This window comes from Ezakiella massiliensis (assembly GCF_059862345.1).
In genome coordinates, this window is sequence record NZ_JCBCEO010000003.1 from 57672 (window position 1) to 115342 (window position 57671).

A 57671-nucleotide genomic window follows, 5' to 3' on the forward strand; every position below is an offset into this window, starting at 1 on the left:
CGCTCGCTATCTTTATAAGATAGGTCATGGCGGTTAGTTCCGTTGGCTCTTTTCTTATCGAAACGTATTCGATTACTTTTATTCAGTTTTCAAAGAACAATGGCTCGTTAGCCTATCAAAACACATTGAAAGCTCAATATGCTTTGGTGGAATAACAAACCTCCCTGTTCGGGAAGCGTGGAATGGTTTAGCACGCTTCCACGAAAGGAGAGAGGATATTACTTAATTTCAAATGACAAAATCTTTGTAATCAGTCTGGTTTCCATTCTTCCACGTAAGACTTCATCAACGACCATACTTTGATTGCCATATTCATCTTTCATAAGTCGTAGGGAACGCTTCGTTATGTACCCTCTGTAATGATGTAGAATCTGGTTAATCGCTTCGGTATCGCCATCTGTTGCCTTTACAATGAGAGGAAAGGGAATCATAGGATATTGTGTTTTCATTCTTCAAATTCCTCCATAAACTTTTTAATTAAGGCTAGTCCACTGGTTCTATGCCGATAGACAGTAGAACGGTTCAATTTCAACAGGTCTGCAATTTCTGAATCGCTCATGTCCATAAAGTAAAACAGCAGTAGAATTTCACGTTTCTTGTCTGGCAACTCACGTAATGCTTCACTCAACAAATCATTTTCAACGCCTACTGATAACCCATTGAGTGTAAAAATCTGAAAGTCAGTTGAATAGTTATCTGTTGTCGCAAACTGGCTAACAAGATAATCGCCAACATCCGAAAAGGACACCTCACGCTTTGCAATCCTTGAAAGATAAAGCATATAATTCTTTCGCTCGTCTTCCATAGCACGTTTACAGATATAGTCAAACTGATTTTCTATTGTGGTCTGAAAAGAAGATGGTTTCATGTTTCTCACCCCCTTTCTGTCTAGGAAAGGAAGTGAGCCTTGCTCGTTTATCTCCTTTCACTCTTAGTCCCAATGTGAAAGGGGGATTTGTTGCATTACTGATAAATAAACTTTGTAAAAAAGTTCTGAATAGCCAAAAAAGCATATAAACAGATTTATTTCTCTGTTTACATGCTTCTGTTATTCTATCTATATGATTTATAAAACCACATTGGTGGACGTACTTATCTATTGCAGATAGACGACTTTTTTTGACAAGAACCCAATGTAAGGAAATTTATTGTATATGATGTACTTCATGGCGACGTTGACCTCCAACAAACCGCCATTTGGAAGTAATATACAATATTTTAACAGCGTAAATAGCACTACCATATAACGGTTTTTTTTATTGGCGTTTAGTAGTGCTTTTTATTAAATATAAACCTATAAACCATATAACACGTTTTTCTATACCTGTTTTTAATTCAGTAGGAACAATAAAATGTATAGAGGTGGTCTACTATGCGTAAAAAAGAAGATAAATATGATTTTAGAGCCTTTGGTTTAGCCATTAAAGAAGCTCGATTGAAACGAGGTTTAACTCGTGAACAAGTGGGAGCATTGATTGAAATTGACCCACGGTACTTAACTAATATTGAAAATAAAGGGCAACACCCCAGCATACAAGTTCTTTATGACCTTGTATCGTTACTTCATGTTTCCGTTGATGAATTTTTCTTACCTGCTAATAACTTGGTAAAAAGCACCCGACGATTACAGATAGAGAAATACATGGATAGCTTTACAGACAAAGAACTATCCTTAATGGAATCTTTAGCCAGCGGTATCAACGAAGCAAGAAACATCGAAGACTAATTAAAAGAATCCATACATAACGGAAAGAGCCGATAAAATGAGATTGTATTAATCTCATTTTATCGGCTCTGCGTCTTTGCGTCTGGCTCTGTAATCACAGTTACTTTGAACTGCTTTATTTCAATTAAATTTTCTTGTCTGCATTTCGGACAATAGAGGGGGAATTTTTTTAATTCAGTATCTTCCCTTATCTTTAATCGTGTTTTATTTCCACATACAGGACACAATATCCACTTGTAGTTTATAATAACTATCTCCTCCTTTACACTTTAATTCAAATCTTTATTAAAGAATATTTCATCTTATTTAACAAGAAACCATATTTATATAACAACATAAAATACACTAAGTTATTTTATTGAACATATATCGTACTTTATCTATCCTACTATTTGGACGACGGGGCTGGCAAACAGGTTCACCGGTAGTAACATGGTACCCTTTTAACTCTGTTAAACAAACACTACGTCCATTTGTAAAGAAAGTTAAATCACTACGATATTCTTGAATACATCGAGCAGGGATTTCTCCACTAAGAATGACCTCATTATTTTTCAATTGAGTGTCTACGATGTTCGCACAATATTTAGGAGCATCGTTGTATGCTCGTGAAAGATATTCCTGTGGCGCATAAATTTTAAAACTAAGATATGGCTCTAACAATTCTGTTCCAGCTTTTTTTAAGACTTGTTCCAATACAATAGGAGCAAGCATTCGAAAATCTGCTGGGGTACTAACAGGGCTATAGTATAAGCCATACTTAAAACAGATTTTACAGTCCGTCACATTCCAACCATACAATCCTTGTTCACAGCCATAGCGTATCCCCTCCATAACTGCATTTTGAAACGATTGATTTAAGTATCCAAGAGAAACCGAGCTCTCATACTGTACTCCGCTCCCTAATGGAAGCGGTGCTACAGATAGACCAATGGAAGCCCAGAAAGGATTCGGTGGAACTTCGATGTGAATGGTATACTCTGCTTTTTTTAACGGTCTTTCCATATAAATGACTGTAGGCTCTTTTAGTTCTATCTCCACATGATACTTTTCTTGCAACAGTGCACTAATCACTTCCATTTGTACTTTCCCTAAGAAAGAAAGTATAATTTCATGTGTCGTAGAATCCACGTAATATCGTAGAAGCGGATCACTATCTGAGATTTCCAAAAGGGCATCAAGCAACATTTCTCTCTGTTCAGGTTTACTCGGTTCAACAGTTGTTTGTAGTAGAGGGTGCGGATTTTCAATCTTTTTTCTCTGTGGCAATAGTTTTGTATCTCCAAGAACACTATTTAACTTCAAAAACTCATTTTGCAAAATAACAATTTCTCCAGAATAAGCTCTATCAATCTTACATAATTCACCATTTATTGAAGTATACATTTCTGTAACTTTTATTTTTTCTTTTTCTGATACTCTAACCGAATCTCGTAAATGTAGTACTCCACTATAAAGGCGTATATATGCAAGACGTTGTCTTTTTTTTGTATATTCAATTTTGAAAACATTTCCGCAAAGTTCAGACGGACCTCGATGTGTTGATGAATAAAATTTATTAGTAATAACTTCTATAAGGTTATCAATCCCTATATTACTTTTTGCACTTCCATGATAAAGAGGGAACAGGGAACAATTCTGAAATCTTATGCTTTCCTCTTGTTCGAGTTCCAATGCTTCTAATGATTTACCGGACATATATTTCTCTAAAAGGTCATCGTTTCCCTCTATTACCGTATCCCATTGTTCAGATTCGGTAAAGTTCGTCACACACATATTAGGATACAGTTCTACCTTCTGTTTGATTACAATTTCGGCAGAAAGTTTCTCTTTAATATCCTGATAAACCGTTGATAAATCAATTCCATTTTGGTCAATCTTATTGATAAAAAAGATTGTGGGAATCCCCATTTTCCTAAGTGCATGAAATAATATACGAGTTTGTGCTTGTACGCCATCTTTTGCAGAAATCAGTAGAATTGCCCCATCTAAAACTGATAATGAACGATATACTTCTGCTAAGAAATCCATATGTCCTGGCGTGTCTATGATGTTCACCTTCGTATTTTCCCACTGAAAAGAGGTTATTCCTGTCTGAATTGTAATTCCTCTCTGACGTTCTAAAAGCGTATTATCCGTCCTCGTTGTACCTTTGTCCACGCTTCCTAATTCTGTAATCGCTCCACTGTTATATAATAAGCTTTCTGTTAAGGTAGTTTTTCCTGCATCAACATGAGCTAAAACTCCAATATTAATAATTTTCATGTGATTTTCCTCCATTCAAAAACCCAAAAGGGCATAAAAATCCCAGTGATAAATACTTTTATCACTGGGATTTTTATGCATAACCATAGGTATACAAAGCATACAGATATTCTCTGGATACTTTAGAATCACATGATAAAGGTATTCTTAAACTGGGTACAAAAAACTAAGCCCTCCTAAAAAAGGACATCCAATTATTTGTTCCCACTATCAAATTGACAGTTTATTTAAGAATACCTTGCCACATATTTATTAACTCCTTTTAAATAGATACTTAAATAATAGCACGTAAGAGCATATTTGTAAAGGAATCTCCAATTTTTTATCAAAGAGAGTACGTGATTACAAAATAGCTGTAATAATGTACCAATATTTGTTATTCTATAATCTTCCAATTACTCCCGTTCTTTTCAAGTACCAAATCAAATTGAGATACCTGCGTTGCTTTGGTCTGCTGGTCGATATACTCCACTGTCAGCGATACCGTGACTTGATTATCCTTACGATTGTGAATAGGATTTACCAGTTCTTGAAAGATGTACTCTTTTCCGATTGGTTTTAATATCCCGTCATTCACATAGTAGGAAAGTTCACTGGCTGTCGTTGTAGGATAGAGCTTGAAGAACGTCGTTAAAAACTCATTGATTTCATTGGTTGTAATGGAATCAACCGTCCCCTCACTTTCAATGGCTTTTGGTTTATAACTTGATTTCTTAGGTATGTTGGTAATGGTCGGATTCTTAACCAGTACCATATTTCCAGAACCATCTACATAGACACTCACTATATAAGCAGAGTGGACGGTCTTTGTATTTTCTCCCTCTGTAATGAGCTGGTCTACACTGTAGGTTACATTAAACTCATTGTCGCCAGTTGGCTCTACCGTCCATATCTGAAATCCTCTTACAGAAGACGATACAGGAATATCTTTGCGTACTGTATCAACATTGAGAGCTTGAAGTTCATCTGTCAGATAGCCTTTTAGACTTTCCATTCGATTATCAATGGACTTATCGGATTGCTCCCATGAATAGTAGACTTTCGCAAAGTTCTCTACAAAATTTTCTACATGATGAGTATCAACGTATTCCTTTTCTATGATAGTTGTTTCGTGAATAGTATGAGTATCTATAGCTGTAAAGTGCTTGAATATCGCAAAGCTGAAACTAAGCCCTAAAAGTACCCACAAGGCAATCACAACCTTTTTATGAGGATTGACCTTATAGTAGACACGAGGTTTCTTTTCCTTTGGTATCTGTTTTTCTTTATTCTGATTTTTTCTAAATTTCATCATTAAATCTTCCTTTCTCATTGTTTGATTCGTCCTGCTCCCACTAAATGCTGTTGCCAGTAGGGGCTTGTTAAGTCGGCATAACCGATTGGGTCGCCTGCATGAAACATACGGTTATTGCCAAGGTATATCCCAACATGAGTAATATAAGAGCCAGCGTTATAGGTAGAATGAAAGAAAACCAAATCGCCAGCTTGTGCTTCCGATAGTGGGATATGCTGGGTCACATCATATTGCTGTTGTGCGGTTCGTGGTAAGTTAATTCCAGCTTTTCCATACGTCCATTGTGTCAGTCCGCTACAATCAAAAGAAGTAGTCGGGGAAGCTCCACCGTAAACGTATCGCCAGCCCTCATATTTCAGTGCTTCGTCCATGATGGCTTGTACCGTATCATCATCAAACTCTGTTGTGACAAGATACTGCGTTACCAGTTGCACATAAAACATATTGCCATAGTTGTATCGCCAGCCCCCATTGATAGGTATGGCTATGGGATTGGGGTAAGACACTTTTTCGCCACCTGAATACTCTTTTGAGAAACTTTGAGCCAGTTCAAAGGTATATTTATTTCCACGATTAGCCACATACCCTAAGAAACCACCACCATAATTGTAGGACTGGATAACCGATTCTAAATCTACACTGAGCCTTTCGCTACTGGCTAATAATTCACTGAAATACTTCACACCTTGCTTAATGGATTCTTCTGTACTCAATGAATTAGGTGGAAGACCGAGGGATTCCGAGGACTGCATAACATCTTCCGCAGTACCGCCCGATTCCACCTGTATAATCGCAAGAAGTATGTTGACATATTCTTCAACGCCATATTCTTTGGCATATTTTTCTACCATAGGCTTATGAGCCAGCACTTCTGCGGAAACATTCACACCTCCATAATGAATATTGGAAATTCCGCTGTCCTGTTCATCTGAAAATAAAATGGCAACAAACAGAAGCAGTGAGAAGACCATCAAGAATAATCCAGAACCACCAATCACTAAAGTTTTCAACTTCATGGTTTCTTACCGACTTTCTTAATGGTGGCGGTTTTGATTGGTGGTCTACTTCTTGTATTTTGTAGTGGTACTCTTTGAACAGTAGACGGACGTTCTTTTGTGATTGGACGTTGTGAAGTTCTATCTGCTGTAGTGGTTGAAGTTGCTGGCTTTTGAACGGTTTTTTCTTGAACGGTATTGCCTTGGCGTTCCACTTTTGGACTTGAAAAATCGGACTTAACTGCTGGACGCTCTTGTTTGGCTTGTTGAGATTCCTTATATGAAGTCTGAATATTAGACTGTTTTGAGGTCTGTTCATCATGATATTGTTCTTGTCTTGTAGTCGGTCTTTCATGAACAGAAGAAGCAGGCTGTTTTTTCTGTTTGACCTGTTCCATTTCAGAGCGACGCTTCGCAATGGTTTTTCGCCTTTGTTCCTGCTGTTCCTTGCGTCCACTGGCTCTGTCCGCTTTGGTTTGAGAAATACTACTGGTTAAATCACGGACATTCTCTTTTACTTTGGATTTTCCTTGATATACTGCATATCTTGCATTGGTCGGCAAATCTTTAACCTGTTCTTTCAAACCACTAGCAGTGTCTACCATTCTGTCTTTGGTATCAGCTACTGTACCGATGGTTTGACCGATACGTTTTCCAAGTGTTGATTTTTCCTTTCCGTCTGGTCGGGAGTGATCTGCTTGTGTCCTTGCAGAACTCCCCGAACCCGACTGTCCTTTTTTACCTGTAACAATGGCAGACCCAGCCCCTAGAGTAGTCATGGAACGTCCAAGTTTCCGCTGTAGACGGTGCATGTGAGCGTGCATAAGCATACGAGGTTTTCTCATCACACGACTTCCCACACTTTGAGAATCGTTACTCTGTAGAGAAAACATACTCATTAAATCGCCCAGCTTGAAGTAGATTCCTGCAAAGGTCACAATCTGTAGAAAAGCAATCAAAAAGAACGGATAACCAGCCGATAAGGTATAGAGCATGGTTGAAATACTAAATGCTGTCGTAATAATCAATGTGATTCCAGCTCGTGTCAAAATGGTATTAAAGAGCTTTGTTATGGCTCGTTTTGACATACCATCAAATGATGGAATCATGCTTAAAATAAAGCTCACAGGCAGAAACATAGCATAGATGATAAAAAGTACCTGCGAGAAAATCATGATTCCTGTTAATAGGAATACAAATATGGAAATCCCAATATTGAAGACAAATAGGAAGAAGACTGTACCTAAACGGTTAATGGTCTTTGTAATGGTTAGATTGGTATTGCTTCTGTCTTCAATTTCTTCCGCAACAATTTTTTCTCTGTCTTCGCCATTGTTGGAATCTGGGCTGGTGGAGAGCAGGCTTTCCACACGGTCAATACCGATACTTTCAATGTCTGAACTGTTGTATTGAAGCAGTAGCCACGGTTGCTGAACCTGTATGGAAAACAGGCTATCTCTGATTAAGTCCACGCTGTCCTTGCCTTGACTATCGGAATGGGGCATGACAATCTTCGTGCCAAGTGATAAACTGGCATTACTGATGTCTGATGAAAAGTCATTGATTTTTTTAATGTAGTCGGGAGCGTAGGCAATAAAGGAAGCCGATAGGATAAACACCAGCACAAAATTCATAATGGCATGAATTGCCTTTGTGGTTTCTCTCTTTATCAGTCCCGTATAGGCAACATAAACCCCAAGAACCAAAATCAAGAGTAAGAGGAATCCAACATAGAAACCCTCTGTTGAAAATCCGTTTGCACTCACACCAGCTAAGGTCTGCATATTCTTACCAATGGAATCTGCTGTAGCGGAAATGAAGTCTAAGGAATAGGCTTCCTGTACTAAGTAACCTGTCGCATTGGAAACATACAAACTGATTGTCCAAATAAAATTGGTAATGGCATATAGTCCATACATGACCTGTTTTCCAATCCCGTCCGACTAGTTCCACGGAAGCCAGCCCCAGCTATTATCCACATAAAAATCCAGTTGATAGTTTTCAAGTGGGTATCGGCTGTATTCATTTGCCACATTGACCGTATCATCTACCAAGCCCGCAGCTTGAACCACCGTTCCCAGCATGGCTAAAAGAAAAATGGCAATCACAAGTGTGAAAGCCACTGTCATTGCCACTTTACCTAGACGTTTCAGCGTCCAGTTTGATTTTATTCTGTTTACTATTGATGGTTTCACATTTACACCTCTTTTCGCACAGGTGGTCTGGTATCAAAGGCATGGAGCAGTTCTTCAAATACAGGGTGGAACTGTATCACACCGACACGACCATATAAATCACTGATAAGGCATTGCCCGTTTTCCAAATCACGCAATCGCTTCTGATTGTTTTCGTCCTCTGGGTCTACACCAAAAAAGGCTAAGGTCTTTTTAATCTCGTTAAGGTCAGTGGAACGAAATGCAAATTTTAAGCCGAGGTTATTTTTCAGTTTTTCATCTAAGAGGTCGTCTGTATTTTGGGTCACGAAATATACCCCAGCGTTCATAGCACGACCAGCCCGAACCAGCTTCATAGATAGTGTTTTTCCTTGTGCTACCTGTAAAAAGCTCCATGCTTCGTCTAAATCTACAATCTTGAAAATGCTTCGGTCTGTATGGATAAAGTCTAAAGCAAAGGTACTAATGACAATCAGCATAGCAACGGATAAAAGCTCCATAGTGGTATATTCCTCAAAGGAAGTTTCCTTGTCGGGAAGTACCAAGTCCGCAACCTGTATAATGTTCAGTTGTTTTTCTAAGCTGATAGACTGCTCCACATAACCATTACTGAATAATAAATGTGCAAAGTCATAGTCTGTAAAACTTTCGATATGGTCGGCTATACTGGTACTTAGTGGCGTATTCGGTTCTGTTGCAAAGTCTCAAAAAGGTCATTAGTTTTTCAAGATGATTCTTATTTAAGCAGGGATTCCTAATAGTCCTTTGATTTCTGTACAGACGGAAAAGCCAAAAAGAGACCCTTCTTTTCGGCTTTTTTTATAAATTCCTCGAATCGCTTCCATGCCTTTAATCGTGGTTGAGGCTGTTCGCAAACTTTGGTAAAATTTGTTTCTTCGCTTAATTGGACGATGGTCTTGTTCAATCAGATTATTCAGATACTTGATTGTTCGATGTTCTGTTGTTATATACAGTCCATTTTTCTGAAGCTTTCTGAAGGCACTCTTAATAGAGGGTGCTTTATCCGTTACTAGAACCTTTGGTTCTCCAAACTGGTTCTTCAGTCGTTTTAGAAAAGCATACGCAGCCTGTGTGTCGCGCTTTTTCCGTAACCAGATATCTAAGGTTAAGCCATCTACATCGATAGCGCGATATAAATAATGCCACTTTCCTTTAATTTTGATATAAGTCTCGTCCATTTTCCATGAATAAAAGGACTGTTTGTTTTTCTTTTTCCAAATTTGATAAAGAATCTTTCCGTATTCTTGCACCCAACGGTAAATTGTGGTGTGACAAACGTGAATTCCTCGGTCATACAGAATTTCCTGCACTTCACGATAACTCAGGTTGTACCGAAGATAGTAGCCGACGGCTACGATAATCACGTCTTTTTGAAATTGTTTTCCTTTGAACTGAGTCATCTTCATTCCTCCAAGCTATCTTTTTCAATTATTTTACCTCAAAATGAGCTTATCGGAAACTTTGCAACAGAACCCATAATAGAGCGTGGCGTAAGGTCTACCAGTTGGGCAAGATATTCCTGTGTCCACCCTTTTGCTTCCCGAGCTTTTTTTATCGCTATACCTAACGGCTTAAAATCAAGTTTTCTTTCATCTTGGTACATTTTAATATCACCCTATATCATTGTACATTTCGGGTGATGATATTTGAACGAAGTATGATTTTATGTTTAGTAGTGTATAATTTCGTATTAGTGGAGAGAAACTTGCTATTATTCGTCATTCCGTATATAATAATTATATACTCTTTGCGAAAGGAAGTTGATATTATGGATTACATTTCTGTGAAAGCCGCTTCTGAAAAATGGGGCATATCGGAAAGACGGATACAAAAATTATGTGAGGAAAATCGCATTGACGGAACTGAAAAATTTGGTCGTGCATGGATGATACCAAAAGATGCAGAAAAACCCGTTGATGGACGTATGAAAACAAGGAACAAACAGGAGGAGAATCATGGAATTTAATGAAAAGCTACAACAGCTTAGGACTGGAAAGAACTTAACGCAGGAACAACTTGCGGAGCAATTATATGTATCAAGAACAGCCATTTCAAAATGGGAAAGCGGCAAGGGTTACCCTAACATTGAGTCGCTCAAGTGTATTTCTAAATTCTTTTCTGTGACCATAGATGAACTACTATCGGGCGAAGAACTGATTACACTTGCCGAAACTGAAAATCGTTCCAACTTGAAAAAGATTTACAACTATATTTATGGAATATTGGATATGATGGCAGTTGCGTTTATATTTCTTCCGTTATATGGAAACTCTGTTGGCGGTTATGTTTATGCGGTCAATCTACTATCATTTACAGCCACCACACCATTCAATCTTGCAGTCTACTGGAGTGCTTTTGCCGCCTTGATTGTAATAGGGATTGCTAAAATAATACTTACCCATTTAGATAAAGAAACATGGGGCGGCATTGCTACAAAATGCTCCCTTGGACTCACTGCTTTGGCTATCTGTTTCTTAGCAGCAGCAAGAGAACCATATATAACAGCACTTATGTTTCTGCTATTTGTTGCTAAAATATTTGTCTGGATAAAGCAAACCCAAACAAAGTAAAATGCCATAAACCCTTTAAAATAGGCTCTGACACGATAAGTGTCGGAGCTTTTTTCGTGCTGACATCTATTGTGTCGGCATTGTGACGGTAGATTTCTTGGCTTCTATGCAATACTCGTGGATAATAAGATTGTGGTCAGCGAAAACAAGAACAGCAACCCACGGAAAGGAGAATCAAATATGGATTATATCATTGAAACAGAAAATCTTACGAAGCGATACGGAACAGCCACCGTTGTCGATAAGGTAAATCTTCATGTGCCAAAGGGCAAAATTTATGGTTTGCTCGGCAGAAACGGAGCAGGCAAAACCACAGCAATGAAAATGATGTTGCAGCTTGCTTTCCCAACGGAGGGAACGGTACGCTTGTTTGGCACAAACTATAAGGAAAATATCCATACCCTTTATAGCAAAGTAGGCTCTATTATCGAAACACCGGGATTTTACAGTAATTTAACAGGGTATGAGAATTTGCAAATTCTCGCTAAACTGCGAGGGGGAGTATCTAAAAGTGGAGTAGAAAAAGCTCTTGAAGTTGTGGGGCTGCATAAGGAGAAAAGAAAAGTCTTTTCCGATTATTCCCTCGGAATGAAGCAACGGCTTGGTATTGCCGCCGCCATTATGCACGAGCCGGAGCTTTTAATACTTGACGAACCGATTAACGGACTTGACCCCATTGGAATAGTTGAAATACGCTCATTTTTATCTGAACTTAGTCACAATCATGGCATTACCATTTTTATCTCAAGCCATGTTTTAAGCGAGATTGAACAGATAGCAGATATTATCGGCGTTATGCACGAGGGGCATTTAGTAGAGGAAGTGAATATATCCGAGCTTCACAAAAGGAATCGAAAATACATTCAATTTGATTTATCTGACAGTGAGATAGCCGGAAAGATTTTAGAAAACCACTACCACATGACGGATTTTACAGTGCAGGACGGTACGGTGAGAATTTATGACTTTAGCCAAAGTGTTGGAGAAATCAATCGAGAATTTGCACGAAATGGACTGCTCGTGACAAGGATAAATGATAGTGAGGAAAACTTAGAGGACTACTTTTCTAAACTGATTGGAGGTGGCGGTATTGCTTAATCTTATTTCTTGTGAATTATTAAAACTAAAGCGTTCAAAAATGGTGCTAATTAGTGTGGCAGGGGTATTATCTACCCCACTTTTGATGTTAATAGAAGCCTTGCAAACACATTTTGATAAGCCGGAGATTATCTTTACCTTGTCTGACATATACAGCGACAGTGTACTGTATATCATGCTGCTGGTAAACATTATGATATATGTGGCAATTGCAGCTTACTTGTTTAGCAGAGAGTACACAGAAAGCACACTCAAAACCATATTGCCCATACCCATTTCAAGGACAAAACTATTAATTGGAAAATTTTGCACCCTGCTTCTTTGGATTGTTATGCTCACCCTTGTAACATGGGCAGGTATATTTATCGCTTGTGGGCTATATCACGCTGTCTTTACATTGGAGGGATATAGCTTACTAGTGGCAATAGTATGGCTCCCCAAGTTTTTGTTTGGCAGTATCCTGATGTTTTTAACAGTTTCTCCTTTTGTGTTTGTTGCTATGAAAACAAAAGGATTTGTCGCCCCGATGATTGGCTCTGCCGTGATTGTCATGGGAAGTGCCGCACTTTCAAATCAAGAATGGGGAGCGTTGTATCCGTGGACAGCCACCTATTTCTTGGTGCAGGGTAAACTTCAGAGTACCGGCTATCCTACACTGCTGTCTGTATCTATTATTATTCTTGTATCAGCAGTTGGTTTTCTTATGACCTTTCATCATTTTAAAAAGGAGGATTTGAAATAATGGTACTTGATTTTATAGAAATTTTAAAAGTTATTTTTCTTGGAATTGTTGAGGGTATTACTGAGTGGCTACCTATCAGCAGCACAGGACATATGATTCTTGCGGACAAATTTATCACACTTAATATGAGCGAAGCATTTAAAGAAATGTTTTTTGTTGTTATTCAACTTGGAGCTATACTCGCAGTGGTTGTAATGTTTTGGAACAAGATGTTTCCATTTCAGCTAAAGGATAAATCGCAGCCACTTGTTAAAAAGGATACTTTCTCGTTGTGGTTCAAGGTTGCAGTGGCTTGTATACCGTCAGGTATTATGGGGATTTTATTTGATGATTATTTGGATGCTTACCTCCAAACCCCCATTGTGATTTCAATCATGTTAATCTTTTATGGTTTGTTATTCATTCTCATAGAAAATTGGAATAAAAAGCGTACTCCTACTACTATGGCACTTTCTGACATCAGCTATAAAACAGCAATCTTGATAGGGGCATTTCAAGTGTTATCACTTATACCCGGCACATCAAGGTCGGGAGCAACGATTATAGGTGCTTTACTCATAGGAGTTTCACGAGTGGCAGCAGCAGAGTTTACTTTTTTCCTCGCAGTACCTACTATGCTTGGAGCAAGTGCTTTTAAGCTGTTAAAATTCGGGTTTGATTTTACAAGTGCAGAACTGCTCGCTCTTGTTCTCGGTATGGCTGTGGCATTTGCGGTATCTGTCTTAGTAATTAAATTCCTAATGAACTTTATCAAAAAACATGATTTTAAGGTGTTTGGTTGGTATCGAATTGTGCTTGGTATACTTGTTGTACTTATAACAGTAATGTGATAGAAAAACAATTCCATAAGCAATAATCTGCCGCACGACGGCAAAAGAAAAAAGCCGTCGTACAGCAGACATATTTTCACGCCTATGAAACGGTGGCTTTGATTTTCAGAGCCGCCGTTTCTTTGCGTTTACACAAACCAATGGGTTCTGTTGCAAAGTCTCAAAAAGGTCATTAGTTTTTCAAGATGATTCTTATTTAAGCAGGGATTCCTAATAGTCCTTTGATTTCTGTACAGACGGAAAAGCCAAAAAGAGACCCTTCTTTTCGGCTTTTTTTATAAATTCCTCGAATCGCTTCCATGCCTTTAATCGTGGTTGAGGCTGTTCGCAAACTTTGGTAAAATTTGTTTCTTCGCTTAATTGGACGATGGTCTTGTTCAATCAGATTATTCAGATACTTGATTGTTCGATGTTCTGTTGTTATATACAGTCCATTTTTCTGAAGCTTTCTGAAGGCACTCTTAATAGAGGGTGCTTTATCCGTTACTAGAACCTTTGGTTCTCCAAACTGGTTCTTCAGTCGTTTTAGAAAAGCATACGCAGCCTGTGTGTCGCGCTTTTTCCGTAACCAGATATCTAAGGTTAAGCCATCTACATCGATAGCGCGATATAAATAATGCCACTTTCCTTTAATTTTGATATAAGTCTCGTCCATTTTCCATGAATAAAAGGACTGTTTGTTTTTCTTTTTCCAAATTTGATAAAGAATCTTTCCGTATTCTTGCACCCAACGGTAAATTGTGGTGTGACAAACGTGAATTCCTCGGTCATACAGAATTTCCTGCACTTCACGATAACTCAGGTTGTACCGAAGATAGTAGCCGACGGCTACGATAATCACGTCTTTTTGAAATTGTTTTCCTTTGAACTGAGTCATCTTCATTCCTCCAAGCTATCTTTTTCAATTATTTTACCTCAAAATGAGCTTATCGGAAACTTTGCAACAGAACCCTTCTTCTCATAAAGACTTTGAACGACTTTTAAGGTATCATTTGCACCCATATTAAATTTTCTATTTGCTTCTGATTGTTTTCGTCCTCTGGGTCTACACCAAAAAAGGCTAAGGTCTTTTTAATCTCGTTAAGGTCAGTGGAACGAAATGCAAATTTTAAGCCGAGGTTATTTTTCAGTTTTTCATCTAAGAGGTCGTCTGTATTTTGGGTCACGAAATATACCCCAGCGTTCATAGCACGACCAGCCCGAACCAGCTTCATAGATAGTGTTTTTCCTTGTGCTACCTGTAAAAAGCTCCATGCTTCGTCTAAATCTACAATCTTGAAAATGCTTCGGTCTGTATGGATAAAGTCTAAAGCAAAGGTACTAATGACAATCAGCATAGCAACGGATAAAAGCTCCATAGTGGTATATTCCTCAAAGGAAGTTTCCTTGTCGGGAAGTACCAAGTCCGCAACCTGTATAATGTTCAGTTGTTTTTCTAAGCTGATAGACTGCTCCACATAACCATTACTGAATAATAAATGTGCAAAGTCATAGTCTGTAAAACTTTCGATATGGTCGGCTATGCTGGTGCTTATTTGAGTTCCCTCAACCCGTAATTCCTCAATCACTTTCATCAACCCTCGTACTTCACTATTGGTTACTGCACGAATGGCTTTTCTAAGGATTGGGAAGCGTTCCCCATCACGAGAGGAAATCCCCGTAAGGAATGTCAGAATATCAATAGCCAGTGATTCAGAATCTTTGGGATTTTTCATAATCACATAAGGGTCAAGTAAGCCTTTGTTTTTCTCATCAGAAGTCAGAGTGACGATATTGATTTCATGGGAAATCTCTGGCAAGGTTTCTTTCCATCTGCCACGTTCTGCTTTTGGGTCTACAATCACTGCTTGTGCCCCATAAAGCACCGCATAATAGACGATAAGGTTATTCGCAAAGGATTTACCACCACCCAGCGAACCAACAAAAGCCGACGCTAACGCATTGGTTACTGAACCCTTAACCCCTTGACTGGCAAGAGCAGGTTTCAGATAGACATTGCGTCCAGTATCTAAGCTGTAGCCAACATAAATCCCCTCATTTTCCCCCAGCATTTGAGTAGCACCAAAACCTAAACCAGCGAGGAAATCAGAGGTCACGTATTGAATATAATCATTCATATAACGCTTGCTGGCAGGTAAAAATTCTTCATGTAAGCCGAGCATATCCCCAAATGGTCGTACCAGTTTTACGCTTAAATCGTCATAAAAATCTTTCACTTCATTACAACGACGTTTGAGTTCGTCAAGATCATTTGCTGATACCCTTACCACATAAGACAGCTTGTACATAGATTCCTTGCTTTGGTCTAAATTGGTTTCCACTTATTTTTGCTTTAATTTTCAGTATAATAGTGGTGTTCATAGCTTTTTCACTTGAAGGTGGCCGCGATATGGGGGCTGGATATTTACCGCAAAGAGAAGGGCGTGAAAGTGCAAAGCAGTCTTTGCTGTCCGTCCGAGGATTATTTATAAATATTAATAAAGGTGTCATTATTAGTTGGTTAATCGCATATGTTGTTATGGGTGCTGCCTATGGTTCGATTTATGGAGATATGCAGACATTCCTAGAAAGTAATGAAATGATGAAACAAATGTTTTCTCATACAGGATTTTCTATTGAAGAATCATTCACAGGCACAGTTATGATGGTTTTGATTGGTTTAGTTTCCATTCTACCAATTGCGATTGTAAATAAACTCTTTTCTGAAGAAAGACGATTACACTTAAGTCAGATTTATGCAACAAAAGTAACCCGCAGTCAATTATATTGGACTAGTATAGGGTTATCGATATTAAGCGGATTATTAGGAGTTTTATTAGCAGCAGGTAGTCTTGGAGGTACTGCTATCTCTGCGATGGGGAATAGCGGAGAGATGGATATAGTTGACTTTTTTGCTGCTGGCTTTAACCTTTTCCCTACTGTTTTATTCTTTATAGGTCTGGCAGCGTTAGCTCTTGGATGGGCACCGAAACTAGGTAAAATAGTGTATATTTATCTTACATTCTCTTTTTTATTAAATTATTTTAGCGGCTTAATAGACCTCCCGGAATGGTTTTTAAATACTGCTATACAAAGTTGGATGCCTCAAATGCCAATGGATGATTTTGAAGCATCAGTTTTTCTTACAGTTACTATAATTAGCATTGCTTTAATAGTAATAGGTTTCTTGGGGTATAGTAGAAGGGATATGAATGAAGGAGCTTAAATTGATTGAATAGTAAATAGTGTAATCTAATGATTTAAATTCTTGTGTTGTAGGTTTTAACATTAGTCGATGAAAGCAATTAAATTTTATTATTACAGTTTCATATATTTGATAAGGATAGAAGTATTCTAAACTAGAATTATATTTCGATTCTTTTGGCGACCATTAGAAAGCTAGTCGTTATGTTCCCACGAACGTACAAATTAGTCGATATGTTCCCATATACAACAGTTTCGCTAAAAATCATAAATACATCAATTCTATCAACTCGTCCCACGTTGAAGCAGCAATTCTGATGACGTATTGTGGTTTGGACAAGGAATAATAGGAGTCAACCACAACATGTAGTGGTTTGAGTACGAAAATTGGGTCAAAAACAGGCTAAAAAATACCGTTTTTTGACCCTTTTAAATAGGGCATTTGACAGATGACATTTGATGTTTCGGGATTAAAAATCCATAGGGTGAGGTAGATTAGCACAGAACTTTATTGAATAGAGAAATTAAAAGTGATATAATCAGTTGCATAAGGAGGAGTTAAATATGTGTACATGTATTGCAGTAGTAGATATTACTTTATCTCATTTATAATGAAAAAAATTAAAGGAGGTAAAGGTATGGGTATGTTTTCTATATTTGTTATTGAGAGATTTCATTATCAACCAAACCAAAAATAATTGGTTATAATGAGCTCTTAAGATTAGTTCATTATAACCGGAAAGGAGAAGATTATAATGAAACAGAAAAACCCGAAAAATACGCAAAATTTCATTACATCTAAAAAGCATGTAAAGGAAATATTAAAATATACGAATATCAATAAACAAGATAAAATAATAGAAATTGGGTCAGGAAAAGGACATTTTACCAAGGAACTTGTGGAAATGAGTCAACGGGTGAATGCTATAGAGATTGATGAAGGTTTATGTCATTCCACGAAAAAAGCAGTTGAACCTTTTCAGAATATAAAAGTTATTCATGAGGATATTTTGAAGTTTAGCTTTCCTAAAAATACAGACTATAAAATATTTGGTAATATTCCCTACAATATTAGTACTGATATTGTAAAAAAGATTGCTTTTGATAGTCAAGCGAAATATAGCTACCTTATTGTAGAGAGGGGATTTGCTAAAAGGTTGCAAAATACCCAACGAGCTTTAGGTTTGCTGTTAATGGTGGAAATGGATATAAAAATTCTTAAAAAAGTGCCACGAGCATATTTTCACCCTAAGCCTAATGTAGATTCTGTATTGATTGTACTTGAAAGGCATAAACCATTTATTTTAAAGAAGGACTACAAAAAGTATAGATTTTTCGTTTATAAATGGGTAAACAGGGAATATCATGTTCTTTTTACTAAAAATCAATTAAGACAGGTGCTGAAGCATGCGAATGTTACTGATCTTGATAAATTATCCAATGAACAATTTTTGTCTGTTTTCAATAGTTACAAATTATTTCAATAAATTAAAAATAATTAAGCGTTCTCTAACTTTAAGAGAACGCTTAATCTTATTACATTGAAAAATGCATTCTATTATTTTCAATTATTATGATATAACATAACTATCATTTTACTTATTTGCATATTTGCACGAAAATATAGTTATCGACGACTATTCTGATAATAGCAACTAATATAGTCAATGATAACTCAAAATTTATTGATATAGTAGGTATATGTGCAACTAATTAGGGAAGATTTTAGCTTGCCATTTCTGAAACAGCTAAAACAAGTATTGCGTAAAGAATGCGCCAGTCTTCCCATGGACTTAAAATGCTTGCTTGGGGCACACATAAAACCCCTTGAACAATCTATTGACAGAGTTGAAGGACTGTCGGAGATTCTAAGACGAAGTAATCCTAAAATGGCCCTATGCCATACAGATATTCATAATTGGAACTTGATGCAACGGGATGAGCAGTTAGTTCTAATTGACTGGGAAGGCTTGAAATTGGCTCCAGTAAAAGCTGATCTCATGTTTTTTGTTGATAAGCCATATTATGATGTATTTATGAACATATACCTGAAATTACACAAAGATTTTTTAATCAATACGGATGCTTTGTTATTCTATCATATTAGACGTAAACTAGAAGATATATGGGAGTTTATTGAACAACTTTTATATGACAATCAAGAGGATAAGGAAAGAAATGAAACTATAAAAGTTCTTGATGGTGAACTGAATAACTTAGTGTTTTGAAAAAAGAATAATGTATTATTAAGCTAAATAATATTGGAGAAGAAAATGAATAAACAAGAATTATATCAAATTGCTTTCAGTATAATTAATCATAAAAAGTTACGGAACTTTGGAACTTCAGGGCATGTGGAGACGGTGGTATTGATGTCAAGGAAAATAAGATAATAGGCTATAAAAGTGTTGAAATTAATGGTTTTGGGGTTTTAGAAGAAATCCTAAAAGCCATTTTTCTATTTAGATAAATATCTTAATTATAATTAAAGAATAAATTGAGGATCAAGAACCTCAATATTATATAGAAAATAGCCACGAAGCGATCATACCAAAAGAAATCTTCATGCAAGTCTAAGAAGAAATGGATAGACGAGCTAATATGGTAAGTGGCAAAGGGAAAAGAAGAATCTATTCCAGTAAATACGCCCTTTCAAGTATTGTCTACTGCTCTATATGTGGGGATATTTACAGGAGAATAGCATGGAATAATAGAGGAAAGAAAAAAACAAGTTATTTATAGTGTTAAATTACCAACACTCTTATTACTTCCTATGTAATGTTTACAGTTCTAGTATCATAACTTGTTCAATTAGAGGATTTAAACAGATTTTTGTGGGCTGTTTTTTAGTACCATAAATAGTGTAAGAAAGGAAGTAATTCCTATCTTGCACTATTTTTGTATAATGAAGAAGTAGTATGACGAGGCTGTTTTAGGGTTGAAACATCCGCCACAAAAACTGTCAACTACCTTTTCATTATTCATATTCGGTTAAGCAGGTTGGGCAAAACGCCCGTGTCACAAGCTAAAAAGAGTGTAATGGTGCAGGTAGAAACTACAAAATAAAAAGAAAGAGGAAAAAACATGATATCTGTAGGAATAGACATATCAAAAGAAAAAATCACAGTTTGTGCATTAGGACAAGGAAGCAAAATAATCTGGAAACCCTTTGATGTTTCTCTAAAAAAACAGAAGTAGAAAAATTTTTAGAGAAACTAGAAAAAATAAAAGAAGAAGTAAAAATAACAATGGAAGCAACAGGAAAATATCATCTCCCAATACTTTATGAATTAAAAGATAAAGACTACTTTGTAACAGTAATAAATCCATTAAAAATGAAACAATTCTGTAGAGCATTAAACTTTAGAAAAGCAAAAAACGACAAGATAGATGCAAAACAAATAGCAGAATATGGACTAATGTATTGGAAAGAATTAGAAGAATACAAAATAGATGAAGTGAACTACAGAATCCTAAAAGAATTAAATAGAAGCTACCAACATTACATGGAGCTAAGAATCGACCAAATGAACTACATAGATCAAACAATACATCAAACATTTCCAGGCATAAAAAAACTAATACCACATAATTCAGGAGACTTTTCAAAAGACAAACTATTGGACTTTCTAGAAAAATGGTGGCATAAAGACCTAGTATTAGAAAAAACATAAGAAGAATTTGTAGAAGAATATAAAACTTGGGCAAAGGAAAAGAGATACCATCCAAATGCAAACAAAGCAAAAACCATTTACAAAATAGCAGAGGATAGTATCTCAACACAACCTTCTCATAACTCAAAACTAGAAACGAATATCAGAGAAGGAATAAACCTGATAAAACAAATAAATCAGATTCTAAATAGAATTTTATCACAAATGATAGAAATATCCGAGCCCTTAGAAGAATATAAAGAAGCAAAAAAATTCTCAGGCATATCAGAAAAATTAGCAGTACAAATAGTAGCAGAATTTGGAGACCTATCAAAATTTAAAAACAAAAAAAGCCTAATATCCTTTATAGGAATAGACGCACCACCATATGAATCAGGAAACTTTAAAGCAGATCAAAGAAAAATAAGTAAAAGAGGAAACGCAATACTAAGAAAAGTAGGCTACCAAGCAATGAAATGTATGATGAGTGCTAAAAATCCAGAAAATGAAATATATAAGTATATGATAAAAAAAGAAAAAGAAGGGAAAGCCAAAACGTTTGCAAATTTGCAGGCTTAAACAAATTCTTAAGAATCTACTATGCAAGAGTTATGGAATCAAAAGCAGAGAAAAAAGAATTAAAAGTAGCATAAGATTTAAAATAACACTAAAAAGCAAGCCGATTGATTACACTCGGCTTGTTTGCTATACGCTAATTTAATAACTCAAATAATCAAATAACCTGAAATTTATATCAGGTTATACTTGACTTTTGTTAGCAGGTTTCTTTTATAAAAAATGATATAATAAATTATGAGATGCGTATTTATTGCTTATTCTCACATGCTTGTCTGTCCAATTATTGGACTAGTAGGTTTAATACTTGGGGTAAGGGAAAAAGATAGGTTTTTTATGGCATTAAATGTCCTTTTTATCTTATTACTTCCTATAGCAATGTTTGCTAGTCATCTAGTAGGATCTCTTTAAGTAAGATAATAAGTTTAGAATAAAAATTTGTAAATAATTTTAAAAAAGCTATAAGTTTATCCGCTTATAGCTTTTTATCTCTCCACTTCCTTTCCATAATAATTTTCATAGTTTTTCCTATACTGAACAAGGTCAGAAAATTGTTCTTTATTCAAAGAATACTCTTGCATAAGGGTGTTCTTTTTTTCTTGCAATTTATCGAGATTTGATAGTATTTCTTTTGTGCTTGGAAGCTTTTTATAGTTTTCTAAAATTTCTTTAGCGGCTATTTTATAAACAGAAAGTTCACTATAATATTCTTCTGCAAACTGATTATCTTCAGGATTTTTCTTGTGGTATTTATAGATTTCACGATACTTATTTATAGTATTTATATTTTCCATATCTTGGGATAAACTTTTCATTTCACTTTCGATTTTCTTTATTTTATCTAACAAGTCTTGTCTATCATCAGCAGATTTTTTGATTAGATCATCGAGTTTAGTAATAGATTTAATTCCTTGTTCTCTAAGCTTAATTATCGAGTCAGCCATTGTTTTGATATTATGTTTTCTTGCCCAAACTTCATAACCTTTTGAGGATTGAGCTTTTTCATTAGTGGATATATCAATAACATTTCCTACACGCTTTTTAATAGGATTAGCTTTATTTTTAATTGCTAAATCTATTCGTTCTTTGATTTTTTCCTCAGTATAATCTTCTCCGATAGTCTTAGCTCTTGTAAATCTTTGCTTATCTTTATGACGAAAAGCAATGTGTTTACCAAACTTAATTTCATAATCAATAGATTTCATATTATCTAAAAATTCTTCCCACGAGTTAGACTTATTGATCATTCTATCTATATCAAATTGAAGTTTAGACTTCCAAGAATTTCCTTTCTTGTTTTGATCATATTCGTACCAAGACTTACCAGCAGTTTTATATTTTCTCTTGTAAGCTTCATAGTATTTATCAATGACTGAAAGCTTATTTTCTTTACATAATTCATCACTTTGATACCTGATTTTGTGGTAAGATTTTTTGTTAGATTGGTAGCATTTACCAGTCTTGTAATTAACATTATTAAAAATTATATGGTTATGGATATGTCCTCTATCTATATGAGTTGCAAGAACAAATTCATAATCTTCTTTTAAAATTTTCTTACATAATTCCATTCCAATTTCGTGAGCTTTTATAGGATCAACCTCTCCTGGTAGAAAAGATTGAATTAAATGTCTAGCTAAGACTGTTCCTTTAGTATCATTATCTTCTCGAGTTTTCAAAAATTGAATATGGGCAGTAGATGGATGACATTTGAATGAAGATACTAAGACTTTTTCATCAGTTTTTTCGCTCTTAGTAATGTAATCTATTGCTAAATTTAGAGTTGATTTTATAGGATGTATTTTTGTAATTGCCATATTAATCACCAGAACTTTCTTTTGATTTATTAAGAAGTAGGGAATGGATCTGCCATATTTCTCTTGATAAATTTTCTATCTGTTTATTCATCGATTCAATTTCATTTTTGTAAATAACACCAGTTGTATTAGTAGCTTTTGCAATCTGGTTTATATTATTTGTTGCATTCGAAAGTAGCCATTGGAGATCTCTAAATGGTTCTAAATCTACTACATAAATTTCTTTTTCTAATACGCATTTTCTAAGAAAATGGGACATAGTTTTGCAATTAGCAAGTTTCATTTTCTTTTCAAAAACTTCTTTTTCTTCTTTGGTTAGTTTTATTTCGATTCTTTCATTTCTAAATCTATTTGCCATTTTATTCTCCTTTATAAAATATATTTCGGGGTCTTAGGGTTCTCCCTAACAAGGTAAAAATTAAAAAAATGGAGCATTCCGTAAAGGTCTGCTCCATTAATTTTTTTCGTAAGTGTCCGTACACTTACTGTGCTTGCTACAAAAGAAAGAATTAGATAGCAAGCATTAAGCAAGTTTTGAATTTATTATTTAATTATAACATAAAAGTCAATGTATGTATATCAATATCTTGACTTTTAAACACAACAAGTGCTATAATATAACTAAGTTATATTTAAAGGAAGGAGGGCAAATCATGGCAAACGGAGATTATGAAGTAACTCATAATAGGATTCTTAATAGCGGTAAGAAAATTTTCAAAGAACAAGGATTTGAAAAGGCAAATTTAAGAGTTATTTGCAAAGAAGCAGGTGTTACTACTGGGGCGTTTTATGGTCATTTTGATGATAAGGAAGCACTTTTTTCTGAGTTAGTTGAGCCGATTGTAAGCCGAATACGAAAATACTATGCTATGTATGAGGATAAGAGTTTTGAGACATATAAAAAGGAAGTTCCGCTTGGGAAAGAAACCATTTATAAAATTTTAGACTCTAAAGCACATGGTGCTGTTAAGATGGTCTTGTATTTTTTTGAAAATAAAGATGCGTTTGAGTTATTAGTGTTTGGTTCTTATGGAACAAAATACAGTAATTTTTTAGATGAACTCGTGGAAATAGAAGATAAAAATCACATCAAAATATTAAGCATGATTTATGGTGAAGATGGTGTCGGTAGTGTAATAACCGATATGGGAATTCACTTAATTAACCATGCATATTATTATGCTTTATCTGAAGTTGCTGTTCATTCTAAAAGCAGAGAAGAAGTAGAATTAAATGCCAAACTAATTTCAAAATTCTTTAATGAAGGATGGGGCAAAATAAGAGGTTTGTAAAATGGAAAATTTTTTTGCATCAAATATAACTTAGTTATATTAAAGATTTAATTTTATACAAATTGGCAACATGCTGCTTTACAAGCAGATAAAAAATATTATATGTATTCAAGGAGGAGAAAAATGAATTTAAAAGGTATTGTAAAAATAGCAGTATTTTCTGTTATTGGATTTGTTCTTACGATGGGATTAGGATTTTTGACAGGTTCTTTTGGAATGATTCCGAGTTTGTATTTATCATCGGCACTTGCAACAATTATTGCCGCACCAGTTTTTGTAATAATGTGTAAACAAGTCGCACAAAGAGGAACAGCATTCTTATATTTCTTATTACTCGGCGTGTTCTATGCTCTTATGGGAATGTGGCCTGTAATAGTAGTTTGTGCAATTGCAGGAATATTAGCAGAGCTTGTGATTGGTAAAAAGGAAAATTACTCAGGCAATAATATGAAAGTAGGACTTGGTTTTGGTGCTGGTATGTTTATATATTCGCTTCATGCGATGTATTTCACATTCGTATTTGGAGTAGAAGGTCTTACAAAACAATTCCCTAAGATGTTTACAACAGACTATGCAACATTTCTTTATAATTTTTACACCCCTAAAAACATTGCAATTTGCGTAGTGATCGCAATCGTTGCATCAATTATTGGTGCTAATTTTGGAACATATATTTACAACAAATTCTTTAGCAACAGGAAGAAAAAAAGTGTTTTGTAAAGGTGAAAAAAACTATATAGAAGGATACCAACTATTAGATAAAATCAACCCACTTACTATAGTTGGGTTGATTTTACTATTTTCAGTTATTCTAACTGTTGGAGAGCAATCACAATATTTATTTTCCCTTATTTTTGTCTTAGGACTATTATTCTTATTTTCTAGAAGAAAGGCATTTAGAACGATATGTTCATTGCTTATAGTATGGGGACTTATTTATTTGCTGAAACCCCACTTAGGAAATGTTTTGGTTGGTTCTATATATACAATGCTACTTATAGTGTTGAAATTTGCTCCACTTTTCATTTTGGGAAAAGTGCTGTCTTCATATAGTTCTTCGCATCTAATTGCTGCATTTAGAAAAATTGGTATTGATGGTGGAATAGGTATAGGAATCACACTGTTTTTTCGTTTTATTCCGGAAATTTCTATTAGGATGAAGGAAATAAACAATGGCATGAAAATTAGAGGATTTAAAGCAAGTATTTTCAAACCAATTAAAACATTTGAATTATATTTTGTTCCTCTTATGTATAAGTGCATAGATATAAGCGATACCTTAACTTGTTCAATCATATCAAAAGGCATTGAATATGATGGTAAAAAAACAAGTTTCCATGATGTAAAATTTACTTTTATCGATATTGTAATGTTAATGATTGGAATAATTTTGGTTTTGGTGAGTGTATGGAAAATATCTTAGAAGCAAATATACGCAAATTTTCATACGGAGAGGACTTAGTACTAAAAGACTTAAAACTGTCTGTAAAAAAAGGAGAGATAGTTGTATTAACAGGTCTTTCAGGATGTGGGAAAACAACATTTTTAAGACTTCTAAATGGACTCATTCCATATTTTTACGAAGGAAATTTAGAAGGTAATGTTGAGCTTTTGGGAAAAGAAATATCTTCGTATCAGAAAGGTGAACTTGCAAAATATATAGGAAATGTATTTCAAAATCCCAAGGATCAGTTCTTTTGCGATGTGGTTGAAGATGAAGTTGCTTTGGTAGGAGAAAATCTTGGGTTAGATGGGAACTTATTAAAAGAAAAGGTAGATAAAGCATTAAATTTACTGGAGATAGGTCATATAAGAAAAAAATCTATCTTTGAATTGTCTGGTGGAGAAAGACAAAAGGTGGCGATAGCAGGAACACTTATTTATGATACAGACATTATCTTTTTCGATGAACCTTCAAGTAGCCTTGATTATGACAGTATAAGGAAATTTGAAAACATACTTGTTAAGTTAAAAGCGATTGGCAAGACAATTGTAATAGCTGAACATAGATTGTATTACCTTAAAAATATTTTTGATCGTCTTGTCTATATGAAAGATGGAACGGTAGAAAATATTTTTAAAAAAGGTGAACTCGATAACCGGAAGTGTAAAGAACTGGAATTAAGAACATTAAATGAAAAAGAACTTGTGTCGGAAAAAGAGCCATTAAAAACCAGAAGCTATATAAAAGTCGACAATGCAAATATTCACCAAGGAAAAAGAACTTTGATAAAAGATTTGACTTTTGACATTAAAGAAAAAGAAATCATGGGAATTATTGGTTCTAATGGAATTGGGAAAACAACATTAGCAAATTCTTTGTGTGGGCTTTCAGAAAAAAGATTAGATGTGAATTATGGAAAGAACAAGAAGGAACGATTGAAAAATTCTTATTTAGTTTTGCAAGATGTTGATGCTCAGATTTTTTTAGACACTGTGGAAAATGAGCTGATATTTTGTAAAGAAAAGAATACGGAAAGTGATTTAGAAGAAATACGAGATTACTTAAAGAAAACAAAGTTGTGGCATAAGAAAGTAAGCCACCCACAAAAATTGTCTGGTGGTCAAAAACAAAGACTTGCGATTATTACTTCGTTTTTATCCAATCGAAAATTGATAGTTTTAGATGAACCGACCTCTGGACTTGATTATAGAAGTATGAGTATTATATCTGATTTAATTACAGAAAAATCAGAGGAAGTTCCATTTATAATTATTACGCATGACTTGGAACTACTATTCAAAACTTGCCATTCTGTTTTAATGATTGGCAGAGAAAATTATAAAAAAATATCTGTAAAAGGAAATGAACAAGTCATTATGGATTTTATGGATAATAAAAAATCTTTGATTAAGGAGGAGAATGATGTTAAATAAGGTTTTTGAGTATGCTGGTTCGCATAAGAAAACAATACATTTAGCGAGTTTTATTATGCTATTAAGTGTCATTATGGGAGTTGTGCCATTTCTATTTGCTTATCAGATTATAAATCCTTTGATTTTAGGACAAAATTTGGAATTCAAAAGGTTAGTTATTTTGCTTGCCGGTATTTTGATATGTTTGGTTTTGCAAGCATTATTAGGTGGTTTGGCTCTTAATATGTCTCATAAGGCAGCATATAACACATTATTTGGACTTAGAACATCTCTACAAAAAAAGATGGAGAATCTTCCCTTAGGAGCTATTGAAGAAAAGGGAACAGGTGCTATTAAAAAGATGTTTGTAGATGATATTGGTAGTTTGGAAGTTCTTTTGGCACACTCATTGCCTGAAGGAATTGCCAATTTAATTGTGCCTGTAATGGTATATATTGCAATGTTTTTCGTTGACTGGAGACTGGCACTTATGTCTTTGGCATCCATTCCACTAAGCATTGTCGCTATGATGATTATGTATTCCGCGGGAATGAAAAAAATGGGACCATATTATATGGCGAGTGAAAAAATGAATAATACCATTATTGAATATGTGAATGGTATGGAAGTAGTAAAAGTGTTTAACAAGCAAACGGAATCTTATCAAAGATTTTCTAAAGATGTTGGAGATTATAGAGATTATGCACTCGCTTGGTATAAGACTGCATGGCCATGGATGGCATTGTATAGTGCCTTGCTCCCATGCACGATTATATTAACATTGCCGCTTGGCGGTTACTTTGCTTACATGGGCTATGTTAGTCTTTCTGATTTGATATTGGTATTATGCCTATCTTTGAGTATTGGCTTACCACTCTTAAAGGCTTTGGGATTTTTACCAACAATGCCACAGCTTAATTATAAAATATCTGCATTGGAAGATGCTTTAAATATAGAACCATTAAAACAAGGTGAAAACAGGTTTAAAGGTATAGATCATACTATTTCCTATGACAATGTTACATTTGGTTATCAACTAAGCAAGATGGGAGAAAATGGACAACCTGAAACATACATTAAAAATGTGATTCATAATGTGAGCTTTACAGCAAAAGTTGGAGAAAAGACAGCCATTGTTGGAGAATCAGGCTCAGGTAAAAGCACTTTAGCGAAACTCTTAATTCATTACTATGATGTTTTAGAGGGAAGCATTAGCATTGGAGGACAAAATTTACAGGATATGAGTCTTAAGGCACTGAATAAAGAGATTTCTTATGTATCTCAAGACCAATATTTATTTAATACTTCACTCTTAGAAAATATTCGTATCGGAAATTTGTCAGCTACCGATGAAGAAGTGATAGAAGCTGCAAAGAAAGCTCAGTGTATGGAATTTTTAGATAAGCTCCCAAATGGTATTTACTCTTTGGCTGGCGAGGCAGGAAAGATGTTATCAGGTGGAGAGAGACAAAGAATATCCCTTGCAAGAGCTATCTTAAAAAATGCACCGATTGTTGTACTTGATGAGGCAACAGCCTATGCAGATCCTGAAAATGAAGAAAAGATGGAAGCTGCGATTGCTGAACTTGTAAAAGGTAAAACATTGATTGTAATTGCTCATAAACTTCCGGCAATTGTAGATGCAGACCAAATATTGGTAATGAATCATGGTCGTTTAGTTGCAAATGGAAAACATAAGGACTTGTTAGAATCATCAGCAGAGTATCGTAAATTATGGAATGCGACAATATTTAGTAAGGAATGGAAAATTGATAGAAAGGCAGGTGAAATGAATGTTTAAGCTAATATCAAGAATTTTAAACTTGTCAGGAAAGTATAAAAATAGAATTAAAGGGGCATTTGTTTTTGCCTTTGTTGAATCCATATTAAGTAAAATGCCTATATTTATTGCATTTACCGTTTTGATAGGATTTTATGAAAAAACGAATACCTCCAAAACTTTTCTATATGTAGGAATAGGACTTGTTTTAGTGGTTTTATTACAAGCGGTGGTTCATTTCTTAAGCGATAAATTGCAAAGTGCAGCCGGCTTTCTGATTTTTGCAGACAAAAGGATGGAGCTTGGAAATCACCTTAGAAAACTTCCTATGGGATATTTCACATCAGGAAATTTAGGAAAAATCAATTCTGTTTTAAGTTCAGATATGGCATTCATTGAGGAAGTATCCATGAGTACCATAGCTAATATGATGAGTTATGTGCTTTCAACCGTTGTGCTTACTATATTCATGTTTGTTTTGGATTATAGAATAGGTCTTGTGTCTGTGTGTGTAACTCTAATAGCAACATTACTTGCAAGCAGAATGAATAAAATGTCTTTATCTGAAGCTGTTATCAGGCAAGAGCAAGGAGAGAAGCTAACAGATGCAGTTTTGTCATTTGCAGAAGGAATTAGTGTAATCAAAAGCTATAACCTTTTAGGAGACAATTCAAAGGCTCTTACAGACAGCTTTGCTTCATCAAGAGACACTTCTATAAAGTTTGAAAAGAAGATGACACCTTGGACAAGCGGATTGAACATCATTTATGGTATCGGAATTACATTTATTTTGGCACTTGCTTTGTATCTTCATTTACAAGGAATGTTGAAACTTCCTTATGTGTTAGGACTGATACTATTTGTATTTGACTTATTTAGTCCATTAAAAACTCTTTATGGAGAAGCAAGTAGGCTAACAGTTATGAATGCTGCTTTAGATCGTATTGAAGAATTATTAAACGAAACAGAACTACAGGATACAGGTAAAAAACATATCTTAAAGGCTAGGTTTGGTGAGCCGGAAATTAGTTTTAATCATGTGAAATTTTCTTATGGAGAAAAAGAGGTTTTGCATGATATGAATTTTGAAATGAAAAAGAATACAATGACAGCTTTAGTTGGACCATCTGGTGGAGGAAAATCTACAGTAGCCAACCTTTTAGCGAGATTTTGGGATGTAGACTCCGGTGAAATTTTGATTAGAGGAGTGAATATAAAGGATGTTTCACTATCTGAATTGATGTCGGAAATTAGTATGGTTTTCCAAAGAGTGTATTTATTCCAAGATACGATTTTTAATAATATTGCCATGGGGAAAGAAAATGCGACGAAAGAAGAAGTTATAGAAGCCGCAAAAAAAGCAAGATGCTATGACTTCATTATGGCACTTCCTGATGGATTTGACACAATGATTGGAGAAGGAGGAGCAACTCTATCCGGTGGTGAAAAACAAAGAATTTCTATTGCTCGCTGCATATTAAAAGATGCTCCTATTGTAATTCTTGACGAGGCAACAGCAAGTGTTGATGTGGACAATGAAAGCTATATACAGGAAGCAATCAGTGAATTGGTAAAAAACAAGACATTGCTTGTGATTGCCCATAGATTAGGCACAATCAAAGAGGCTGATAATATTATTGTAATAAAAGATGGGAATATTGCAGAACAAGGAATTCACAGTGATTTAATGACTTTAGATGGAATCTATAAAAATATGGTACAACTGCAAGAAAAAAATAAAGGACTTAAAATTATATAAAATTGGTCTAAGAGAGGAGAAGACGATGAAACAAGATATGAAAGAACAATTATTAACAAAAAGACCAATAGACTTGTTATTTCAATTATCTATACCGGCTGTTATCGGAATGATTGTTATCGGCTTATATCCGTTAATGGATGGAATATTTGCTGGAAAAATCATAGGGCAAACAGCAATGACAGCCTGTGGTGTCGCAATGCCGCTTACATTCTTTAATAGCGGTGTATCTACGCTTCTTGGTGTTGGTTCGGCATCCGTTCTCTCCAGAGCGATAGGAAAAGGAGATCAGAAAACCGTAGATAAAATTATGGGCAACCTAATCTATTGGGTGATTTTCTTCTCTGTAATTATTACGGTTGGAGGAATACTTCTTGCTCCACATTTTTTAGATATGGTCGGTGCAACGGGTGAAATCAAAGCCTATGGTATTAGATACCTTAGAGTGATTTTTATAGGCTCTCTATTTGTAAACTTCACACAGTCCGCAAACATGGTTATGCGTGGTGAAGGACTGATGAAAAAAGCTATGACGATTATGGGATTTGGGGCATTACTGAATATTATTCTTGACCCTATCTTAATGACTGTTATGGGTGAATATGCGATTGAAGGTGCTGCCCTTGCAACCATCACAGCACAATTTGTTCAGGCAGTGGCAACACTACATTATTTCTTGAAGAAGAGTAAAGTTGTTAAAATCCATAAGATAAAGTCTGATCCGGAGATAAAAAAAGAAATGTTTGGGGTAGGATCATCAGCTATGATGATGCAACTTCTGTTTATGATACAGCAGACCATGCTTTATAAAATGGCATTTAAGTATGGCGGAGATACCAATGGAATTTTGATGGCGGCATCACTTCGTGTATATGCCTTTTCATTTATTCCTCTTTGGGGAATGAGTCAAGGATTGCAACCTGTTGTTGGAACAAACTTTGGAGCAAAGCAATATGACAGAGTAAGAGAAGCTATGAAGGTCTTTTCTATTGGCGGTTTAGTTCTTGCAGGAATCTTTTGGGTTCCATCCCTATTGCTGTCAAGTCAGATACTTTCGCTATTTGGTGTAGAAGCAAACATCATTGCACAAGGGGTTGGAAATTTTAGATTGTTCTATTCCGTTTTTATCTTGTATGGAGTAATGGTTATGACTGTTACTTTCTTCCAATCAATCGGAAACGGAAAGAAAGCCGGAACTATTGTTATGCTTAGACAGTTATTCTTATTTGTTCCTGCAATGATCTTTTTGCCAATGGTATTTAGAATAAAAGCTGTTTGGTTCACACAGCCACTTGTAGATTTCATTATGATTGTTGTTGGAATATTTATGATGATTGGCGAGTTGAATAAAATGGGACAAGAAAAAGTTCAAGCATAAAATTTCTTATCAGGTGTTTAGAATTTGAAGCATTAGAAGGATTTTATTTATGGGAAATAGTTAGCTATAAAATGGAGGGATAGAAATGGAAAAGTCTATATATTTATTTGAAAGAATAAACCACAATAAGAATAGTCCTTTTTCCTATAAGCTTTATAGCTATTTATCTTTCCATATGCTTGTCTAAACAATTAAATATAATTAAAGGAAGAACAAGTTTCTTTCGTTTTAGAGGACTTCTCATGCCAAGATGCAGGAGTCCTCCTTTTTTTGCCTGAAAACGCAGACAAAAAAAGAATGGAGGAAACATTATGGCAAGAGAATATTACCTTTATGTCAGAGGAGAAAAGGTAAAAGTCAGTGAAGATATTTATAAAGTCTACTGGCGAGAACGTGAACACGAGAAGTATTTAGAGCGAGTGGACAAGAAAAACCACTTGCTCTTTTTTTCATCCCTAAAGCATGACGGGAATTTTGAAGACAATCTAGAAGATAAAAATGTTGATGTAGAAAAAGTTGTAGCTACACAAATTATGATTGAAGCACTAAGTAATGCTATGTCAAAGTTAAATAAGGATGAACGGGAAATCATTGAAAGATTATATTTCAATGATGAAACACTTCGTTCAGTAGCAAAGACTCAAAATATATCACATCCTGCTTTAATAAAAAGGCGAGATAAGATTTTAGAAAAACTAAAGAAATTTATAGAAGAAATATAATTTCTGGTTACCAAAGAGGGCAAATTTTCCTTTATAAAGTGAGGGGGATTTTGTCCTCTTTCTATTTTAAAAAGAAATCTAAACAATATTTGAACCTTAACAATTGAATAGACCAAGACAAGACATTAATCATTTTTGGAGCGTAATAACCTATCCGCCAAGATCTTTCTGCTGAATAATTCGGCAAAACAAGTACTGCTAAGCTAAAAGCAAGGGAAGAAGAAAGGGAGCGATAAGTAAGAGTTTGAATATAGGGAGGGATACCCTATTCGCTTTGAAGAAAATGAGGATAATGATACATCTAAGGTTGAAGCCGGCTCATCCTGAACAGAGGCGGAGGTGAGATTCCTATGTTGCTAATCCAAGGCACTTGTCAATGTCAAAAAACTTTAAAAATATAAAAATAAATATTTTAAATATATTATTTGGAGGATTTATGATTAACGAAAATATAAAAGGTGTTCGTGTTTCTGAGAAAGCATTTCTAACATTAAAAGAAGCATCTGAATATTTTAATATTGGTCAAGATAAAGTTAGACAATTAACGGATGAAAATGATTGCGATTTTGTATTATTTAATGGTAGTAAGCGTCTTATTAAGAAAAAGTTAATGGAAGAATATTTAAATAGACAGTTCTCTATTTAATCTAAAACTATATATAAAACACGCTTAATGTGGTATAATAATTATAGCGTGTCTTTTATCAAAAAAGGAGAATTTTTATGGTGAAAAGACGCAAAGATAGTAAAGGGGTTGTTTTAAAAGACGGTGAATATCAAAGATCAAATGGCACTTATGAATTTAAGTGGCAAGACAAAATAGGTCGTAGAAAATCTATCTATGCGAAAACTCTAAAAGAATTAAGAGAAAAGGAATTAGATATTTTACGCAATACTATAGATGGAATCAACAACGAAGGAAGTAGCTTATCTGTAAATGATACTTTTAAGCTATGGACAAAGGTAAAAAGAGGTTTAAAAGATAATACCTTTAAAAATTACATCTATATGTATCAACAATTTGTCGAACCGACTTTTGGTCGCATTAAACTATCTGATATTAAAAGATCTGATGTTAGAAGTTTTTATAACAGATTAAAGGAAGATCAGGGATTGATGGTTTCTACCATAGATTGTGTTCATACTGTCTTACATCAGGTTTTAGAATTAGCAGTGGATGACGAATATATAAGATTTAATCCATCTGACAATGCTTTGAAGGAATTGAAAGTAGCTTATCGAAATGAATCTCTGAAGAAAAAAGCCATGACAATAGAAGAACAAGTGCTATTTGAAGAATATTTATCTAATAGTGATGAATATAAAAAATGGTATCCAATATTCATTGTTATGCTTTGGACAGGAATGAGAGTTGGAGAAGTTACAGGATTGCAATGGGACGATCTAGATTTTGATAATGGTCTTATAAATGTAAATAGGACTTTGGTATATTATAGTAAAGGTAAAGGATTAAACAATAGATATGCTATTAATACACCGAAGACAGCATCAGGTAAGCGAAGTATTCCTATGGTTCAAAAAGTAAAAGATGCTTTTCTTATGGAAAGAGAGTTACAAAAGACTTTTGGAATCGAATGTTGTGATTCAATCGATGGATTTAAAGACTTTGTATTTTTAAACAGATTCGGAAAGGTTCACAATAATGGAACACTTAATAAAGCTTTAAGAAGAATTGTTAGAGATTGCAATTTAAGTATAATGGATAAAAATAAATCGAGCTCTAATGATATTCTATTAGTTCCACATTTAAGCAATCACATTTTCAGACACACCTTTACTACAAGGCTTAATGAACAAAATATAAATACAAAAGCAATGCAGTCTATTCTAGGTCATTCTGATATTAGTACAACAATGGATATATATGTAGATGCAACAGAAGATTTTAAGATAGAACAGATGGGAGAATTTGAAAAAGCGATGAAATTTATATTTTAGAATTTACGACAGCTTACGACAAATTTACGACAATTTGCTAGAAATCTATAGGCACTTATAGAGAGTTAGCAAATTGTCGTAAATGGAAAAGTACCATAAAATAGACTTTTATAGAGATTTAGACAATTATCTAAAGTAGAGGGGATTTTCCCAACAATGAAGCCAATAGGCTTAGAAAAGGCAAGCACAGAAGCCATCAAGGCAGAAAAACTCGACCTATCAAAAGTAAAAGTCGAACCACTCTTTGAAGATATGGTTGACTTTGAAAAATTCTCTGAATCAGATTTCAGAGTTGTAAAGGTCAAGGCTTGCGAAGAAGTTCCAAAGTCCAATAAATTATTGCAATTTACCCTTGATGATGGATCAGGCACTGACAGGACAATCCTATCAGGCATCAAAAACTTCTACTCCGCCGACGAACTTGTGGGCAAGACCCTTCTTGCAATTACAAACCTCCCACCAAGAAAAATGATGGGCGTAGAATCATGCGGCATGCTATTATCAGCAGTCTGTGACTACGATGGAGAAGAAAAATTAAATTTGATCATGCTAGATGAAAATATCCCAGCAGGATCAAAAATTTATTAAAGAACACGCTAATTATAAAACTGGGGTTTGTTATGAATCCCAGTTTAATTTTTATAATGAAGATTGAAAATTGATAAAAAACGTTAGTGACTCTACATTGAAATAAATTAACTGATCTAAGCAGGGCAGGTTTTTATGTTGCGGTCATAAGTGCCAGACATAGTATAGCTATTATGTTTGAAAGAAATTTTTTCAATAGATTTCAAAGGTTAATGTATGAGAGGGTTAGAATGAAGAGTATTTTGATTATAGAGGATAATAAAGAAATTGCTTTACAAATGGAAAAGTATTTAGTTAATAATGGCTATGAGGTAGAGATTGCATCATCTTTTTATGAAGCGACCTATAAGATGAATGTAGACATGGACGTGGCGCTATTAGACATAAATCTACCAGATAAAGACGGTCAGTATTTAATTGAAAAATTAAAAGATAAAGATATTAGAATTATAGTTACTACTGTTAAAAATGATGAAGATTTTATAGTTAAAGCCCTTGATCAAGGTGCAGATGATTACTTAACTAAACCATTTTCCCTTGCAATATTAAGGGCGAGAATTGATGCAGTTTTAAGGACAATAGCTCTAAGTCAAGACAAAACAATCAATTATAAGGATATAAAAATAGATTTTAATCAGTCAAAAGTTTATTTTAAGGGAAATCTAGTAGATTTAACTTCGCTAGAATATGAAATCCTAGTCTTATTTATTAAAAATCCTCACCGAGTTTATACAAGAGGCCAGCTGTTAGAAATGTTTTGGGAAGATAGGGATAAGTTTGTAAATGACAATACTCTCACATCAACTATTAAGAGAATAAGAGAAAAAATTGATAGAGAAGTTATTACTACTGTCAGAGGAATCGGATATAGGATGGATTAAATGATATATGTATTATGGATAATAAGTCTGGGACTTCTTTATTATTTTTTAGAAAAAAGAAAGAGAAATAGAATAAATGAGCTTATAGTTCTGATAGAAAATATGAAAAATCAGGACTACAAAATTCCTATGAAGCAAGACGATTTTTCGATTTTAGAAGATAAGATTTACAAACTTTTTATAGAAATAGTCGAAGCAAAAGAGACAAGTAATAAAAATAGTGAAAAGCAAATAGAATACCTAGAAGATATCGCCCATCAAATTAAAACTCCCATCACATCTATGCTTTTTTCCATAGAAAATTTGGGGATAGATTTTCCAGATATTGAAGATATAGAGATTTTAAAAAGGCAAACAATCAGATTAAACTCCCTATCAGATATTTTGCTTAAACTATCAAGCCTTGATGCAAATAAAGATCTTATGAAAAAAGAACAAATTCGTTTAGATGAATTAGTGGATTATGCTTTAGATAGTTTGGATTTAAATAGATCTATAAATGTAGAAATAGAGGAGAGTTTAAAGGAAAATAGTATTTGTGGAGATTTTTATTGGCTGGCAGAAGCTCTGATTAATATTATAAAAAATGCTGACAATAGACCGACTTGTGATAAAATCGTGCTTTCATCATACAAAAATCCCCTCTATACGAGCTTAATCATTGAAGACAATGGTGGAGGAATAGAAAAAGAGAATATGAAAAAAATCTTTAAACGCTTTTATAAAACTCCAGACTCAAATGGTTTTGGAATAGGTCTTGCTATGGCGAAGTCAATTGTCGAAAAAAACAACGGAGAAATTTCTGTTTCAAATATTGATGTTGGAGCAAGATTTGAAATAAAATTCTACAATGTCACCTAAAAATCACTTTGCTTTTATATACTTACCTTAAATTAAGGAGGAAAGTATGGAAATATTAAAAGTAGAAAATTTAAGAAAAGAATACGGCGAGGGTAATTCTAAGGTCATAGCCTTAGACGGTGTTAACCTTGAAATTGAAAGAGGCGAATTTGTCGCCATTGTTGGACCAAGTGGGTCTGGTAAATCAACCCTCCTACATATTATAGGAGGAGTAGATAGTCCAGATGATGGAAAGGTTTATATAGATGGTAACGACATCTCAAAGTATTCCTCAAAAGAATTAGCCTACTTTAGAAGAAGGAAAGTCGGACTAATTTATCAATTTTATAATTTGATTCCAAATTTAACGGTTCGTCACAATATTGAACTTCCTTTAAAGCTTGATAAGAGAAAAATAAATCAAGATGAATTTTCAGATATAGTAAAAAAACTTGGTATAGAAAGTAAACTTGACTCTTTTCCAAGTGAGCTTTCAGGAGGTCAGCAACAAAGAGTTGCCATAGCGAGAAGTCTTATCTATAATCCATCTATAATATTAGCGGATGAACCAACAGGTAATTTGGACAGGAAAAATTCTAAGGAAATTATAGAAATTTTTAAATATTTCAATAGAAGCTTAAAACAGACAATTATCCTAATCACCCATGACGAAGAAATAGCTTTACAAGCAAATCGAATTATTACAATAGTCGATGGAAAAATTGTAGGAGATGAAAGAAATGAATAAGAAGAATTTTCCTATTTTTATCTCATTATTTATTGTAAGTCTATTTTTTACTGTGGTTTTTTATTATGGATACAGAAGTTTGAGAGCTAACTATGGTTATTACATGGCTTCAAGCTTTTATCATGGAGAGATTAAAGAAGAACTTTCAAATGAAGATGTTGAAAAGTTAAAATCCATTGAAGACATAGACTTGGTCGGAAAAATGTCTCTTAATCCTGATAATGGAAAACTTGCTGACGATTTAGTCGTTATAAACTACCAAGACGAAGCAATCAATAAGATGAGAGAGTATTCAAGACTTACCCGCGGCAGATTTGCTGAAAAGGAAGACGAAATTGTACTATCTGAAAGCCTAGTAAAGAAAAATAAACTTAAAATAGGCGATCGTGTAGAACTTGATTTAGGCAAAAGGCTTTTAGATGGCGAAGAGATAGGTCCCACAAGTGCAAATACCGGCAGAGAAAAATTTGAGAGCCAAGGTACTAAGAGTTTTACTTTAGTCGGTGTTTATGGAGATGTCTACAACAAGTACAGTAAACTAAGTTTTGCTCTAGGGCTACAAGATAAAATGCCTACGTTCAGAACCTTTGTAAAATTTCATTCATTTGAAGAAGCTTACAAAAATAGAGATAAAATTCAAGAAGAAATCAACCAGACTTTGGACAAAAATGTTACTTTAGAATTTTCCGAAAGTCTTATAAATTATTATGGAGTAGAAAACGAACCCTTACAAAACATAATTAGCCAAGCTGTTCTTGTGCTATCAGTTCTTGGATGTGTGGCAATCTTTGTGTTTTTTATAAAAAACATCTTTTGGGTTTGGGGGCTAAGGAAGATTCGAGAGCTGTCCATTTACAAGTCTATAGGATCTACCAATGGACAAATTTATCTCTTACTCCTAAAGGAAGGGCTTGTTACAACTGTAATTCCAATAATTTTAGGACATATTGCAGGATTTTTCTTTATGTATTGTTTGTATAAAAACATAACAAAAGGTGAAGGAGTAAGTGCCTTTGAAGGAGTAAAATTTAATCCCTTATTAAGTTTAGCAATACTTTTGGTTTCTTTTATTATTGTGGCACTGGCCATTAAATCCCCTGCGAAAAAGATTTCTAAAATAAACATTATAGACGGCATAAGAGGGAATATAGATTTTTCAAAATCAAAGAAGAAAAGAGCCAAAGATTTTTGGAAGGAATTAAAACTCAACAACTTGGCATCAATAAAATCACAGAGATATATTTCTGCAATAGGAATAATTATAATTTCAGTGTTTATAATCATCATAGGTATCTCAAGTTACTACAGAGATTTTTCGTTTTACGATGATGGCTATAATTTCTCTGTTGATTATTTTAGTGAAAACAACCAAGTCCCAAAAATATTAAAAGAAATTGTAGATAAAATCCCCAACGACAAGTCTTATATTTCAAAAGATAAATATGTTCAAGTGGAAAATACAAATGAATTCTCAAAAGAAGCAAAGTCAGCTGGATTAGACGAGGAAGCGAAAAAGAATATAAAAAAATATAAGACAGAGGGTATGGATGGATTTATCATCGCCTTGGAAGAAAAAGACTTAAAAGAACTTGGAGGAAAGAAGGGTGAATTTATTCTCTACAATACAATTCAAGAAGATTCCTCTATTCCAATAGCCAAGGCAAAGAGGATTCCCTATTTCGAAAACCCACAGACTTTAGATATTAACTTAAATGATTATAAGAAGACTATTAAAATTTCAAAGACAATAACAGATTTGGGAAAATATAAGTCGAGAACAAGACCATTTGATGTAAAAGTTTATACAGATTTTGACACTTATTTTAAACTTATGGAAGAAGCAGGTGATGAGAAATACAAAAACTATGCCTATACATTAAAAATGAAGGTAAAAGATTCTGATACCAAAGATGTAAAAGAATATGTAGAAGCCATGATCAGAGAACAAATTTCACCTGAAGATCGCTTTAATATCACAACAGGTGAGGAAACCGAAAAAAATAGATATAACGATTTGAAAAGTCTAATAAAAATTGTAATAGGAATAGCATCGATCATCTTTGTACTAAATATCACCAATGGTTACTCATCCATTAATTTAAGTCTCATGAGCAGAAAAAAAGAAATTGGAAGTCTTTACTCTTGTGGGATGGACGAGGATGAGTTAAAGAGTATTTATCAAAGAGAATTTATTGGAGAGCAGGTAAAGTCCTTTATAATTTCTATTATGGTGAGCTTAGGCCTTATGTTTGTAATATCATTAGTAGCCCCTGATTTAAGAATGAGTACTTTAATAAAATATTATGACTACAAAAGCTTCCTAGGATTTTCATTAGTTGTCTATGGTATTAATCTAATCATCTATCATTTTTCTTTAAAGAGAATTTTAGACAGACCGACTATAGATTTAATTCGAACAATATAATTTCAAAAAAAGTGGAGTATATGAATAAAAAGATTGAGCCAAATTTCTTAAAGTGCCTATAATTTTAGGCACTTTTTTCATATCTACTTTAGGAGATGATAATAATATATTTTTATTCCTTTGTCTATAATTATGGAATATGTTGCTATTTTTGTGCCCACTAATTTGAGTATGTTCCAAATCTAATCATGCTAGATGAAAATATCCCAGCAGGATCAAAAATCTATTAAAGAACACGCTAATTATGAAACTGGGGTTTGTTATGAATCCCAGTTTAATTTTTATAATAAACCTATTTATGTTATAATTATTAAAGAAGGAAAACATTTTATACTTTAAACCAATCTTAATAATTCTGCCAATAATTTACTAAATACTACAATTATTTATCAGCCTAGAATGGATCATGAAAATATGAAAGAGGAAGTAGAGGAAGCAGCTCATAAATATAATGTAGAATTCTTTGTGGTTAAACAAGATATCATAAGTACGAACAAGAAAAATTTAATTCTTTATATATACTAAACTTTAAAATCATAAAGTAAAAAAATGGGGCAACAGCAAAAATGTTGGTGCCCTAATTTTTGAAAATCATCGAGGAGGAAACATGAAGAAAATCATACATTTACTTTTTTTATGCTTAATTTCAATATTTGTTTTTTTCTGTATTGAATATGTTGTATATAAATTCTTTATTCTCCACAATCCATTATATATAGTTACATTTATATTGTTTTTGCTTGTGTTTTCTTTGGATATTCACTTGTTGAATAAAATGAATTTTCCAAATAAGATAATTTCCCCAGCGATTGCGTTAATAACTGTATTTTTAGGTTTGGCACTTTTGAAGTTTTTGCTACCTATTTTGAAATAAATATCGGTTAAAATTAGGCTGAGGAAATGGGGAATTTCTATGCCTTTTACAGATGATTCAAATGGATGATACTTTTTCGGCACTTCTAATATAGTGAGTTTTGTGATATACTTACTCTAAATTAGGAATAATACACCGCTTGTTCGGATGTAGTATGACGATTGCACTTATACGTCAGAAGCCCAAAAGATTGACGTATCTCATCGTCCATTTCGCAAAGAATTGACGGTCAACGACGACATTCCGCAAGGAATCTCAGTCCCTAAAGGTGAACCTACCATGATCAGTTTGTCTGAGCTATAAAAAATGCCAGAATTATTGAGGTATACAAAATGGAACTGAAAAGGTTAGTAGTATAACAAGCAAATTTAATATACTTGCGATTGGAGAAAACTGGTGTATTGATTCTATAATTAATATTCCTGTAGTTCATTGGTTAGAAAAAAACAATGAAAATATAAAACTTAAAGTAATAGATACAGATAGTTACAGTAAGTTTATGCCTAATGAAAAAGTTATTACACCAACATTTATTATTATGAATCAAGAATATCAGGAGATAGGGAAATGGGTTCAATATCCTAAAAGAATAATAGATGTGGTTGAATCTAAGGACCAAGTTCGAATTATAGTAGAGAAAAGGAGATACCGACAGGGAGAATATATTGTAGATACATTGGAAGAGGTATTAGATATCCTGATTAACTATAGAAATAATATTTATTTAGAAAGGAGGAAATAAAGTGAGTCAAGAAAATAAGATAAATCAATCTTGCTGAGGTTCAATACAAAAAACCACTGGTACAGTGGAAGAAAAAGCAAATTGCCCCAAATGTCACAAAATAGGAGAAAAGGTTAAGAATATAACTGTAAAGCATATGGTATCAGAAAACCTTATGGGAAAGGTTGTAGATGAAGAAACTTACTATTTATGTATGAATGAAGATTGTGATGTCGTGTATTATAACTTAAACAATGAAAGAGTTTTTTATAAGGAAGATGTAAAAGTTCCTATATGGTTTAAAAAGGATGCAAATCCCAAATATATATGCTATTGCAACCAAGTTACAGAGCAACAAATTATAAACGCTGTTTTATATGATGGTGCAAAGAATATTAAAGATATTATTAGACTTACAGGGGCAATGAAAAATGCAAAGTGCGAAATTAACAATCCTTTGGGTAAATGCTGTAGTCCTTTTATTCAAGAAACCATCAATAAGGCATTAAAAAGCAAACAATAGTTTGCGACACATAATTTATAAAGTACGTCATAACAGTAATAAAATTAAAAATAATAAAAAACTATAGAATTAAAATTTTAACTGTTCAGATGTAAAAGTCTGGGTCGCTTTTTTATTTTTCCCGGAAAGGAGGTCACCTATATGGTAAATGATGGAGTTAGGTTAAATGAAAAATAAAAACAGGAAAAATTTAATAATAGTGACTTTAATGATAGGGTTGATATTTATAACTTCTTGTTCTAAAGAAAAAAATGTTAAAAGTGAAGAGTTTCATTTGTTTAAAGAAGAGATGTCATCAAATAAAAAAATAGGTGAGATTCAAATAAAATTTTTAAGACCATCCTTATATATTAATTTTGTTACATCTGAAAATTTTAAAATTAATGATGTAAAAAAAGTAATAGATAAATTAAAACCATTCATAAATACCAATCACATGGATGAAATTGCAAGCAAATATTGGGAAAAAGATACAAAAGTATCTACTGTATATATATCTTTTTATAATGGAAAAATAGATAAGAATGACACAAGAAAGAATCTCGTGTATAGTATATATACAGAGTATTATAAAACTCATGTTGTTGATGACAATCCTTTAAATATAGATGCTTATAGCACATGGTTTATAGAAGTTGATGGGAAAGAATATCAACTTGAGGATTACTTAGACGGAGATTATTAAAATTGGTATATTTTTATCTAAGAGTAGTAAGACATTTCTTGTCTGATAAATTTGATATTACAAAACATAAGAATTATAAGCTGTTGGAAGATCATGATAAGAAAAACTTGTTTGATGTGGAAGAGTATTTAACAAATAGAGATAAGGTAAAGTTAAAATTAATTTAAAGAAAAATAAATATTAGATAATCTCAGGCGATAGAAATTAAAAACTCTATCGTCTTTTTTATACTCAAAATTTGGAGTGTATGATGATAAAGATAAGAAGTCCATATTAGGGCAAATAAAAAGCTTTAAGGCAGATAACAAAGCTAAGTCAAATAAGAAAGAACATAGCAAAGGTACAGAGAGATAAATACCGGCAGTCTTCGGACTGCCTTTATTTTTTGTAATATAAATAGATTGTATAATGATGTTATATGTGGAGATTGTAGTATTGATGTATAGATAATAAGATAACAGACTATAAAAGTATTGGAATCAATGTTTTATAGGGTTCTATTAAAACTCTTATAAAACATTTTTTAATTTAAGGAATATATTGAATGATTTTTCAAAAATTAGACAAATTTTATATTATTGAGGGGTATTTAATAATCTTATGATATCTAACAATAAATACTTAAGATAAGTTTACTTGTAGTTGATAAAAATAGAATAAGTTTACTGATAGTTTCTTGACAGTTGATTAAGTAAAATGATAAGATGTACACAAATAAAGGAGGGTTTAAAATGGATGTTATTAGAGAATATTTGCCGATACTTATACCTATTATTATATTAGAAATTGGACTTATGATTTATTCCTTAAGACATGTTTTAAAACACGATAGATATAAATTTGGAAGCAGAACTATGTGGATTTTAATAGTTGTTTTTATTCAAATTATTGGACCTATCTTATACTTAACAATAGGTAGGGAGGACGAATAATGGAAGCACTAAAAATCGAAAATCTTCATAAATCCTTTGGGAAAAATACGATTATTAATGGATTGTCCATGTCGATTCCTGAAAACACAATCTTTGGTTTTTTAGGCAAAAATGGTGCTGGAAAAACTACAACAATGAAAATGATTTTAGGATTTTTGAAAATTGATGAAGGTTCCATTGAAGTCTTTGGGGAAAGAGTAAGCTTTGGTCAGTCAAAAACCAATCGATTTATCGGGTATCTTCCAGATGTCCCTGAATTTTATGGTTATATGACTGCTAAAGAATATCTCAATTTATGTGGGTATATAACTGGTCTTAGCAAAAATGAAATTAAGAACAAGAGCGAAGAACTTTTAGAATTGGTGGGATTAAGAGATGTAAATAAAAGAATTAGCGGCTATTCTAGAGGTATGAAACAACGCTTGGGTATTGCCCAAGCGTTGTTAAATAGCCCAAAACTATTAATGTGTGATGAACCGACTTCTGCTCTTGATCCACTCGGAAGAAAAGAGATACTAGACATAATATTAAAAATAAAAGACTCTACTACTGTCATTTTTTCCACACATATTTTATCGGATGTTGAAGCAATCTGTGATCATGTTGTGGTGCTTGATAAAGGGAAAAATGTACTAGAAGGTTCAATAGATGAATTAAAAAATATAAAGAGGAAAAACATAATTAAGATTAGGTTTAAGTCGAATGAAGAACTAAAGGTATTTAAGTCACTAGATAAATTTTCAAATTTGGTAACTAATGAAAAAGGAGATACTCTAAACTTAACAGACGAAGAAAATCAGTTGAAAGATATTGATATTTTATATGAGTTATATAAGTTAAACATATTTCCTCTAGAAATAAAAATAGAAGAGCCTACATTAGAAAATATTTTTATGGAGGTAACGAAAGCATGAGGATATTTTTATCTTTATTAAAGAAAGAAGCTATTGAAGGTGCAAGAACTAAAAAAATGATTTCTACCTTTATCTTATTTTTGTTTATCGGGTTAATAAGTCCTTTGACAGCGAAATTAACTCCCATGATACTTCAATCCATAGCTACAGGAAACATAGATATTAACGTAGCACCACCATCAGAAATTGACTCTTGGACACAATTCTTTAAAAACATTAGTCAAATAGGTATGTTTGGATTAGCCATTATATTAAGTACTCAAATGGCTAATGAATTCCAAAAGGGAACATTGATTAATTTGTTATCTAAGGGACTTCCAAGGTATCAAGTTGTGCTATCAAAGATTTTTTATAATTTTATTTTGTGGTTTTTAGCTTACTTTTGCTCATTTATACTAACTTATTTCTACACAAAGTACTTTTTCGGGATTTCATTTCCTATTAGAAATATACTTATGGCAGCCTTGCTTCCTTTTATATTTGGATTATTTTTAATATCGTTAGAGATATTAGCTGGAGTGATTTCAGGAAATGTTATAGGTACATTAATATTAACGACTGCTGGGATTGTGATTCAACTTATATTATCTATTCGAGATGAAATTGTTAAATACATGCCTATTGCATTGATAGGAAAGCCTGTGAACCTTATAAAAGGAATAGGATATTATGACTATTATGTACCGATTATTACGGGCAGTATATTGCTTATACTGTGTATAGTAATTTCGATTGCTGTAATAAACAAAAAGCAAATCAGTTAGGAGGTAAAATATCATGCTAAAAATTGGAGAAAATATTCTTCAAAAGCGAAAAGAAAGAGGCATAACTCAGGAAGAATTAGCAGAATTTATGATGGTAACAAAGGCTTCCGTATCAAAATGGGAGACAGGTCAAAGCTATCCAGATATTTTACTCCTACCAAAACTTGCCACTTTCTTTAATATAAGTGTGGATGAATTAATAGGATACGACCCAGACTTATCTCCAACTCAAATACAAAAATTTTATATAGACTTAGAGGATCGTGTTTCGGATGCAGGTATGGATAGTATCCTAGAAGATATAAAAATTAAAATTAAACAATACTATTCTTGCTTTGAACTACTATACTATATGTCTTTGTTTATTTTGAACCATTGTGATTTAACAACTGATGATGTAAAAAAAGAAGAATATCTAGAATACGCAAATAATATACTAAGAAGAGTGTGCGAGCATTCTAAAGATCCTATACAAAAAGAACAATCATTGAGCTTGAGGGCAGCCTGTTTAATTAGTTTAGGAAAATCGGAAGAAGCATTAAATATTTTGCCATCTTCGGACATGCTATCTATATCAAAAGATTGTTTAGTGGCTTCAGCTTATTTAAAAACGAAGAAAGAAAATGAAGTAGATCAAAAATTACAAGTAATGATTTATAAGAACATAATCGATTTAATCACCCTTCTTATGATGAAGAGTAGTTTGAATAATTACGATTGGATTGAAACATTAGAGAAAGTGGAGGATTTAATAGAAACTTTTAATCTTACCCAGATAAATGTTTCCATCGTTTTAAACTTCTATTTATCCTTGGCAACGCACTATATTGACGATAATAATCTCAAACTTGCTGGTAATTATGTGGAAAAACTACTCAATTTGTTAATAGAGAGTAAGGAAAAATCGTTTAAGATAAGAGGCGATGAATTTTTTAATCAAATAGAAGAATGGCTTGATGAAAATTTATTATTATCTACAAATCCAAATAGAAGTGACGATATGATTGTTCGCTTTTATATAGATGCAATAGAGAATAATGAAAGTTTTAAAGGAATTATTTCTGAAGGAAAGGTAAAATCATTAGTTGATAAGGTTAAGGAGATTTACTCTCTATAATTAAATAATACAATCAGATAAAAGGTTGTAATTTTGTTTGTCCATTCCTAAGTAATAGATTTTTACTTAAGTTTATACAACTTTAACAAACTGTCAATTTTTCATGAAAATTTAGAGTTGATCTAATAGGAGAATTTTTGGCAATATGAAGAATGGTTAAAAATATATGAATACTGGTAGTATCCTTATCATGAATATATCAAAAGTTAGGAGTTAGAAATGATAAGATAAAAATCTTGGAGGAATAAAATGAACAAAAAGAACTTATGGCTTATATTAGCAATAATCTCATTTATTACACTTATATTATCAATATACATGTCATATAAGACAGGAAAAACAGAGTATGCATGGATAATCGGTTCTATGCTTTTTGGCATAGGGTGTGGAAGTAGATATAATAACAAGAAAAAGAAATAAAAAAATTTGCAATAGAGAAAGTCATTGGGTTTGAACTTAAAACGATTAGAAATAAAAAATCTAGTCGTTTTTTTATTGTAAGAAAGAAAACAAGTGAATCTTTCTATGATGATATAAGACTTTTACATATATAAACACAATGTCATCATTTAATGTCAAAAGTATTTGACATTAGGAGGTCAGTATGAATCTTATAAAATTTATTGAGTCAAATCAAATGTTTGGTATAGGTTTACTATGGTTATTTCTGGTTGCTTCACTAGTATGTACCTTAATTATGATAGTAACCTTAATTAAAAAAGGAGATGAAAGAAAGGGATATATTGTAAGAAAATCTGGATTAACTGCATTAGTAGTAGGGATAATATTTTTAATTATAAATATAATTTGGAATATTTTCTTTGAACAAAATTCAAGTATAAGCTTTGAAGATAACCCGATATTTTATGTCGGTATAATATCAATAGCTTTTAATATTTCATACCTAATTAACATGAGGAAATACAGGTAAGAGAAATGAAAAATCACATCAAAGAATTTAGAACAGAGAAAGGATTACTTCAACAAGAATTAGCTGATATATGCGGAGTCAGTAGACAAACTGTTAATGCTATTGAAAACAATAAGTATGATCCAACTCTTGAACTTGCTTTTAAATTAGCTCTTGCTCTTGAAACAACTGTAGATGAATTATTCATATATGAATAAAAATATTAAGTCAAATTTTCTTAAAGTGCCTATGATTTTAGGCACTTTTTCTATATCAGATTTTATGAGATGATAATAGAATATTTTTAACAAAACATTCAACTCAAGATACAAATTATAAGACGGAGAGATGATATCTTCATCGTCTTTTTTTATTACAAAAAAGGAGTTATATATGAAAAAACTAGAACAAATAAGACAAGAGTCAAAAGAAATAAAAGATAAAATAGACGATACAGAAGAAAGATTAAGGCAACTAAAAAATCAAGAAAAAAAGATATTAAAACAAGACATAGTGAAAAGAAGAAAAGAAAGAACTCATAGGCTAATAACAAGAGGAGCAATCTTAGAAAGCCTTATAGAAAATTCAGAAGAACTAACAGATGAAGAAATAAAAATCCTACTAGAAGAAGCAACAAATACAAAAGAATTTAAAGAAACACTAAAAATAATTATAGAAAATTAAGAAAAATAAAATAATCAAATCTCCCTTAGATTTTCTAAGGGCGCAATTATACACCTTAAAGGGTGATTGCGTGGCTTTAGAGCCAAACCCTTGCAGGGAGCAACAACCATTCGCTTTTTAAAAGTCAAGGGTAAATAAACTCGCTAACGCTCGCCCTTGACTTTTAAAATTTGAAATGAACAAAACAATTAAGCCGACATACTGAAACAACAAAAATTAATTCAGTAGTCGGCTTTTTCTATTCTATCATTTCAAAACGCTCATTCACAAAGAGGATATAAAAATCTATTAAGCCTCCACCTAAAACAACAAAAAAAGAAAGAGAGTGATAACTTATTTACAGGCAAGGTCGGATATTTCTTTTATAATGAGAAAAAGTCTTATACAAAATTTCTACTAAAGGTCCTAATAGGAAACGCCCTTGGAGCAGTACTAATAGCCTTTCTTTTATCTTTAAGTAGAAATGGAGAATTTTTACAAGAAAAGGCTTTGGCTTTAGTAAACACAAAATTAAACGACACTTATTTAAGTTTATTTGTCCTAGGAATAATGTGTAACATCTTCGTCGTCTTTGGAGTAGAAGAATACAAGACAAACACCCAGGACCTTGGAAAATATTTAGGCATAATCTTTGCAGTAATGGTCTTTATCCTTGCAGGCTTTGAACACTCTATTGCAGATATTTTTTACTTTGCCATGGCAGGAGTTTGGAGTCTAAATGGATTTTTGAGAATTTTAGTTATAGTTTTAGGAAATGCAGTTGGCGGACTTTTAGTTCCAAGTGTTAGATTATTAGAAAGAGAATAGATCTTTTCAAATAGATTTATGAAGTAAAAATTTCTTTTTTAAAAAATTACAGAATTTATAAAAATATAAATTTTTAAATAGCAAGTCCAAGTCTTTTTTTATTGAAAAAAACATTTCAAAGTGCTATAATTATTACAATTGAATAAGATGCTAAGTGAGTAAATAAGCTTTTATTTACTTAAAGGGAATTAAGTGAAAATCTTAAACGATCCGGTCGCTGTAAGTGTTAGTATATTTAACTATGCCATTGGGAAACTGAGAAGGCTAAATATATGGTAGGCACAAGTCAGAAAACCTGCTTGGCATTTGAATTTATCCCTATTTCCGTCGAAAGTAGGTAAAAAAGCAGTTACTGTACCATTGTTTTTTGAGCTTACTATTTTTAGGCTTATAGACAATGGTTTTTTATTTTTAGGATTTAGAGTAAAGTTCAATAATAATTCTAAGGAGAAGAAAATGAAAAAGAATTTAAAGTTTTTCCTTGTTCTAGCCTTGGCCTTGGTTTTAGGTCTAAGTGCCTGCAATAAAAATGCAGAGCCAGAAGGAAAAGTAGAGGAAGCAGTTCAAAAACCTGCAAGCACAGAAGAAAAAGTTGCAAAAACAAGTGAAGAGAAAAAGAAGGTAGAAAGATTAGTAATTGGAACTACAGCTGAAAACAATGTTTTTTCTGCAGTTTCACAAAAAGATGCTTTTGGTAGGACTAACTATAACAACTTTACCCAAGGTGACTTTGTCTATGTTGATAAAAATAACGAAATACAACCATTCTTTTTTACAGAATTTACAATTTCTGACGATGGCAAAGAGTTAGTTTTTAAATGGCCAGAGGGAGCAATTTGGCATGACGGAGTTCCTGTATCTGAAGAGGACATTTTATTTACCTTTGACTTTATGAAAAATGTTAGAGAGTCAGGAGGCTTAAAAAACCTTGAAAGCTGGGAAATTACTGGCGACCATGAATGCACTCTTAAATTTTCAGAGCCTGATGTTTTTTATTGGCTAAATGCTTCTGCATCTAACAACTCTTGTTTATTTGCCAAACACATTTGGGAAAAGGTAGAAGACCCATCTACTTATGATGGCGAAGATGCTGCTATTGGCTGTGGACCTTATAAGCTAGTTGCTGTAGACAGAGACTCACAAACTTCAGTTTATAAGGCAGTTCCAGAAAACAATTATGGTGGAGACCTTATGGTAGAAGAAGTTGTCCTTCAATCATATTCTGGAGAAGACACCCTAATGATGGCCATGGCCAATGGTGAAATAGATGCATTTTTCAATTATGCAAATCCAATAGATGGACCTATTATGGATACAATAAAGTCTAATCCCGACATAGACCCAGGAGCCAGTGACTTTGGTGGCCATTACCAACTTACTTATGGTATGAAGAGAAAGCCAGGAGACGATATTAACTTTAGAAAGGCTGTAAGGGCTGGACTTGACTATGACAGATTGGCTCAAGTAATTGCAGGCGACTATGGCAAGCATCCAGGAATTGGAATAGTTACACCTGTAAACAAGGGTTTTGACAAAAGTCTAGGAATTTTAGACCAAGACCTTGAAGAGGCGAAAAATTTATTAGACCAAGCTGGCTACAAGGATGTTGATGGTGATGGCTTTAGAGAACTTCCAGATGGATCTCCAATGGATGTTATGATTACTATGCAATATTCTAAAAAAGGCAAGGAAACCTATAGTAGAATTGCTGAAGTTATAGGAGCATCTTTAAAAGATTTGGGAATTAAAACCCATATTGACGAAGACTCACTTAGAAATGGTGAAGTATGGGAAGCCAATGTTAGTGAAGGCAAGTACGACCTTTCTATTGGTTACACTACTTCTGGAATGACAAACTGGTCAAGTGCCTTCAGGTACTTTGTAGGTGCACCAAGATTTGAAGGAGAAAAAACTTGGATTTGGGGAACCTATGATGATCCAGAATTTTTAGAAACATTTTACAAGATGCAAGTATCAAAGACCAATGAAGAATATGCTGGCTATATGAACAAATTACAACACATGGCAGCAGAAGATTGTTTTGCCCAAGCCCTTTGCTGGGAAGAAGGTCACTTCCCATATAGGACAGATAAAATAGGAGGCTGGGATAACTATCCAGGTTGGGGAGTAATTAACCCAAGAACTTGGTACGACATTTATCAAAAGTAAAATGAACAAGTCAATAAGAAAAATACTATTTTCACTGGCGACAATTTTTGTTATAGTTACAATTTCATTTTTGCTCATCCACTTTATGCCTGGAGATCCTATTATTTCTCTAGTAGGCCAAGAAGAGTATTATTATCTCTTAGAAAATAATCCAAGTGAGCTAGAAAGAATTGTAGAAAAGTATGGACTTAACGACAAGCTCAATGTTCAATTTATTAAATATTTAAAAAATATTGCTAAGCTAGACTTTGGTATAGCCTATTATAACAAAAGGCCTGTTACTGAAAATGTGCTTAGGGCCTGTAAAAATACCTTAATGCTTGCTATTCCAACTTGGATTATAGGTGGAATTTTAGGCTGTGTTTTAGGAACCTTTGCTGGTTGGAAACCTGGTGGAAAGTTTGACCAGGTTTCCACCCCAGTATTTTTACTTGCTAACACAATTCCATCTAACTGCCTAGGACTAATACTTCTAACTATATTTTCTTATAAGCTAAAAGTATTTCCAATTAATGGCATGGTAAGTCCAGGTTTGTTTGGTATTGAGAAAGTAAAAAGTATGATCCACCACATGGCCCTACCTTTAATTATTCTAATAATATTTAGAACGGCATCAAATTTTATGTTAATGAAGTCTTCCGTTTCCCAAATTAGAAAAGAAGACTATATTTTAACTGCAAGGTCTAAGGGTATGGGCGAAAAGACCGTACTTTTTAAGCACCTACTTAGAAATGCACTAATTCCCTATGGAACTTCTTTTTTTATCCAAATGGGATATTTATTAAGTGGGTCTATGATTATAGAGACAATTTTTGGATGGAAGGGCATGGGCCTATTAATGACTGAGGCTGTTAGTAAAAAAGACTTTCCAACTGCCCAATTATGCTTTTTAATTGCAGCAGTAGGAGTAGTTTTTGGCAACCTTATTTCAGATATCTTTAACCAAAAAATTGATCCTAGATATGGGGATGGAAACTAGTATGAGAAGAGAAAAAATAAACAAGTACTTTATAATTGGATCATTTATAGTTACAGTTTTTATTCTCATTGCAATATTTGCTCCAATCCTAGCTCCCTATAATCCCCACGACCTTTTCCAGCCCTATTTAAGTCCGTCTAGCGACCATCTCTTAGGAACTAACGACCTTGGAAATGATATACTAAGCGAGCTAATTTATGGGACTAGGACTTCAATTTCTATAGGAGTTTTCACTGCCTTTATTGTAACCTTTGTAGGAACAAGCCTAGGTTTAATTGCTGGATACTTTGGCAACAAGGTGGACAAAACTATTACAGCCTTTACAAATATTGTAATGGGCATTCCCTATCTTCCACTGGCTATGTTATTAATTGCCTTTATGAAGCCAGGAAAACTAAATTTAATTATTGCAATTTCTATTACAGGTTGGACCTATACCTGTAGGATAATTAGGGCCAAGACAAAAGAGCTGGTAGTTATGCCTTATATAAAAATCGAAAAGTCCTTAGGCTTAAACAACTTTGTTATTATTTATAAGCACCTTTTGCCTAACTTAATAGACATAGTTATGACTAGGGGAGCCCTTTCAGTTGCATCAGCAATGATGACAGAGTCAGGTCTTAGTTTTTTAGGCCTAGGCTCCTTTGGCGAAAAATCTTGGGGCAGTATTTTAAGATATGCCTTTTATAGAAATGCAATAATGAAAAACCAATACTGGTGGTATGTTCCGCCAATAATATGTACCTCCTTAGTTGTTTTAGGTTTTATTTTAATGGGATATTACGGTGAGAAAAATGACTAAAGAAAATATTTTACTAAAAATTGAAGACCTAAATATTAGCTTTGCTAAGGGAAAAAACAAAGTTCTTAGAGATTTTTCACTAGACCTTAGCGAAAGAGAAAAGTTTGCCTTAATTGGTGAATCAGGTAGCGGTAAGTCGGTTTTAATTCTTGCCATTTTAAAACTTCTGCCCAAGAGCCAAGTAGAAGGGAAAATATACTATAAGAATAAAAACCTCTTAGCATTAAAGGAAAAGGAAATGGAAGCTATTAGAGGAGCTGAAATTTCTTATGTTCCCCAAGGAGGAGGTAATGCCTTAAATCCTCTTATGAAAGTCGGCCTCCAAGTAGGTGAACCTTTGGTAATTCATAAAAATCTATCAAAGAAAGAATCAGTAAGGCAGGCCATAGACCTATTAAAAAAATTTAACATAGGGGATGAAGAAAAAAGAGTTAACGACTATCCCTATGCCTTTAGTGGCGGCATGAGACAAAGGGCGATGATTGCCATGGGCATAGCAGGTGGAGCAGAAATAATTCTGGCAGATGAACCTACTAAGGGCCTTGATTCTAAAAGAATAGACTTAGTAGAAGAAAGTTTTTTGGCCTTAGAGGAGAGGGCCTATATAGTCATCACCCACGATTTGAGATTTGCTAGAAATATAAGCGAAAAGGTTGGGGTACTTTATGCATCTTATTTGTTAGAAGAAGGGCAAACAGAAGATGTTTTTCAAAACCCCCTCCACCCTTACACCCAAGCTATGATTGCAGCCTTGCCAGAAAATGGCCTAAAAATAGATGGAAGCTTTGTAGAAAAACCTAACTATAACGAGGGTTGTATTTATAGGACGTCTTGTAAATACGCTAGTGACAAGTGTCTAGAAGCACCACCGATGTTTAGCCTTGAAAACAGAAAGGTAAGGTGTTGGAAGTATGCTTAAGGTAAGACAACTTACAAAAATTTATTACAAAGACAAGAGGGAAAAGTTCTATGCCATAGAAAATATTTCCTTTGACCTAAAAGAAGGGGAAACCCTAAGTATTGTAGGAGAAAGTGGAAGCGGCAAGTCTACAATTGGAGAAATAATTGCAGGAATTATAAAAGCTGACCAAGGAGAAATTTACTTTAAAGAAGAAAAACTAAAATACCCTATTCAAAAAAAACTTAGAAGTAAAATTCAAATACTCTTCCAGCATCCAGAGTCAGCTTTTAATCCAAGTTTAAAAATAATTGATAGCATAAAAGAGCCATTTCAACTTTATAAGAAAAATTGGAAGGTGGAAGACATAGTTGAAGAAATAAAAAAACTAGGCCTAAGAGAAGAATATCTCTACAGGTATCCTAGAGAATTAAGTGGTGGAGAACTACAAAGACTGGCCATAGTTAGAGCCCTTTCAGTTGACCCACAAATATTAGTTTTAGATGAACCAACTTCTATGCTAGATGTTGTAAGCCAGGCACAAATTATAGATATATTAAGAAAATACCAGGAAGCAAATAATACTTCCTATATATTTATAACCCACGACAGAAAACTATCTGAAATCTTTTCGGACAGAGAAATTTTTATAGACCAAGGCCAGCTTCTAAGCTAAGAAAAATTAATAAAGAAAGAAAAAACCAGAGACCTTAAAATCTCTGGCTTTTATTTTATTTACATTCATTTCCTTCTTTGTAGCTGTGATATGTCCCTGCTGATGGGCAAGAGCTACAGCCACAAGGGCTTACGCCTTTTTTCTTATTTTTTCTAATTTTCAAATATGCCAAAACGGCAATTAGGATAACGACTCCTAAAACAATATAATCTCCCACATTTCACCTCTAGTTTCTATACTTTGATGGCCTAAAGATCAGGAAGAGATAAATTGCTAGAATTACTCCAGCTACTCCTGTCCAAAGGTTTGGAGCTTGGCCATCTACTAGGACTCTGGCAAATTGGTAGACCATTAAGCTTATTGTGTATGAAAATACTAGAATGTAGCCAATGGCAAACCAGGTCCACTTTTTTTCGTTCATTTCTTGTCTAATAGCGCCAACTGCTGCGAAACAAGGAATGATAAATTGGTTAAAGAACATATAGGAAAGCATTGAAGCTGTTGTAAAGTAACTTTCTACAAACTTTGTTAGGCTGGCTGTGTCTGGATCAACTTCTCCATGTTTTGCTAAAATACCAAAGGTTGTTACTACAACTTCTTTGGCAACTAGGCCTAGGACTGTAGCTACTGAAGCTATCCAATCGCTAAAGCCAAGGGGAACAAAGAACCATTCAATTTTCTTTCCTAAGAAGGCAAGGATTGAATCAACATCTCCTTCGCCAAAAGGCTCAAAGCTGAAGTTAACTGTAATATTTGTAGTTAGCCAAATAAAGATAGATGCTAAAACTATTATTGTTCCAGCTTTTACAATAAAGGCCTTTACTCTTTTCCAAGTTGATCTTAGAACGTTGTTAATACTTGGCAGGTGGTATTCTGGTAGCTCCATAACAAAGGGAGCTGGGTCTCCGTGGAAGAGGCTGGTTTTCTCTAAAATAAGGCCAGTTATGATAACTGCTATAATTCCACCAAAGTACCAAATTGGTCCAAACCACCAGGATCCGCCCCAAATTGCAGCAAACATGGCAATAATATCTGTTTTTGCTCCACAAGGCATCATTGATGCAACTGTTATGGTCATTCTTCTGTCGTTGTCATTTTCTATAGTTCTAGTTGCAATAATCCCAGGAACTGAACAGCCTGTTCCAACTAGGATTGGAATAAAGGACTTGCCTGAAAGACCAAACTTTATAAAAATCCTATCTAGAATAAAGGCAATCCTAGCCATATAGCCAATGTCTTCTAAAATTGCTATAAAGATAAAGAGGGTTGCAATTATTGGTAAAAACCCTAAAACTGCAGATACACCTGCAAAGATCCCGTCCATTACTAGGGAGTGGACCATCTCAGATGTTCCCAAAGCTTCTAATAGGGCATCAAGTTTGCCGCCAATAATTTCTGCAAAGAAGACATCATTAGTCCAGTCAGTTACATCTCCGCCAACAACTGTAATAGCTACATAATAAACCACTAGCATAATTCCTACGAAAATTGGTAGGGACAAAATTCTGTTAGTAATGACCTTGTCGATTTTGTCAGAAAGGGTTAGGCCCTTACGACCTTTTTTTACAGCTGTTGAAGTAATACATGTTACAAAGTTGTACCTTTCGTCAGTTACAATACCTTCAGCATCGTCATCGAAAAACTCTTCAGCTTGCTTTCTGATTTTAGAAACTTCATCAAGTTTTTCTGCAGAGAGTTTTAAATCTTCAATAATCTTTTCGTCGTTTTCAAAGACCTTTACTGCCAGCCATCTTCTGGCTCTTTGGTTGTCAAGTTCAGGAAGGGCATTTTCAATGGCAGTGATATAGCCTTCTAAGTCTTTAGAAAAGGCTTTGATCTCTTGGTGCTTTTCTTTTTTCTTTGCTTCTTTTTTGCAACTTCAATTAGCTTATCAAGGTTTTCGTTTTTCAAATCAGATACTTCAACTATTTTACAGTTTAGTTCAGCTTCGATTTTTTTATGTCAATAAAGTCATTGTTCTTTTTAACAATGTCCATCATATTAAGGGCAATAATTAAAGGTATACCAAGTTCAGATAACTGGGTAGATAAGTACAAGTTTCTCTCTATGTTAGACCCGTCAACAACATTTATAATGGCATCAGGCTTTCCGTGAATAAGAAAGTCTCTGGCTACAACTTCTTCTAATGTATAAGGAGATAGGGAATAATTTCCTGGCAGGTCAGTAAACCTTACTTCCTTGTCTTTTTTGTATTGGCCTTCTTTTTTTCTACAGTTATTCCAGGCCAGTTACCTACATATTGGTGGCTGCCTGTTAGAGCATTAAATAAGCTGGTCTTCCCTGAGTTAGGGTTACTAGCTAAGGCAATATTTAGAGTCATAAGCTCCTCCTAAATTTCTTCTACTTCTATCAGTTCAGCATCGGCCTTTCTTAGGCTTAGCTCATAAGATCTGACATTAATTTGGGCTGTATAATATTTGTTGGGGAGTAAAAGACCAACAAAAATTGTACAGCCTCTTTTTATGTAAAAAAATTGCACTTATACGCAAAACATCCTATACTTAAAATAACAACCTAACAAGTAAGGGGGTGCATATAAGTGCATAAAAATAATATCACAAAAATCTTAGATTGTAAAGGCATAACAGTGGAAGACATAAAAACGAGTTGGAATGAAGAATACTTCCATATATACGCAAAAGTAGACAAACCAAAGAAATGTCCACATTGCGGATCAAAAAACATATGGGTACACGACCACAGAACCCAAAAAGTAAAAGACACACCAATAACAGGAAAAGTAAGTATCATCCACCTAAAGAAAACAAGATACAACTGTAAAAGTTGCGGCAAAAGATTTGAGGGAAAACAAAACCTAGTCCTAAAACACTACACAGTAACATTAAGACTAATATTAAACATATTAAATGAATTTAAAGAAATCTGCTCAATAAAATCAATAGCTAAAAGATACAAATTATCCTGGCACACAATAACAAGAATAGCAAAAATGCTACCAGCAAACAGAAATACTCTGCCCAAATTAATGTGTATGGATGAATTCAAAGGAGACACAGGAGGAC

Annotated in this window: 55 protein-coding genes, 9 pseudogenes and 1 riboswitch (1 of these 65 only partly in view); of the genes and pseudogenes, 46 read left to right on the forward strand and 18 right to left on the reverse strand. The window is 33.7% G+C overall.

What is annotated here, in order from left to right; genetic code table 11:
- Window positions 1-218: 218 nt before the first annotated feature.
- Entirely contained in the window at window positions 219-449 is a 231-nt protein-coding gene (locus AC6FXG_RS05145) for a helix-turn-helix domain-containing protein (RefSeq protein ID WP_000857133.1), read from the reverse strand.
- Complete coding sequence (locus tag AC6FXG_RS05150) at window positions 446-868, reverse strand: sigma-70 family RNA polymerase sigma factor (RefSeq protein ID WP_000804885.1); 423 nt, start codon at window positions 866-868, stop codon at window positions 446-448. Before AC6FXG_RS05150 ends, AC6FXG_RS05145 begins: the two co-directional genes overlap by 4 nt.
- Window positions 869-1372: 504 nt before the next feature.
- On the opposite strand from AC6FXG_RS05150, the gene AC6FXG_RS05155 reads away from it, so the two are divergent.
- The gene (locus tag AC6FXG_RS05155) at window positions 1373-1726 is read left to right on the forward strand and encodes a helix-turn-helix transcriptional regulator (RefSeq protein WP_001227347.1); all 354 of its coding nucleotides are present in this window, start codon (window positions 1373-1375) and stop codon (window positions 1724-1726) included.
- Window positions 1727-1785: 59 nt separating this feature from the next.
- Here the strand turns inward: AC6FXG_RS05155 and AC6FXG_RS05160 are convergent, their stop codons facing one another.
- The 9 genes and pseudogenes from AC6FXG_RS05160 to AC6FXG_RS05200 form a co-directional block, all read right to left on the reverse strand.
- Entirely contained in the window at window positions 1786-1953 is a 168-nt protein-coding gene (locus tag AC6FXG_RS05160) for a cysteine-rich KTR domain-containing protein (protein WP_000336323.1), read from the reverse strand.
- A gap of 118 nt (window positions 1954-2071) precedes the next feature.
- Window positions 2072-3991, reverse strand: a complete 1920-nt coding sequence (gene tet(M) / locus AC6FXG_RS05165) for a tetracycline resistance ribosomal protection protein Tet(M) (protein WP_117281182.1) — start codon at window positions 3989-3991, stop codon at window positions 2072-2074.
- 15 nt (window positions 3992-4006) lie between these two features.
- A pseudogene (locus AC6FXG_RS05170) lies at window positions 4007-4054 on the reverse strand (tetracycline resistance determinant leader peptide); the annotation flags it as partial.
- A gap of 313 nt (window positions 4055-4367) precedes the next feature.
- Window positions 4368-5303, reverse strand: coding sequence for a conjugal transfer protein (locus tag AC6FXG_RS05175; protein ID WP_500571829.1), 936 nt, complete (start codon window positions 5301-5303; stop codon window positions 4368-4370).
- Window positions 5300-6301, reverse strand: a complete 1002-nt coding sequence (locus AC6FXG_RS05180; protein ID WP_000769868.1) for a bifunctional lytic transglycosylase/C40 family peptidase — start codon at window positions 6299-6301, stop codon at window positions 5300-5302. The genes AC6FXG_RS05175 and AC6FXG_RS05180 overlap by 4 nt, the downstream gene beginning before the upstream one ends.
- A pseudogene (locus AC6FXG_RS05185) lies at window positions 6298-8475 on the reverse strand (CD3337/EF1877 family mobilome membrane protein). Before AC6FXG_RS05185 ends, AC6FXG_RS05180 begins: the two are co-directional and overlap by 4 nt.
- A gap of 2 nt (window positions 8476-8477) precedes the next feature.
- Window positions 8478-9131 (reverse strand): annotated as a pseudogene (locus tag AC6FXG_RS05190) (ATP-binding protein); the annotation flags it as partial.
- Between the two features lie 63 nt (window positions 9132-9194).
- A complete protein-coding gene (locus AC6FXG_RS05195; RefSeq protein WP_000191454.1) occupies window positions 9195-9875 on the reverse strand; it encodes an IS6-like element ISEnfa1 family transposase in 681 nt (226 codons plus the stop codon).
- Window positions 9876-9949: 74 nt separating this feature from the next.
- Window positions 9950-10078 (reverse strand): annotated as a pseudogene (locus AC6FXG_RS05200) (helix-turn-helix domain-containing protein); the annotation flags it as partial.
- A gap of 165 nt (window positions 10079-10243) precedes the next feature.
- On the opposite strand from AC6FXG_RS05200, the gene AC6FXG_RS05205 reads away from it, so the two are divergent.
- From AC6FXG_RS05205 to bcrD, 5 genes are all read left to right on the forward strand, one after another.
- Window positions 10244-10441 carry a helix-turn-helix domain-containing protein gene (locus AC6FXG_RS05205; protein WP_000384569.1) on the forward strand — a complete coding sequence of 66 codons (198 nt, stop codon included), beginning with the start codon at window positions 10244-10246 and terminating at the stop codon, window positions 10439-10441.
- The gene (gene bcrR, locus AC6FXG_RS05210) at window positions 10431-11045 is read left to right on the forward strand and encodes a bacitracin resistance transcriptional activator BcrR (RefSeq protein ID WP_171379436.1); all 615 of its coding nucleotides are present in this window, start codon (window positions 10431-10433) and stop codon (window positions 11043-11045) included. Before AC6FXG_RS05205 ends, bcrR begins: the two co-directional genes overlap by 11 nt.
- Before the next feature lie 180 nt (window positions 11046-11225).
- Window positions 11226-12143 (forward strand): bacitracin ABC transporter ATP-binding protein BcrA, encoded by a 918-nt coding sequence (bcrA, locus tag AC6FXG_RS05215; protein WP_002576324.1) that lies wholly within the window; start codon window positions 11226-11228, stop codon window positions 12141-12143.
- The gene (locus tag AC6FXG_RS05220) at window positions 12136-12885 is read left to right on the forward strand and encodes an ABC transporter permease (protein ID WP_000933358.1); all 750 of its coding nucleotides are present in this window, start codon (window positions 12136-12138) and stop codon (window positions 12883-12885) included. Before bcrA ends, AC6FXG_RS05220 begins: the two co-directional genes overlap by 8 nt.
- Entirely contained in the window at window positions 12885-13715 is an 831-nt protein-coding gene (bcrD, locus tag AC6FXG_RS05225; protein WP_000242080.1) for a bacitracin resistance undecaprenyl-diphosphatase BcrD, read from the forward strand. The genes AC6FXG_RS05220 and bcrD overlap by 1 nt, the downstream gene beginning before the upstream one ends.
- Before the next feature lie 196 nt (window positions 13716-13911).
- Here bcrD and AC6FXG_RS05230 read toward each other — a convergent pair whose 3' ends face one another.
- Window positions 13912-14592 carry an IS6-like element ISEnfa1 family transposase gene (locus AC6FXG_RS05230; RefSeq protein WP_000191454.1) on the reverse strand — a complete coding sequence of 227 codons (681 nt, stop codon included), beginning with the start codon at window positions 14590-14592 and terminating at the stop codon, window positions 13912-13914.
- Between the two features lie 127 nt (window positions 14593-14719).
- Window positions 14720-16036, reverse strand: a pseudogene (locus tag AC6FXG_RS05235) (ATP-binding protein); the annotation flags it as partial.
- Here AC6FXG_RS05235 and AC6FXG_RS05240 point away from each other — a divergent pair.
- From AC6FXG_RS05240 to AC6FXG_RS05270, 7 genes and pseudogenes are all read left to right on the forward strand, one after another.
- Window positions 16024-16920: pseudogene (locus AC6FXG_RS05240) on the forward strand (efflux permease Rv1217c-related protein); the annotation flags it as partial. The pseudogenes AC6FXG_RS05235 and AC6FXG_RS05240 sit on opposite strands and share 13 nt — an antisense overlap.
- Before the next feature lie 622 nt (window positions 16921-17542).
- Window positions 17543-17596, forward strand: coding sequence for an erythromycin resistance leader peptide (locus AC6FXG_RS05245; protein ID WP_201275882.1), 54 nt, complete (start codon window positions 17543-17545; stop codon window positions 17594-17596).
- 57 nt (window positions 17597-17653) lie between these two features.
- Window positions 17654-18385, forward strand: coding sequence for a 23S rRNA (adenine(2058)-N(6))-methyltransferase Erm(A) (gene erm(A), locus AC6FXG_RS05250; RefSeq protein ID WP_023610344.1), 732 nt, complete (start codon window positions 17654-17656; stop codon window positions 18383-18385).
- A 216-nt stretch (window positions 18386-18601) separates the two neighbouring features.
- Window positions 18602-19126, forward strand: coding sequence for a phosphotransferase (locus AC6FXG_RS05255; protein WP_001176020.1), 525 nt, complete (start codon window positions 18602-18604; stop codon window positions 19124-19126).
- A gap of 283 nt (window positions 19127-19409) precedes the next feature.
- Window positions 19410-19622: pseudogene (locus tag AC6FXG_RS05260) on the forward strand (recombinase family protein); the annotation flags it as partial.
- A gap of 518 nt (window positions 19623-20140) precedes the next feature.
- The gene (locus tag AC6FXG_RS05265; protein WP_316533178.1) at window positions 20141-20572 is read left to right on the forward strand and encodes an IS110 family transposase; all 432 of its coding nucleotides are present in this window, start codon (window positions 20141-20143) and stop codon (window positions 20570-20572) included.
- Window positions 20573-20776: 204 nt separating this feature from the next.
- Window positions 20777-21130, forward strand: coding sequence for a transposase (locus tag AC6FXG_RS05270; protein WP_001895960.1), 354 nt, complete (start codon window positions 20777-20779; stop codon window positions 21128-21130).
- A 482-nt stretch (window positions 21131-21612) separates the two neighbouring features.
- Here AC6FXG_RS05270 and AC6FXG_RS05275 read toward each other — a convergent pair whose 3' ends face one another.
- Together AC6FXG_RS05275 and AC6FXG_RS05280 are read right to left on the reverse strand one after the other, a co-directional pair.
- Window positions 21613-22944: a relaxase/mobilization nuclease domain-containing protein gene (locus tag AC6FXG_RS05275; RefSeq protein WP_047211627.1), complete on the reverse strand. Its 1332-nt coding sequence runs from the start codon at window positions 22942-22944 to the stop codon at window positions 21613-21615.
- 1 nt (window position 22945) lies between these two features.
- Window positions 22946-23302: a plasmid mobilization protein gene (locus AC6FXG_RS05280; protein ID WP_500571830.1), complete on the reverse strand. Its 357-nt coding sequence runs from the start codon at window positions 23300-23302 to the stop codon at window positions 22946-22948.
- Between the two features lie 295 nt (window positions 23303-23597).
- Between AC6FXG_RS05280 and AC6FXG_RS05285 the strand changes: the two genes are divergently transcribed.
- The 32 genes and pseudogenes from AC6FXG_RS05285 to AC6FXG_RS05440 all read left to right on the forward strand — a co-directional run bounded on the left by AC6FXG_RS05285 (window position 23598) and on the right by AC6FXG_RS05440 (window position 54627).
- Entirely contained in the window at window positions 23598-24236 is a 639-nt protein-coding gene (locus AC6FXG_RS05285; RefSeq protein ID WP_500571831.1) for a TetR/AcrR family transcriptional regulator, read from the forward strand.
- 123 nt (window positions 24237-24359) lie between these two features.
- Entirely contained in the window at window positions 24360-24956 is a 597-nt protein-coding gene (locus AC6FXG_RS05290) for an MptD family putative ECF transporter S component (protein ID WP_237036044.1), read from the forward strand.
- A complete protein-coding gene (locus tag AC6FXG_RS05295) occupies window positions 24946-25659 on the forward strand; it encodes an energy-coupling factor transporter transmembrane component T family protein (protein ID WP_500571935.1) in 714 nt (237 codons plus the stop codon). Before AC6FXG_RS05290 ends, AC6FXG_RS05295 begins: the two co-directional genes overlap by 11 nt.
- Window positions 25644-27113, forward strand: coding sequence for an ABC transporter ATP-binding protein (locus AC6FXG_RS05300; protein WP_316116567.1), 1470 nt, complete (start codon window positions 25644-25646; stop codon window positions 27111-27113). Before AC6FXG_RS05295 ends, AC6FXG_RS05300 begins: the two co-directional genes overlap by 16 nt.
- Window positions 27103-28893 (forward strand): ABC transporter ATP-binding protein, encoded by a 1791-nt coding sequence (locus tag AC6FXG_RS05305; RefSeq protein WP_019192375.1) that lies wholly within the window; start codon window positions 27103-27105, stop codon window positions 28891-28893. The genes AC6FXG_RS05300 and AC6FXG_RS05305 overlap by 11 nt, the downstream gene beginning before the upstream one ends.
- Complete coding sequence (locus AC6FXG_RS05310; protein WP_237036046.1) at window positions 28886-30631, forward strand: ABC transporter ATP-binding protein; 1746 nt, start codon at window positions 28886-28888, stop codon at window positions 30629-30631. The genes AC6FXG_RS05305 and AC6FXG_RS05310 overlap by 8 nt, the downstream gene beginning before the upstream one ends.
- Window positions 30632-30656: 25 nt before the next feature.
- The gene (locus AC6FXG_RS05315; RefSeq protein WP_117521142.1) at window positions 30657-32009 is read left to right on the forward strand and encodes an MATE family efflux transporter; all 1353 of its coding nucleotides are present in this window, start codon (window positions 30657-30659) and stop codon (window positions 32007-32009) included.
- 311 nt (window positions 32010-32320) lie between these two features.
- Window positions 32321-32731, forward strand: coding sequence for a sigma-70 RNA polymerase sigma factor region 4 domain-containing protein (locus AC6FXG_RS05320; RefSeq protein WP_117520747.1), 411 nt, complete (start codon window positions 32321-32323; stop codon window positions 32729-32731).
- A 436-nt stretch (window positions 32732-33167) separates the two neighbouring features.
- Window positions 33168-33377 carry an excisionase gene (locus AC6FXG_RS05325; protein ID WP_009345237.1) on the forward strand — a complete coding sequence of 70 codons (210 nt, stop codon included), beginning with the start codon at window positions 33168-33170 and terminating at the stop codon, window positions 33375-33377.
- 77 nt (window positions 33378-33454) lie between these two features.
- Window positions 33455-34690 carry a site-specific integrase gene (locus AC6FXG_RS05330; protein WP_237036047.1) on the forward strand — a complete coding sequence of 412 codons (1236 nt, stop codon included), beginning with the start codon at window positions 33455-33457 and terminating at the stop codon, window positions 34688-34690.
- A 144-nt stretch (window positions 34691-34834) separates the two neighbouring features.
- Window positions 34835-35278: pseudogene (locus AC6FXG_RS05335) on the forward strand (lysine--tRNA ligase); the annotation flags it as partial.
- A 230-nt stretch (window positions 35279-35508) separates the two neighbouring features.
- Window positions 35509-36159, forward strand: a complete 651-nt coding sequence (locus tag AC6FXG_RS05340) for a response regulator transcription factor (RefSeq protein ID WP_075574726.1) — start codon at window positions 35509-35511, stop codon at window positions 36157-36159.
- Entirely contained in the window at window positions 36160-37020 is an 861-nt protein-coding gene (locus tag AC6FXG_RS05345) for a sensor histidine kinase (protein WP_500571832.1), read from the forward strand.
- Window positions 37021-37066: 46 nt separating this feature from the next.
- The gene (locus AC6FXG_RS05350) at window positions 37067-37747 is read left to right on the forward strand and encodes an ABC transporter ATP-binding protein (RefSeq protein WP_500571833.1); all 681 of its coding nucleotides are present in this window, start codon (window positions 37067-37069) and stop codon (window positions 37745-37747) included.
- Entirely contained in the window at window positions 37740-40172 is a 2433-nt protein-coding gene (locus tag AC6FXG_RS05355; RefSeq protein ID WP_500571834.1) for an ABC transporter permease, read from the forward strand. Before AC6FXG_RS05350 ends, AC6FXG_RS05355 begins: the two co-directional genes overlap by 8 nt.
- 1199 nt (window positions 40173-41371) lie before the next feature.
- A complete protein-coding gene (locus AC6FXG_RS05360; RefSeq protein ID WP_500571936.1) occupies window positions 41372-41788 on the forward strand; it encodes a thioredoxin family protein in 417 nt (138 codons plus the stop codon).
- 19 nt (window positions 41789-41807) lie between these two features.
- Window positions 41808-42290, forward strand: a complete 483-nt coding sequence (locus AC6FXG_RS05365; protein WP_500571937.1) for a Csac_0668 family 2Fe-2S cluster-binding (seleno)protein — start codon at window positions 41808-41810, stop codon at window positions 42288-42290.
- A 166-nt stretch (window positions 42291-42456) separates the two neighbouring features.
- On the forward strand, window positions 42457-42975 hold the full coding sequence (locus tag AC6FXG_RS05370; RefSeq protein ID WP_500571835.1) for a hypothetical protein: 519 nt from the start codon (window positions 42457-42459) through the stop codon (window positions 42973-42975).
- 731 nt (window positions 42976-43706) lie between these two features.
- A complete protein-coding gene (locus AC6FXG_RS05375) occupies window positions 43707-43907 on the forward strand; it encodes a PLD nuclease N-terminal domain-containing protein (protein ID WP_500571836.1) in 201 nt (66 codons plus the stop codon).
- Window positions 43907-44821, forward strand: coding sequence for an ABC transporter ATP-binding protein (locus tag AC6FXG_RS05380; protein WP_500571837.1), 915 nt, complete (start codon window positions 43907-43909; stop codon window positions 44819-44821). Before AC6FXG_RS05375 ends, AC6FXG_RS05380 begins: the two co-directional genes overlap by 1 nt.
- Window positions 44818-45585: an ABC transporter permease gene (locus AC6FXG_RS05385; RefSeq protein ID WP_500571838.1), complete on the forward strand. Its 768-nt coding sequence runs from the start codon at window positions 44818-44820 to the stop codon at window positions 45583-45585. Before AC6FXG_RS05380 ends, AC6FXG_RS05385 begins: the two co-directional genes overlap by 4 nt.
- A 13-nt stretch (window positions 45586-45598) precedes the next feature.
- Window positions 45599-46702: a helix-turn-helix domain-containing protein gene (locus tag AC6FXG_RS05390; RefSeq protein ID WP_500571839.1), complete on the forward strand. Its 1104-nt coding sequence runs from the start codon at window positions 45599-45601 to the stop codon at window positions 46700-46702.
- A 249-nt stretch (window positions 46703-46951) separates the two neighbouring features.
- On the forward strand, window positions 46952-47122 hold the full coding sequence (locus AC6FXG_RS05395; RefSeq protein ID WP_500571840.1) for a hypothetical protein: 171 nt from the start codon (window positions 46952-46954) through the stop codon (window positions 47120-47122).
- Between the two features lie 184 nt (window positions 47123-47306).
- Window positions 47307-47633, forward strand: coding sequence for a hypothetical protein (locus tag AC6FXG_RS05400; protein ID WP_500571841.1), 327 nt, complete (start codon window positions 47307-47309; stop codon window positions 47631-47633).
- A gap of 5 nt (window positions 47634-47638) precedes the next feature.
- Window positions 47639-47830, forward strand: coding sequence for a helix-turn-helix transcriptional regulator (locus AC6FXG_RS05405; protein WP_500571842.1), 192 nt, complete (start codon window positions 47639-47641; stop codon window positions 47828-47830).
- Window positions 47831-48005: 175 nt separating this feature from the next.
- Entirely contained in the window at window positions 48006-48296 is a 291-nt protein-coding gene (locus AC6FXG_RS05410) for a DUF3847 domain-containing protein (protein ID WP_500571843.1), read from the forward strand.
- 240 nt (window positions 48297-48536) lie between these two features.
- On the forward strand, window positions 48537-49103 hold the full coding sequence (locus AC6FXG_RS05415; RefSeq protein WP_500571938.1) for a formate/nitrite transporter family protein: 567 nt from the start codon (window positions 48537-48539) through the stop codon (window positions 49101-49103).
- Between the two features lie 135 nt (window positions 49104-49238).
- A riboswitch (cobalamin riboswitch) is annotated at window positions 49239-49420 on the forward strand.
- 139 nt (window positions 49421-49559) lie between these two features.
- Window positions 49560-51272 (forward strand): ABC transporter substrate-binding protein, encoded by a 1713-nt coding sequence (locus tag AC6FXG_RS05420; RefSeq protein ID WP_500571844.1) that lies wholly within the window; start codon window positions 49560-49562, stop codon window positions 51270-51272.
- 1 nt (window position 51273) lies between these two features.
- Window positions 51274-52251 (forward strand): ABC transporter permease, encoded by a 978-nt coding sequence (locus AC6FXG_RS05425; RefSeq protein WP_500571845.1) that lies wholly within the window; start codon window positions 51274-51276, stop codon window positions 52249-52251.
- Window position 52252: 1 nt separating this feature from the next.
- Window positions 52253-53053, forward strand: coding sequence for an ABC transporter permease (locus tag AC6FXG_RS05430; protein ID WP_500571846.1), 801 nt, complete (start codon window positions 52253-52255; stop codon window positions 53051-53053).
- Window positions 53046-53972: an ABC transporter ATP-binding protein gene (locus AC6FXG_RS05435; RefSeq protein ID WP_500571847.1), complete on the forward strand. Its 927-nt coding sequence runs from the start codon at window positions 53046-53048 to the stop codon at window positions 53970-53972. Before AC6FXG_RS05430 ends, AC6FXG_RS05435 begins: the two co-directional genes overlap by 8 nt.
- On the forward strand, window positions 53965-54627 hold the full coding sequence (locus tag AC6FXG_RS05440; RefSeq protein ID WP_500571848.1) for an ABC transporter ATP-binding protein: 663 nt from the start codon (window positions 53965-53967) through the stop codon (window positions 54625-54627). Before AC6FXG_RS05435 ends, AC6FXG_RS05440 begins: the two co-directional genes overlap by 8 nt.
- Window positions 54628-54682: 55 nt before the next feature.
- Here AC6FXG_RS05440 and AC6FXG_RS05445 read toward each other — a convergent pair whose 3' ends face one another.
- The 3 genes and pseudogenes from AC6FXG_RS05445 to AC6FXG_RS05455 all read right to left on the reverse strand — a co-directional run bounded on the left by AC6FXG_RS05445 (window position 54683) and on the right by AC6FXG_RS05455 (window position 57127).
- Window positions 54683-54844 carry a FeoB-associated Cys-rich membrane protein gene (locus tag AC6FXG_RS05445; RefSeq protein WP_500571849.1) on the reverse strand — a complete coding sequence of 54 codons (162 nt, stop codon included), beginning with the start codon at window positions 54842-54844 and terminating at the stop codon, window positions 54683-54685.
- Between the two features lie 9 nt (window positions 54845-54853).
- Window positions 54854-56968: pseudogene (feoB, locus tag AC6FXG_RS05450) on the reverse strand (ferrous iron transport protein B).
- Window positions 56969-56977: 9 nt separating this feature from the next.
- The gene (locus AC6FXG_RS05455) at window positions 56978-57127 is read right to left on the reverse strand and encodes a hypothetical protein (protein ID WP_500571850.1); all 150 of its coding nucleotides are present in this window, start codon (window positions 57125-57127) and stop codon (window positions 56978-56980) included.
- Window positions 57128-57187: 60 nt separating this feature from the next.
- Between AC6FXG_RS05455 and AC6FXG_RS05460 the strand changes: the two genes are divergently transcribed.
- A protein-coding gene (locus tag AC6FXG_RS05460) for an ISL3 family transposase (RefSeq protein ID WP_500571851.1) crosses the window boundary here: on the forward strand, window positions 57188-57671 show its 5' end (the start). The gene runs 698 nt beyond the window's last position; 484 of the gene's 1182 nt are visible here — the first part of the coding sequence; its start codon is at window positions 57188-57190; its stop codon lies off the right edge, out of view.

Coding starts and splice junctions, on each gene's coding strand:
- AC6FXG_RS05395 (WP_500571840.1), top strand. CDS start 46,952: ATGAACAAAAAGAACTTATGGCTTATATTAGCAATAATCTCATTTATT.
- AC6FXG_RS05145 (WP_000857133.1), bottom strand. CDS start 449: ATGAAAACACAATATCCTATGATTCCCTTTCCTCTCATTGTAAAGGCA.
- AC6FXG_RS05380 (WP_500571837.1), top strand. CDS start 43,907: ATGGAAGCACTAAAAATCGAAAATCTTCATAAATCCTTTGGGAAAAAT.
- AC6FXG_RS05285 (WP_500571831.1), top strand. CDS start 23,598: ATGGCAAACGGAGATTATGAAGTAACTCATAATAGGATTCTTAATAGC.
- AC6FXG_RS05400 (WP_500571841.1), top strand. CDS start 47,307: ATGAATCTTATAAAATTTATTGAGTCAAATCAAATGTTTGGTATAGGT.
- AC6FXG_RS05275 (WP_047211627.1), bottom strand. CDS start 22,944: ATGGCAATTACAAAAATACATCCTATAAAATCAACTCTAAATTTAGCA.
- AC6FXG_RS05155 (WP_001227347.1), top strand. CDS start 1,373: ATGCGTAAAAAAGAAGATAAATATGATTTTAGAGCCTTTGGTTTAGCC.
- AC6FXG_RS05315 (WP_117521142.1), top strand. CDS start 30,657: ATGAAACAAGATATGAAAGAACAATTATTAACAAAAAGACCAATAGAC.
- bcrA (WP_002576324.1), top strand. CDS start 11,226: ATGGATTATATCATTGAAACAGAAAATCTTACGAAGCGATACGGAACA.
- AC6FXG_RS05370 (WP_500571835.1), top strand. CDS start 42,457: ATGAAAAATAAAAACAGGAAAAATTTAATAATAGTGACTTTAATGATA.
- AC6FXG_RS05385 (WP_500571838.1), top strand. CDS start 44,818: ATGAGGATATTTTTATCTTTATTAAAGAAAGAAGCTATTGAAGGTGCA.
- bcrR (WP_171379436.1), top strand. CDS start 10,431: ATGGAATTTAATGAAAAGCTACAACAGCTTAGGACTGGAAAGAACTTA.
- AC6FXG_RS05430 (WP_500571846.1), top strand. CDS start 52,253: ATGAGAAGAGAAAAAATAAACAAGTACTTTATAATTGGATCATTTATA.
- AC6FXG_RS05325 (WP_009345237.1), top strand. CDS start 33,168: ATGATTAACGAAAATATAAAAGGTGTTCGTGTTTCTGAGAAAGCATTT.
- bcrD (WP_000242080.1), top strand. CDS start 12,885: ATGGTACTTGATTTTATAGAAATTTTAAAAGTTATTTTTCTTGGAATT.
- AC6FXG_RS05290 (WP_237036044.1), top strand. CDS start 24,360: ATGAATTTAAAAGGTATTGTAAAAATAGCAGTATTTTCTGTTATTGGA.
- AC6FXG_RS05270 (WP_001895960.1), top strand. CDS start 20,777: ATGATAGAAATATCCGAGCCCTTAGAAGAATATAAAGAAGCAAAAAAA.
- AC6FXG_RS05355 (WP_500571834.1), top strand. CDS start 37,740: ATGAATAAGAAGAATTTTCCTATTTTTATCTCATTATTTATTGTAAGT.
- AC6FXG_RS05375 (WP_500571836.1), top strand. CDS start 43,707: ATGGATGTTATTAGAGAATATTTGCCGATACTTATACCTATTATTATA.
- AC6FXG_RS05410 (WP_500571843.1), top strand. CDS start 48,006: ATGAAAAAACTAGAACAAATAAGACAAGAGTCAAAAGAAATAAAAGAT.
- AC6FXG_RS05305 (WP_019192375.1), top strand. CDS start 27,103: ATGTTAAATAAGGTTTTTGAGTATGCTGGTTCGCATAAGAAAACAATA.
- AC6FXG_RS05390 (WP_500571839.1), top strand. CDS start 45,599: ATGCTAAAAATTGGAGAAAATATTCTTCAAAAGCGAAAAGAAAGAGGC.
- AC6FXG_RS05440 (WP_500571848.1), top strand. CDS start 53,965: ATGCTTAAGGTAAGACAACTTACAAAAATTTATTACAAAGACAAGAGG.
- AC6FXG_RS05230 (WP_000191454.1), bottom strand. CDS start 14,592: ATGACTCAGTTCAAAGGAAAACAATTTCAAAAAGACGTGATTATCGTA.
- AC6FXG_RS05310 (WP_237036046.1), top strand. CDS start 28,886: ATGTTTAAGCTAATATCAAGAATTTTAAACTTGTCAGGAAAGTATAAA.
- AC6FXG_RS05435 (WP_500571847.1), top strand. CDS start 53,046: ATGACTAAAGAAAATATTTTACTAAAAATTGAAGACCTAAATATTAGC.
- AC6FXG_RS05175 (WP_500571829.1), bottom strand. CDS start 5,303: ATGAGAAAGGAAGATTTAATGATGAAATTTAGAAAAAATCAGAATAAA.
- AC6FXG_RS05405 (WP_500571842.1), top strand. CDS start 47,639: ATGAAAAATCACATCAAAGAATTTAGAACAGAGAAAGGATTACTTCAA.
- AC6FXG_RS05150 (WP_000804885.1), bottom strand. CDS start 868: ATGAAACCATCTTCTTTTCAGACCACAATAGAAAATCAGTTTGACTAT.
- AC6FXG_RS05345 (WP_500571832.1), top strand. CDS start 36,160: ATGATATATGTATTATGGATAATAAGTCTGGGACTTCTTTATTATTTT.
- AC6FXG_RS05280 (WP_500571830.1), bottom strand. CDS start 23,302: ATGGCAAATAGATTTAGAAATGAAAGAATCGAAATAAAACTAACCAAA.
- AC6FXG_RS05320 (WP_117520747.1), top strand. CDS start 32,321: ATGGCAAGAGAATATTACCTTTATGTCAGAGGAGAAAAGGTAAAAGTC.
- AC6FXG_RS05205 (WP_000384569.1), top strand. CDS start 10,244: ATGGATTACATTTCTGTGAAAGCCGCTTCTGAAAAATGGGGCATATCG.
- AC6FXG_RS05420 (WP_500571844.1), top strand. CDS start 49,560: ATGAAAAAGAATTTAAAGTTTTTCCTTGTTCTAGCCTTGGCCTTGGTT.
- AC6FXG_RS05195 (WP_000191454.1), bottom strand. CDS start 9,875: ATGACTCAGTTCAAAGGAAAACAATTTCAAAAAGACGTGATTATCGTA.
- AC6FXG_RS05180 (WP_000769868.1), bottom strand. CDS start 6,301: ATGAAGTTGAAAACTTTAGTGATTGGTGGTTCTGGATTATTCTTGATG.
- AC6FXG_RS05425 (WP_500571845.1), top strand. CDS start 51,274: ATGAACAAGTCAATAAGAAAAATACTATTTTCACTGGCGACAATTTTT.
- AC6FXG_RS05300 (WP_316116567.1), top strand. CDS start 25,644: ATGGAAAATATCTTAGAAGCAAATATACGCAAATTTTCATACGGAGAG.
- AC6FXG_RS05350 (WP_500571833.1), top strand. CDS start 37,067: ATGGAAATATTAAAAGTAGAAAATTTAAGAAAAGAATACGGCGAGGGT.
- AC6FXG_RS05340 (WP_075574726.1), top strand. CDS start 35,509: ATGAAGAGTATTTTGATTATAGAGGATAATAAAGAAATTGCTTTACAA.
- AC6FXG_RS05330 (WP_237036047.1), top strand. CDS start 33,455: ATGGTGAAAAGACGCAAAGATAGTAAAGGGGTTGTTTTAAAAGACGGT.